The 56,938-nt window shown below is 61.2% G+C and carries 54 protein-coding genes and 1 tRNA gene (2 of these 55 running past the window's edge); 28 read left to right on the top strand and 27 right to left on the bottom strand.

What is annotated here, in order from left to right:
- On the bottom strand, positions 1–864 hold the 5' portion of the coding sequence (locus ACZ6WW_RS09885) for a DNA cytosine methyltransferase (protein WP_465274023.1). It extends 747 nt beyond the left edge of the window; 864 of the gene's 1,611 nt are visible here — the first part of the coding sequence; its start codon is at positions 862–864; its stop codon lies off the left edge, out of view.
- Between the two features lie 622 nt (positions 865–1,486).
- Here ACZ6WW_RS09885 and ACZ6WW_RS09880 point away from each other — a divergent pair.
- The gene (locus ACZ6WW_RS09880) at positions 1,487–1,720 is read left to right on the top strand and encodes a hypothetical protein (RefSeq protein WP_465274022.1); all 234 of its coding nucleotides are present in this window, start codon (positions 1,487–1,489) and stop codon (positions 1,718–1,720) included.
- 185 nt (positions 1,721–1,905) lie between these two features.
- Here the strand turns inward: ACZ6WW_RS09880 and rpoD are convergent, their stop codons facing one another.
- On the bottom strand, positions 1,906–3,765 hold the full coding sequence (gene rpoD, locus ACZ6WW_RS09875; RefSeq protein ID WP_281850765.1) for an RNA polymerase sigma factor RpoD: 1,860 nt from the start codon (positions 3,763–3,765) through the stop codon (positions 1,906–1,908).
- 164 nt (positions 3,766–3,929) lie between these two features.
- The gene (gene dtd / locus ACZ6WW_RS09870) at positions 3,930–4,370 is read right to left on the bottom strand and encodes a D-aminoacyl-tRNA deacylase (protein WP_465274021.1); all 441 of its coding nucleotides are present in this window, start codon (positions 4,368–4,370) and stop codon (positions 3,930–3,932) included.
- A gap of 96 nt (positions 4,371–4,466) precedes the next feature.
- Between dtd and ACZ6WW_RS09865 the strand changes: the two genes are divergently transcribed.
- Positions 4,467–5,345 (top strand): LpxL/LpxP family acyltransferase, encoded by an 879-nt coding sequence (locus ACZ6WW_RS09865; RefSeq protein ID WP_465274020.1) that lies wholly within the window; start codon positions 4,467–4,469, stop codon positions 5,343–5,345.
- A gap of 160 nt (positions 5,346–5,505) precedes the next feature.
- On the opposite strand, the gene ACZ6WW_RS09860 is transcribed toward ACZ6WW_RS09865, so the two are convergent.
- From ACZ6WW_RS09860 to ACZ6WW_RS09845, 4 genes are all read right to left on the bottom strand, one after another.
- Positions 5,506–5,832: a hypothetical protein gene (locus ACZ6WW_RS09860; protein WP_465274019.1), complete on the bottom strand. Its 327-nt coding sequence runs from the start codon at positions 5,830–5,832 to the stop codon at positions 5,506–5,508.
- Entirely contained in the window at positions 5,829–7,556 is a 1,728-nt protein-coding gene (locus ACZ6WW_RS09855) for an ArnT family glycosyltransferase (RefSeq protein ID WP_465274018.1), read from the bottom strand. The genes ACZ6WW_RS09860 and ACZ6WW_RS09855 overlap by 4 nt, the downstream gene beginning before the upstream one ends.
- A 161-nt stretch (positions 7,557–7,717) precedes the next feature.
- Positions 7,718–8,761, bottom strand: a complete 1,044-nt coding sequence (locus ACZ6WW_RS09850) for a CDP-glycerol glycerophosphotransferase family protein (RefSeq protein ID WP_465274017.1) — start codon at positions 8,759–8,761, stop codon at positions 7,718–7,720.
- Positions 8,761–9,576, bottom strand: a complete 816-nt coding sequence (locus ACZ6WW_RS09845; RefSeq protein ID WP_465274016.1) for a glycosyltransferase family 2 protein — start codon at positions 9,574–9,576, stop codon at positions 8,761–8,763. The genes ACZ6WW_RS09850 and ACZ6WW_RS09845 overlap by 1 nt, the downstream gene beginning before the upstream one ends.
- Positions 9,577–9,751: 175 nt before the next feature.
- Between ACZ6WW_RS09845 and ACZ6WW_RS09840 the strand changes: the two genes are divergently transcribed.
- From ACZ6WW_RS09840 to ACZ6WW_RS09825, 4 genes are read left to right on the top strand one after another with little or no spacing between them, the layout of a single operon-like run.
- Positions 9,752–11,038 carry an O-antigen ligase family protein gene (locus tag ACZ6WW_RS09840; protein WP_465274015.1) on the top strand — a complete coding sequence of 429 codons (1,287 nt, stop codon included), beginning with the start codon at positions 9,752–9,754 and terminating at the stop codon, positions 11,036–11,038.
- Between the two features lie 48 nt (positions 11,039–11,086).
- Positions 11,087–12,025, top strand: coding sequence for a UDP-glucuronic acid decarboxylase family protein (locus ACZ6WW_RS09835; RefSeq protein WP_465274014.1), 939 nt, complete (start codon positions 11,087–11,089; stop codon positions 12,023–12,025).
- 1 nt (position 12,026) lies between these two features.
- Positions 12,027–12,944 (top strand): glycosyltransferase family 2 protein, encoded by a 918-nt coding sequence (locus tag ACZ6WW_RS09830; protein WP_465274013.1) that lies wholly within the window; start codon positions 12,027–12,029, stop codon positions 12,942–12,944.
- A gap of 6 nt (positions 12,945–12,950) precedes the next feature.
- Entirely contained in the window at positions 12,951–13,772 is an 822-nt protein-coding gene (locus ACZ6WW_RS09825) for a glycosyltransferase family 2 protein (RefSeq protein ID WP_465274012.1), read from the top strand.
- Here ACZ6WW_RS09825 and ACZ6WW_RS09820 read toward each other — a convergent pair.
- The 5 genes from ACZ6WW_RS09820 to def all read right to left on the bottom strand — a co-directional run bounded on the left by ACZ6WW_RS09820 (position 13,726) and on the right by def (position 19,433).
- Complete coding sequence (locus ACZ6WW_RS09820) at positions 13,726–14,733, bottom strand: glycosyltransferase (RefSeq protein WP_465274011.1); 1,008 nt, start codon at positions 14,731–14,733, stop codon at positions 13,726–13,728. The two genes, ACZ6WW_RS09825 and ACZ6WW_RS09820, sit on opposite strands and share 47 nt — an antisense overlap.
- Entirely contained in the window at positions 14,720–16,456 is a 1,737-nt protein-coding gene (locus tag ACZ6WW_RS09815; protein WP_465274010.1) for an ArnT family glycosyltransferase, read from the bottom strand. The genes ACZ6WW_RS09820 and ACZ6WW_RS09815 overlap by 14 nt, the downstream gene beginning before the upstream one ends.
- A 252-nt stretch (positions 16,457–16,708) precedes the next feature.
- Positions 16,709–18,004 (bottom strand): 16S rRNA (cytosine(967)-C(5))-methyltransferase RsmB, encoded by a 1,296-nt coding sequence (gene rsmB, locus ACZ6WW_RS09810; protein WP_465274009.1) that lies wholly within the window; start codon positions 18,002–18,004, stop codon positions 16,709–16,711.
- Positions 18,001–18,927 (bottom strand): methionyl-tRNA formyltransferase, encoded by a 927-nt coding sequence (fmt, locus tag ACZ6WW_RS09805; RefSeq protein ID WP_465274008.1) that lies wholly within the window; start codon positions 18,925–18,927, stop codon positions 18,001–18,003. The genes rsmB and fmt overlap by 4 nt, the downstream gene beginning before the upstream one ends.
- Positions 18,924–19,433 carry a peptide deformylase gene (def, locus tag ACZ6WW_RS09800; RefSeq protein WP_465274007.1) on the bottom strand — a complete coding sequence of 170 codons (510 nt, stop codon included), beginning with the start codon at positions 19,431–19,433 and terminating at the stop codon, positions 18,924–18,926. The genes fmt and def overlap by 4 nt, the downstream gene beginning before the upstream one ends.
- 189 nt (positions 19,434–19,622) lie before the next feature.
- Here def and ACZ6WW_RS09795 point away from each other — a divergent pair, with 189 nt between their 5' ends.
- The 8 genes from ACZ6WW_RS09795 (at position 19,623) to ACZ6WW_RS09760 (ending at position 31,298) form a co-directional block, all read left to right on the top strand.
- The gene (locus ACZ6WW_RS09795) at positions 19,623–20,765 is read left to right on the top strand and encodes a LysM peptidoglycan-binding domain-containing protein (protein WP_465274006.1); all 1,143 of its coding nucleotides are present in this window, start codon (positions 19,623–19,625) and stop codon (positions 20,763–20,765) included.
- A gap of 78 nt (positions 20,766–20,843) precedes the next feature.
- On the top strand, positions 20,844–21,974 hold the full coding sequence (gene dprA, locus ACZ6WW_RS09790) for a DNA-processing protein DprA (RefSeq protein WP_465274005.1): 1,131 nt from the start codon (positions 20,844–20,846) through the stop codon (positions 21,972–21,974).
- Between the two features lie 122 nt (positions 21,975–22,096).
- Positions 22,097–24,619: a DNA topoisomerase I gene (locus ACZ6WW_RS09785; protein WP_465274004.1), complete on the top strand. Its 2,523-nt coding sequence runs from the start codon at positions 22,097–22,099 to the stop codon at positions 24,617–24,619.
- Positions 24,616–25,188, top strand: a complete 573-nt coding sequence (tsaC, locus tag ACZ6WW_RS09780; protein ID WP_465274003.1) for an L-threonylcarbamoyladenylate synthase type 1 TsaC — start codon at positions 24,616–24,618, stop codon at positions 25,186–25,188. Before ACZ6WW_RS09785 ends, tsaC begins: the two co-directional genes overlap by 4 nt.
- 44 nt (positions 25,189–25,232) lie before the next feature.
- Positions 25,233–26,603, top strand: a complete 1,371-nt coding sequence (locus ACZ6WW_RS09775) for an AMP-binding protein (RefSeq protein WP_465274002.1) — start codon at positions 25,233–25,235, stop codon at positions 26,601–26,603.
- A gap of 245 nt (positions 26,604–26,848) precedes the next feature.
- Entirely contained in the window at positions 26,849–28,132 is a 1,284-nt protein-coding gene (gene purD / locus ACZ6WW_RS09770) for a phosphoribosylamine--glycine ligase (protein ID WP_465274001.1), read from the top strand.
- 30 nt (positions 28,133–28,162) lie between these two features.
- Positions 28,163–29,356 (top strand): lysozyme inhibitor LprI family protein, encoded by a 1,194-nt coding sequence (locus tag ACZ6WW_RS09765; protein ID WP_465274000.1) that lies wholly within the window; start codon positions 28,163–28,165, stop codon positions 29,354–29,356.
- Between the two features lie 79 nt (positions 29,357–29,435).
- Positions 29,436–31,298: an MFS transporter gene (locus ACZ6WW_RS09760; protein ID WP_465273999.1), complete on the top strand. Its 1,863-nt coding sequence runs from the start codon at positions 29,436–29,438 to the stop codon at positions 31,296–31,298.
- A 12-nt stretch (positions 31,299–31,310) separates the two neighbouring features.
- On the opposite strand, the gene ampE is transcribed toward ACZ6WW_RS09760, so the two are convergent.
- From ampE to ACZ6WW_RS09720, 8 genes are all read right to left on the bottom strand, one after another.
- Entirely contained in the window at positions 31,311–32,180 is an 870-nt protein-coding gene (gene ampE / locus ACZ6WW_RS09755) for a regulatory signaling modulator protein AmpE (protein ID WP_465273998.1), read from the bottom strand.
- 64 nt (positions 32,181–32,244) lie between these two features.
- Positions 32,245–33,189 carry an NAD(+) diphosphatase gene (gene nudC / locus ACZ6WW_RS09750; RefSeq protein WP_465273997.1) on the bottom strand — a complete coding sequence of 315 codons (945 nt, stop codon included), beginning with the start codon at positions 33,187–33,189 and terminating at the stop codon, positions 32,245–32,247.
- Positions 33,190–33,210: 21 nt separating this feature from the next.
- Positions 33,211–33,579 carry an iron-sulfur cluster insertion protein ErpA gene (gene erpA / locus ACZ6WW_RS09745; RefSeq protein ID WP_281852791.1) on the bottom strand — a complete coding sequence of 123 codons (369 nt, stop codon included), beginning with the start codon at positions 33,577–33,579 and terminating at the stop codon, positions 33,211–33,213.
- A 46-nt stretch (positions 33,580–33,625) separates the two neighbouring features.
- Positions 33,626–34,066: a bactofilin family protein gene (locus tag ACZ6WW_RS09740; RefSeq protein WP_281850738.1), complete on the bottom strand. Its 441-nt coding sequence runs from the start codon at positions 34,064–34,066 to the stop codon at positions 33,626–33,628.
- Positions 34,053–34,808, bottom strand: coding sequence for a DUF6776 family protein (locus tag ACZ6WW_RS09735; RefSeq protein WP_281850737.1), 756 nt, complete (start codon positions 34,806–34,808; stop codon positions 34,053–34,055). Before ACZ6WW_RS09735 ends, ACZ6WW_RS09740 begins: the two co-directional genes overlap by 14 nt.
- A 117-nt stretch (positions 34,809–34,925) precedes the next feature.
- A complete protein-coding gene (gene bfr, locus ACZ6WW_RS09730) occupies positions 34,926–35,396 on the bottom strand; it encodes a bacterioferritin (RefSeq protein ID WP_281850736.1) in 471 nt (156 codons plus the stop codon).
- A gap of 152 nt (positions 35,397–35,548) precedes the next feature.
- Positions 35,549–35,758, bottom strand: coding sequence for a (2Fe-2S)-binding protein (locus ACZ6WW_RS09725; protein ID WP_465274056.1), 210 nt, complete (start codon positions 35,756–35,758; stop codon positions 35,549–35,551).
- A 56-nt stretch (positions 35,759–35,814) separates the two neighbouring features.
- The gene (locus tag ACZ6WW_RS09720; RefSeq protein ID WP_281850735.1) at positions 35,815–36,378 is read right to left on the bottom strand and encodes an RNA pyrophosphohydrolase; all 564 of its coding nucleotides are present in this window, start codon (positions 36,376–36,378) and stop codon (positions 35,815–35,817) included.
- Positions 36,379–36,553: 175 nt separating this feature from the next.
- On the opposite strand from ACZ6WW_RS09720, the gene ACZ6WW_RS09715 reads away from it, so the two are divergent.
- Positions 36,554–36,630, top strand: a tRNA-Met gene (locus tag ACZ6WW_RS09715).
- A gap of 66 nt (positions 36,631–36,696) precedes the next feature.
- Here ACZ6WW_RS09715 and ACZ6WW_RS09710 read toward each other — a convergent pair.
- The gene (locus ACZ6WW_RS09710) at positions 36,697–37,065 is read right to left on the bottom strand and encodes a DUF1090 domain-containing protein (RefSeq protein ID WP_465273996.1); all 369 of its coding nucleotides are present in this window, start codon (positions 37,063–37,065) and stop codon (positions 36,697–36,699) included.
- A 101-nt stretch (positions 37,066–37,166) separates the two neighbouring features.
- Here ACZ6WW_RS09710 and queD point away from each other — a divergent pair, with 101 nt between their 5' ends.
- From queD to glmU, 13 genes are all read left to right on the top strand, one after another.
- A complete protein-coding gene (queD, locus tag ACZ6WW_RS09705) occupies positions 37,167–37,529 on the top strand; it encodes a 6-carboxytetrahydropterin synthase QueD (protein WP_281850733.1) in 363 nt (120 codons plus the stop codon).
- Positions 37,530–37,683: 154 nt separating this feature from the next.
- Entirely contained in the window at positions 37,684–38,076 is a 393-nt protein-coding gene (locus tag ACZ6WW_RS09700; protein WP_281850731.1) for a phasin family protein, read from the top strand.
- A gap of 202 nt (positions 38,077–38,278) precedes the next feature.
- Positions 38,279–38,644 (top strand): hypothetical protein, encoded by a 366-nt coding sequence (locus tag ACZ6WW_RS09695; protein WP_281850729.1) that lies wholly within the window; start codon positions 38,279–38,281, stop codon positions 38,642–38,644.
- A gap of 3 nt (positions 38,645–38,647) precedes the next feature.
- Positions 38,648–39,481, top strand: a complete 834-nt coding sequence (atpB, locus tag ACZ6WW_RS09690) for a F0F1 ATP synthase subunit A (RefSeq protein WP_465273995.1) — start codon at positions 38,648–38,650, stop codon at positions 39,479–39,481.
- A 61-nt stretch (positions 39,482–39,542) separates the two neighbouring features.
- Positions 39,543–39,830: a F0F1 ATP synthase subunit C gene (gene atpE / locus ACZ6WW_RS09685; RefSeq protein ID WP_281850727.1), complete on the top strand. Its 288-nt coding sequence runs from the start codon at positions 39,543–39,545 to the stop codon at positions 39,828–39,830.
- An 84-nt stretch (positions 39,831–39,914) separates the two neighbouring features.
- Positions 39,915–40,385 carry a F0F1 ATP synthase subunit B gene (locus ACZ6WW_RS09680; protein ID WP_281850726.1) on the top strand — a complete coding sequence of 157 codons (471 nt, stop codon included), beginning with the start codon at positions 39,915–39,917 and terminating at the stop codon, positions 40,383–40,385.
- A 3-nt stretch (positions 40,386–40,388) separates the two neighbouring features.
- Complete coding sequence (locus tag ACZ6WW_RS09675; RefSeq protein WP_281850725.1) at positions 40,389–40,922, top strand: F0F1 ATP synthase subunit delta; 534 nt, start codon at positions 40,389–40,391, stop codon at positions 40,920–40,922.
- A 58-nt stretch (positions 40,923–40,980) separates the two neighbouring features.
- Positions 40,981–42,531 carry a F0F1 ATP synthase subunit alpha gene (atpA, locus tag ACZ6WW_RS09670; protein WP_465273994.1) on the top strand — a complete coding sequence of 517 codons (1,551 nt, stop codon included), beginning with the start codon at positions 40,981–40,983 and terminating at the stop codon, positions 42,529–42,531.
- Between the two features lie 95 nt (positions 42,532–42,626).
- On the top strand, positions 42,627–43,556 hold the full coding sequence (gene atpG, locus ACZ6WW_RS09665; protein ID WP_281850723.1) for a F0F1 ATP synthase subunit gamma: 930 nt from the start codon (positions 42,627–42,629) through the stop codon (positions 43,554–43,556).
- A gap of 97 nt (positions 43,557–43,653) precedes the next feature.
- Positions 43,654–45,066 carry a F0F1 ATP synthase subunit beta gene (gene atpD, locus ACZ6WW_RS09660; RefSeq protein ID WP_281850722.1) on the top strand — a complete coding sequence of 471 codons (1,413 nt, stop codon included), beginning with the start codon at positions 43,654–43,656 and terminating at the stop codon, positions 45,064–45,066.
- Positions 45,067–45,150: 84 nt separating this feature from the next.
- Positions 45,151–45,576, top strand: coding sequence for a F0F1 ATP synthase subunit epsilon (locus tag ACZ6WW_RS09655; protein WP_281850721.1), 426 nt, complete (start codon positions 45,151–45,153; stop codon positions 45,574–45,576).
- A gap of 323 nt (positions 45,577–45,899) precedes the next feature.
- Entirely contained in the window at positions 45,900–46,436 is a 537-nt protein-coding gene (locus ACZ6WW_RS09650; protein ID WP_465273993.1) for an energy transducer TonB, read from the top strand.
- A gap of 49 nt (positions 46,437–46,485) precedes the next feature.
- Complete coding sequence (gene glmU / locus ACZ6WW_RS09645; RefSeq protein ID WP_465273992.1) at positions 46,486–47,853, top strand: bifunctional UDP-N-acetylglucosamine diphosphorylase/glucosamine-1-phosphate N-acetyltransferase GlmU; 1,368 nt, start codon at positions 46,486–46,488, stop codon at positions 47,851–47,853.
- Between the two features lie 14 nt (positions 47,854–47,867).
- On the opposite strand, the gene ACZ6WW_RS09640 is transcribed toward glmU, so the two are convergent.
- The 6 genes in view from ACZ6WW_RS09640 to ACZ6WW_RS09615 are tightly spaced (at most 56 nt apart) and all read right to left on the bottom strand, a layout consistent with a single transcriptional unit that may run on beyond the window.
- Positions 47,868–48,914 carry a class I SAM-dependent methyltransferase gene (locus ACZ6WW_RS09640; protein ID WP_465273991.1) on the bottom strand — a complete coding sequence of 349 codons (1,047 nt, stop codon included), beginning with the start codon at positions 48,912–48,914 and terminating at the stop codon, positions 47,868–47,870.
- Positions 48,915–48,916: 2 nt separating this feature from the next.
- A complete protein-coding gene (locus ACZ6WW_RS09635; protein WP_465273990.1) occupies positions 48,917–50,092 on the bottom strand; it encodes a glycosyltransferase in 1,176 nt (391 codons plus the stop codon).
- Positions 50,089–50,898, bottom strand: coding sequence for an alpha/beta fold hydrolase (locus ACZ6WW_RS09630; protein WP_465273989.1), 810 nt, complete (start codon positions 50,896–50,898; stop codon positions 50,089–50,091). Before ACZ6WW_RS09630 ends, ACZ6WW_RS09635 begins: the two co-directional genes overlap by 4 nt.
- Positions 50,899–50,902: 4 nt before the next feature.
- Positions 50,903–51,208 (bottom strand): acyl carrier protein, encoded by a 306-nt coding sequence (locus ACZ6WW_RS09625; RefSeq protein WP_465273988.1) that lies wholly within the window; start codon positions 51,206–51,208, stop codon positions 50,903–50,905.
- 56 nt (positions 51,209–51,264) lie between these two features.
- Positions 51,265–55,617, bottom strand: coding sequence for a beta-ketoacyl synthase N-terminal-like domain-containing protein (locus ACZ6WW_RS09620; RefSeq protein WP_465273987.1), 4,353 nt, complete (start codon positions 55,615–55,617; stop codon positions 51,265–51,267).
- Positions 55,617–56,938: the end of an SDR family NAD(P)-dependent oxidoreductase gene (locus ACZ6WW_RS09615; protein ID WP_465274055.1), read on the bottom strand. The gene runs 5,710 nt beyond the window's last position; the window shows 1,322 of its 7,032 coding nt (coding positions 5,711–7,032); the start codon falls outside the window, past its right edge — the gene reads right to left on this strand; the stop codon is at positions 55,617–55,619. The genes ACZ6WW_RS09620 and ACZ6WW_RS09615 overlap by 1 nt, the downstream gene beginning before the upstream one ends.

The raw sequence follows: 56,938 nt of genomic DNA, 5'->3' as shown, positions 1-56,938 counted from the left end.
ACAACCACGTTCGCGAATGGTTAGCCTCCGGTGCCCTTTTAAAGACTCATCAAATATGATTAAACTTTCTCGAGATACTCTTGTGCAAGTTGCGGTAATGGTTCGTGCTGGCTGTTCAGTCTTTTCAGGGAAAGACATGGAGTTGTATACAGGATGAAAAACCTTGGCTTCGCGATTCAGCCTCTCTTCTTCATGGCTAAGAGGAGTTTCTTTATCGTGATCATTGATTTCAGATCGCAGGGACTTTATGCCGTAAATCGGGTCAATAATGCTCTGATTCGACAGGGCAGATATAACGTCACCCAGTCCCCGCGAAGGCAAATTTTTCCTATAGGAACGGAGTAAATTAAAGTCAAAGTTGCCGGCAATACAACGCTTTCTTGCCTGTGGTACGCCATAATCCGCGCAGTTGATTACGTCAATCGTCGCAGATTGAATTATTTTCCTGTATCGGAAAAGAGGTCTTCCTTTTTGAATCGCTTCTGGAAGCAACGATGCTACCCTTGGGACATTTTCCATAGCCCACCATTTTGGTGAAGACTGCATAACAATCTCAAAGAAAGCCGCTAAGTCTCGAAACCCGTCTGCAATATCTCCGTTCCCTCCCCGATTAGAGAAGGAGAATTGAGTGCATGGCGGACTGCCAACTACAATATCGACTTTTTTCGGAATTTCTTTATTTCTTGCTAGCTCTCTTATGTCCACCAAATGAGTCTGGTGCCCATTGTTCACTTCATTGCTTAAATTGGCTGGCGCCCACCATTCATACGAGGAAACAACTTCGATACCGGCGAGTCGAAGTCCTAGCGACCATCCTCCGATGCCAGAGTACAGGTCAATTGCTGTTAGCTGCTTTTTCTTCATAGAAAATCTAGGTTGCTGATGTGGGTTCGATTGGCTAGGCATTTGGAACGCCTGTGTTTCTTCGTTGTGCCGCTAGGTCACCTATGGCAAGTAATGTTAGGAGTCTGAGGTTCGCTGTTCTCTGGCGCAGATATTGAGACTGATCATAGCTTGGAGAGCTGCCGATCGAGACGTCCCCAGAGCGTACTGGACGCAGCCTTTTATTGAAACTGGCGCTAGCGAAGGAGTTCCATATGCTCGAAGAAGAGCTGTTTTAGAGTGAGCGCATTTTTTGTGAGAACGGCCATCTGCCTAGTTCGTATTTGCGTAGTTCATGCTGAAATTTATAAAACTACCATAGAATTTTTAGCACTATATTGCTGCTGGGGTTTGTTCATGCGGACTCATAGATATGGGCTTCATGTTGCGATCATGAGCAATGCAAAAATCCACTTATCCGTTTTTAAAGGCATGCACGCATATTGGTAGATAATGATATGAGAAATTCAGTTGTTAATTCATATTAAATCTTGTTGTTCTATTTATTCTATGTCTCCCATATTTTTTTGACTATTGACGGTTAAGGGCTTTGGTTGAAATATAGATGATATGGATAGTCTTGCTTTTTAGTCAGGAGGATGTGGTGAAAGAGCTAAGAATAGGTTGCCATCAAGGGGCTAAAGATGGTTCAGATGTTGTTTATTTGGAGCTTTATCAAAATGAAGAGCTCATCTATGCGGCGTCTGCGCTTGGCAGCGGAGATGGCTGCAAGATCGATGTTGTGTGTGCTGGTGCTAATATAAATAAGTTTCCGAGCGAGCGAGATATTGTAGCGATTAGGGAAATATCAGAGAATTTTCTGGGCATGGGTGGATAAGGCCGCCTATATTAGACAGAGGTCGACGCCAATTGCGGATATTTCTTGTGAGATGGAGGTGTTGCTGGCACCGTTGCTGCGAGACAATCGCTGCGTTGCCAATTGATATGCCTAGCGTCTATTTATTGGCGAAATAAAAGCCCGCCGAGGCGGGCTTTTAACCTAGCGGTGTGGCCGTAAATCGATCAATCGATATCAAGGAACGAACGCAGCTGTTCCGAGCGGCTCGGGTGACGCAGCTTGCGCAGGGCCTTGGCTTCGATCTGGCGGATGCGCTCGCGGGTAACGTCGAACTGCTTGCCGACTTCTTCCAGCGTGTGATCGGTGTTCATGTCGATACCGAAGCGCATGCGCAGCACCTTCGCTTCCCGCGGGGTGAGGCCGGCGAGCACGTCGCGCACGGTTTCCATCAGGCCGGTTTCCGTGGCCGACTCGACTGGCGAGCTGGCGTTGGTGTCCTCGATGAAATCGCCCAAGTGCGAATCTTCGTCGTCGCCGATGGGGGTTTCCATCGAGATCGGCTCCTTCGCGATCTTGAGCACCTTGCGGATCTTGTCCTCGGGCATCTCCATTTCCTTGGCCAGCTCTTCGGGCGTCGGCTCGCGGCCGAACTGCTGCAGCATCTGGCGGGAAATGCGGTTCAACTTGTTGATCGTTTCGATCATGTGCACCGGGATACGGATGGTGCGCGCCTGATCGGCGATTGAGCGGGTGATGGCCTGACGGATCCACCACGTCGCATAGGTCGAGAACTTGTAGCCGCGACGGTATTCGAACTTGTCCACCGCCTTCATCAGGCCGATGTTGCCTTCCTGGATCAGGTCGAGGAACTGCAGGCCGCGGTTGGTGTACTTCTTGGCGATCGAGATGACCAGGCGCAGGTTGGCCTCGACCATTTCTTTCTTGGCGCGGCGGGCCTTGGCCTCGCCGACGGACATCGTGCGGTTGATTTCCTTGATGTCGGTCAGCGGCAGGAACAGCTGACGCTCGATCGAGGCGAGCTTTTCCTGCTCGGCGTCGATCGCCTCTTTGTGCGTCTTGATGTTCGGCGACCACTTCTGGCGCTTGCGGCCCAGCTCGTTCGCCCACTCGAGGTTGCCCTCGTTGCTGGGGAAGGTCTTGATGAACTCGGCCTTGGGCATCTTGACGTGCTTGACGAAGATGTCCATCAGCACGCGCTCGTGATGGCGGATGTCGCCCACCACTTCGCGCAGCTTGCGCACGAAGCCGTCGATCAGCGCGGACGGCAGCTTGAGCTTGAGGAATTCCTCAGCCATCTGGTCGCGCAGCTTGACGATCTTCTTGTCGGTGATGTCGGTGGCCTTGGGGGCCGCCTTCTGGAACTTGCCGTAGTAGTCGCGCAGCAGTTCCATGCGGCGCTTGACCTCTTCCGGATCCGGACCGGTCGGGCCGGCTTCCTCGTCCTCGGTCGCACCGGTGGCGTCGTCTTCTTCGTCTTCGACCTCGACGTCGGCATCGGACACTTCTTCAGCGGCCGCTGCCTGCGCGGCGTCGGCGGCTTCTTCCAGGTCGGCAAAGCCAGCCAGGATTTCGCTGAGGCGGCGCTTGCCGTCCAGATGCTGGTCGTACTCTTCCAGCAGCAGCTGGATGGTCAGCGGGAAGCTGGCCAGCGCGGTCTGCACCTGGCCCAGGCCTTCTTCGATGCGCTTGGCGATGGCGATTTCGCCTTCGCGGGTCAGCAGCTCGACCGTACCCATTTCGCGCATATACATGCGCACCGGGTCGGTGGTGCGGCCCACTTCCGAATCGACCGCCGACAGCAACGCAACCGCTTCTTCAGCGGCGGCTTCGTCGTCGGTCGCGCTGCTGCCGTTGTCGGCGAGCGGGTCGGTATCGGGAGCGGCGTCGTGCACTTCAATGCCAACGCCCTTGAGCACCGCCATGATGTCTTCGATCTGCTCCGGATCGACGACGTCGTCAGGCAGGTGATCGTTGATCTCAGCGTAAGTCAGATAGCCCTGCTCCAGACCTTTGGAGATCAGCGCTTTAATTTCAGACTGTTGCTCAGGAGCTTTACTATTCATACCCACCGCCGCGTATGCAGGAACCGATCAGTATACCCATGTGGCGCTTTTTTGACCAGTTTTCAAGTGAAAGTTCGCCCGACGACAGCACGCAAAAATCGCGCCAAACAAGCGCTTGCGGCTGAATTCGTCGAAACCGGGAGATGTCTGGGAGCAGCGGGTCGCTAAGGCACATCGAGCCAGAAAGTGACCGGGCCGTCGTTGACCAGATGTACTTCCATATGGGCACCGAACTGCCCGATTTCCACCCCCGGATGCGCAACGCGGGCCAATTCGACCAGTCGATCGAACCAGCGGCGGCCATGCTCGGGCGATGCGGCGCTGGTGAAGCTGGGCCGCATGCCCGAACGCGTGTCGGCGGCCAGGGTGAACTGGCTGACCAGCAGCAAACCGCCACCGGTGTCGGCGAGGCTGCGATTCATCCGGCCTTGCTCATCGGAGAACACGCGATAGCCAAGCAGACGTTCGAGCATGCGCCGGGTTTGTGCCTCGCCATCGTCGGGCTGGACGGCGACAAGTGCGAGCAGGCCGGGGCCGATAGCACCGACGGTGCGGCCTTCGACATCGACGCGGGCGGATTGGACGCGTTGGATCAGTGAAATCATTTTGGATTCAGAGGCGGGGGTTGGGCGGCGATCGGATTGCCATGTCGCGTACTATCTGGCCTTTGCTCCTCGCTGTTAACCCCTCTCGAATAAAGCATGCGTCCCGATATCTACCTTCTCTACCTCCTGCTGCGCCTGTTCGGCCTGCTGCCGCTGCGCACCCTGCACGCCATCGGCGGCTGGATCGGCAAGGTATCGATGTGGCGGCAGGCGCGAATGGTGCGACATACGGCGACCAACCTGCGCATCGTGCGGCCCGAGCTTGGCGCCGAGGCGCAGGCAGCGTTGTTGCGCGAGGTGATGATCGAAAGCGGCAAATCGGTGACCGAGATCGCCAAGATCTGGGGCAGCGACCCCATGCGTGCGCTGGCACTGGTGCGCGAAGTGCGTGGCGAGGACGTGTTCGACGCGGCGCTGGCCAGCGGCAAGGGCGTGATCATCGCCGCGCCGCATCTGGGTTGCTGGGAACTGCTCAATTACTGGCTATGCCGCAAGACGCCGATGGCGATCCTGTATCGACCGCCGCGCATCGAAGCGGTCGAGGGCCTGCTGCGCAAGGCACGCGGTGCGCTGGCGCCCGAGCAGGTGCGTGCCGAAGGCGCGGGCGTGCGCACTTTGTACAAACGTCTGGCGGCCGGTGGCACCGTGGGAATCCTGCCGGACCAGAAGCCGCGCGAAGGCGAGGGTCAGCTGGCGCCGTTCTTCGGTCGTGATGCGGAGACGATGGTGTTGCTGCCGCGTCTGGCTGCGCGTACCGGTGCGACGGTGCTGTTTGCGTTTGCCGAGCGATTGCCGCGTGGCGAAGGGTTTCGTATTCACCTGGTGCCTGCGCCGGATGGGTTGGTCGATAGCGACCTGGCGGTGGCTTGCACGGCGCTCAACCGCGGTGTGGAGCAGTGCGTGGAGTTGGCGTTTACGCAGTATCAGTGGCATTACAAGCGCTATACGCGGAGTGATCGGCCTAGTCCTTATTGACCGTCAATACGACCGACACCCTTCCTACCCGTCATTCCGGCGCAGGCCGGAATCTATTCCTCAGCGTGGTCGCTTGCCTAAGGTTGTCTGACTAGCGAGGGACTGAGCGAGTAGATTCCGGCCTGCGCCGGAATGACGAATAGGGGGAAGATGAGGTAATTCAGCCTTGCGGCTTATCCAATCGCCGCAGAAACACCGTCATTTCCTTCTCGGCCTGCTTGTCGCCGTGCTTCTGCGCCGCCTCGATCCCTCGCTTCCACGCGTCTGCCGCAGTGGCCGCATCACCCAACGCCGCCGCCGCCTTCCCAAGCAATTTCCACGCAGCCGTATACCCGGCGTCGAACTCGACGGCGCGGTGCAGTTCCTCGGCAGCCGTCGCCGCATCGCCCGCGGTCAACAACGCATTGCCCAAGGCAAACCGCAGTAGCCCACCGTCGCGCGGGCCGCCGCACTGCGCGCGCAGGTTGGCGATCAGGGTGTCGTTCACGGCAGGGTGCGGTTGCGCCAATCGTTGACCTGGTAGACCTGGGTCGGCTGGCTGGGCTCTGTCGGTGCATGGCCCGCGCGCAACGCGGCCAGCGACGTGGCCGGCCAGGTAACCAGCCATGACGAGCGGAACGGCTGGACCAGCAGCGGGTAACGCAGGTCGTTGCTGCTCAACGTGCCCACCGGCACGACGATCAAGCCATCGGGATGGGCTGTGGCAAAGGCCTGTATTTCGGTGTCGTCTTTCAGCTCGTGGACCGGCTGGGTCAGGCGACCTTCGAAGTGGAACTGGCCTTCGTAATTGCCGACGTAGGCGATGGCGCGATGCTCGGCATCGGCCGCCGCCAGCAGATGCGCCACGGGGCGCAGGTCGTACTTGTGCCACAGCGTCAGCGTAAACAGCGAATTGAGCGCGAGCGTGCCGATCAGGCCGGCGACCGCGAGGCGACGGGTTTCGCCTCGACCGCGAAGCAGCAGCAAGGCGCCAAGCAGCACAAAGGCCACGCTGAAGACGCGGCTATGCGATGCGGCGCCATCGAACCACTCGCCATGCAGACGATCGCTGGCGACCAGGTTGGGCAGCACGAACAGGAACACCGCCAGCAGCAGGCCGCCGACGCCGAGAATCCAGGTGCCCAGCCAGGCGTTGGTGGCCAGTGCGGGATGTTTTTCACGCAGCACGGCGATCGCGCCGGCAAGCAGCAGGGCGCCGCAGGCCAGCTCGGGCAGCGGGTAGTACAACTGCTTGCCGCTGATCAGCGAGAACACGATGAAGGTCGGGATCAGCCAGCACAGCGCGAAACGCAGGCCCGGCTCCAGTGGCTTGCGCAACGCGCCCAGGGCAACCAGCGCACGCGGCCATGCGGCGAGCGGGAACATCAATACCGGAATCCACTGCAGATACCACCACACCGGTCGCGCATGACTCTGCAGCGGCTCGGCATGCTGCAGGCCGTTGACCACGCGGCCGGCGGTCTGGGTAAAGAACAGCCTCTGGCGATAGGCATCGCCGCCGCTGAAGCCGGCCGGTAACGCCCAGGCGAGCAGGATCACGCCGCCAAGCAGAATCGACAGCACGCCACGGCCATACCAGCGGCTACGGTTTTCGTTCGCCCAGGTGCTCCACAGCGGGCCGAGCAGCCACGGGAACACGACATGCACCAGCATCACCGGGCCCTTGGTGAGCAGCCCCAGGCCGATGCACAGGCCGAACAGCAGCCAGCGCGGCTCCTGTCGTGTGCCCTTGGGCGTGAGGCAAAGCAGTGCGGCCAAGGCCCATACGGCAAGCAGCACGTCGTACATGATCTGCAGGCCGAACAGGAAGGCGTAGCTCAGCGCCATCAGCATCCACGGCGCGGCCTTGGCCACCCAGGCGCGGTTCGGGAACAGGCGGCGGGCCATCGTGGCCAGCAGCATCAGTTCGATCGCGCCGAAGGCCACTTCGAGCACACGCGGCCATACGTCATTGACGCCGAACACGAACCAGCCAGCGTGGATCATCCAGAACAGCAGCGGCACTTTCTCGCTGTACGGGGCGCCATTGATATGCGGCACCAGCCAGTGGTGCTGGTTCCACATTTCCCAGGCGACGGCCAGCGTACGGGTGGAGTAGAGCGGCATCGGGCCATGTGAAAACATGGCAATGAGCGCGATAACAATCCATAGCGGCAGCCAGGGCCATAGGGCCCGCAGGTGTTCGGTACGACTGTAGGCGCTTGATGACACGGTAAGACTCTTCCTGGAGATGACGGGATTTTAACCCTAGCGGAGAGGGTTATACCTGCAACGCGCGATGAAGCGTGCAGGTTGAGTGAAGGGATCAGTGAGTTAGCGCGTGTTTGCGCGCTTTTTGTTTGGGTGGGGTTCGGGTTGGGGGGACCGGGCCTTCAATAGCCCGCGCGTCCCCAATACCCGATCCGGCGCCGCAATTTGAGCTTGCGCCACCAGTTCCCCGGCTTGCGCCGGCGATTGCGCCCGCCGCGGGCAATGAACGTATCGATGGCATCGAGCACCCGTTCGCTCGAATGCCCGTCGCGGTAGGGATGGATCGCGTTGGCGAAATCGGCGACGGCCTGCATCAGTTCCGGCGGACGTGCCAGCGCGCGCTCGATCGCCGGCTCGAACTGCGCGGGGTCGTCGATATCGATCAACTGCGGGCCGGGGCGGCGATTCTTGAAGGTGACTACCGGTTTGCCGGTCAACAGGAATTCGCTCAGCGCCGAGGACGTATCGGAGCACATCATGTCGACCTGCGGGAACAGTTCGAGGATATTGTCGTTCTCGGCAAACTGAAGGTATTCGTTCTGCAGCGCCTTGTAGCGCGCCCGGGTTTCGGGGTTCATCTTCGGATGGAAGGTGACGATCCAGCGCCAGCGGCCATCGCGCGAAAGGCGCTTGACCTCGTCGTACAGAATCTCCGCGGCGCTCCACGACGGCGAAAAAGTGGAGTGATAGAGAATCACCGGGGGCTGGCGCACGGGCGGCAAGGCGCCGGCGATCTCTTTCATGAAAGGGTCGATCTTGGGCCAGCCGGTCTCGATCACGCTGAAATGGCCGAGCTTGTCGGCCAATGCCTGAAACTGCGCGGTGTCGCGCGGGCCGGTGGTGCAGTACAGGTCGAAAAAGCCACGGATATAGATATGTCGCGGCTTGCCGGCGTCGAAGCCATGGAAGGTTTCCACCTTCACGCCCGGGAAAAAATGGGGCAGATGGTTGGACGAGGTGATGCAGGCGATCGGCCTCCACGCGCGGACCTCTTGCACGGTCAACAGGCGCTCGCCCTCGACCAGGTCCTCGGCGCCCGGGCCGTCGAAGAACCAGGCAGCCTCGTGGCCGCGCGCGCGGATCGCTTCCTGGATCGGGCGCAGGATCGCCAGCGCGTAGCGCTCCGAGCCGTACAGCAAGTAGTGCTTTTTTTGGGAGTCCGGCATCAGCGGTCGATCTTGTGGCGGGTGAGGGCGGCCTTGGCCATGCGCACGGAGTCCGGGTTGTGCCGCATTTCGTAGTAGCGCATGCGTTTATAAAGCGCATAGCTGGCGGCGGTCTGCGCGATCATGAAACCGCGCCAACCATCGAGAAAGGCCAGCCGGAGCAGATAGTCCTTGATAAAGGCCAGGAAGAAAACAAACGGCGCCTGCCACATGCGCACGGGTTTGCCCTTGTCCAGCCAGTCCAGGCATTTGAGCTCCGAGTAGCGCAGCACCTTGAGCTGCTTGTGCACCAGGGTCGGATTGTTGGCGTGATTGAACGGCGCCTGCATCACCGGGGCGTGGCCTTCGTAGCGCAGCGATTCGTGCACCCGTACGTCGGTCCAGCGCGCGCGGTCGCGGTGGTAGATCCGCGCCATCTTTTCGCCCATGGCCGGGCGGTACCAGCGCATCGGCCGGCCCATATAGATAGTGCTGCGGCGCAGGACCACCGCCGGGTTGTCGCCGGCCATGATCCCGGGTAACTGCGCGGTCAGCTCGGCGGCCAGCTCCGGCGAGAGGTACTCGTCGGCATCCAGCGCCAGAATCCAGTCGTGAGTGCTATGGGTGGCCGCTGCGTTGCGCTGGGGGCCGAATCCCAGCCAGTCCTGATGGACCACCCGGGCGCCATGGGCCTGGGCGACGGCGACCGTATCGTCCTCGCTGCCGCTGTCGACAATGAGTTTCTCGGCCGCGAACGGCACGCTATCCAGGCAGCGGGCAATGTTTTCTGCCTCGTTGTGGGTAATGACGACGAGGGTGAGCGGGAGCTTCGGCATGGCGTGAATTCTAGCTGCAGGTCACCTAATTTGTGATTTGGTGCGTTAAATAGGCATGGCAAGATTTCGCGGTCGGCTGATTTTCAGGTCTCCTCGCGCAGTATTCGCTGCGAATTAACCGTCTTGAATGAGATACTTAACCGCCAGGGGTCCGGTGCCAGGAATGTCTGCAGGAATGAGCGAGCAAGTCCTTTCGCCGCAAGGAAGCCAGCGCGAGTTGATAGAAGCGCGGGCCGGTCTGGAGGCCTCGCGTGGTTCCTCGGTGCTCGCTTCCTGGCGGGCCGCTGTAACTCAGCGTGACAGCTGGCGTTACCTGCTGGGCCTGGGCATCCTGTGGATGCTGCTTGGCATGGTGGTCATGCCGGCGGGCGCTTCGTTCAACCCCGGCAAGATTTATCAGGGCAGCCTGATCCTGCTGATGTATCTCCCGGCGCTATGGCTGGCCTGCACACAGCGCGGCCGGCTTTGGCGCGAGTTATGGCCGCTGCCCCTGTTTCGCCTGTTCCTGGTGATGCTGGCCTGGGCCACGTTGTCGTTGGCCTGGGCTCATCTAAGGCATGTGGGGGATGAATTTGGGCGCCTGCTCAGCGTCATGACCTTTGTGCTGGCATGGCAGCTGTGGGATTCAGATACCGAGGATTACGTAAGTATGCTGCTGTTCATCGGCGGCATCGGTGTGGCGCTGTGCGCCGGGTTTTATTGCGTGCTCTTCCTGCTGCAACCCGATTCGTCCGACCGCATCGCCGGGGAGGGCACGATTGCTGCGACCAACTACGCCGCCGCCTTGATGGGCGCGGTATCGATCTGGATGACCCAGTTGCGTCTGCGTACGCGTCATCTGTCGATCCTGCGTTGGGTGGCGATCGCGCTGTTGCTGGCCTTTGTCGGTCTGACGCATACGCGTGGGGTGTGGCTGGCTCTGGGCATCTGTGTCGTGCTGGCGCCGCTTTGGCAGTCGCTGCGCCTGCGCCGGTGGTTGATGGTCATGGCCGGCCTGCTGGTCGTGCTGGCCATCGCGGCGCCCTTGCATCTGCTGACCGAGCGCGGCATGTCGCTGCGCCCGCAACTGCTGGAAGCGTCGTTGCAACAGATTGCACAGCGGCCCTGGCTGGGCCTGGGCCAGGGCACGCCGATCACGCTGTGGGTCGCCGGGCTGGCGTATACGCACAGCCATAATTTGCTGACCCAGGTGACGCTGGAGCTGGGCTTGCCCGGACTGCTGCTGACGGTGGCGATGTGGTTGATGGTCGGCTGGCAGGGCTGGCGCTTCCGGCACACGATGCGCGGGCGCATTCTGCTGGGCCTGTGGATCTACGCGTCGGTGGTGCTGCAGCTCGATATGCCGCAGCTGCTCGATAGTCCGCGTCCGGGCTGGATCCTGGTCTGGCTGCCGTTCTCCCTGGCCATCGCCCTGGAGCTACGCAAGCGCGCCGAAGGCAGGGCGGATATCATTCACCGTTGAACCTAACGACAACCCGCTGCGTCTGATGCGCGGCGACGGGGACGGTGAATGAGCAGAGTGTTGGTGACCGGTGGTGCGGGTTTTCTCGGATCGCATCTGTGCGATCGATTGATCCGCGATGGCCATGATGTCCTGTGCCTGGACAACTTCTATACGGGCAGCAAGCAGAACATCGTTCATCTGCTCGACCATCGCTATTTCGAGCTGATGCGCCACGACGTCACCTTTCCGCTCTACGTGGAAGTGGACCGCATCTTCAACCTGGCCTGTCCGGCCTCGCCGGTGCATTACCAGCACGACCCGGTGCAGACCACCAAGACCAGCGTGCACGGCGCGATCAATATGCTGGGTCTGGCCAAGCGGTTGCGCGCGCGGATTCTTCAGGCGTCGACCAGCGAAGTCTATGGTGACCCGGAAGTGCACCCGCAGCGCGAGGAATACTGGGGTCGGGTCAATCCGATCGGCATTCGCAGTTGCTACGACGAAGGCAAGCGCTGCGCCGAAACGCTGTTCTTCGACTACCACCGCCAGCATGCGCTGGAGATCAAGGTGGTGCGCATCTTCAACACCTACGGCCCGCGCATGCATCCCAACGACGGCCGCGTGGTGAGCAACTTCATCGTGCAGGCGCTCAAGGGCGAGGACATCACCATCTACGGCGATGGCCAGCAGACGCGCAGCTTTTGCTATGTCGACGACCTGATCGAGGCGATGGTTCGCACGATGGAAACGGGGCCTGATTTTGTCGGCCCGGTGAACATCGGCAATCCGCATGAACACACCATCCGCGAGCTGGCGGAAAAAGTCATCGCGATGGTCGGTGGCAAGTCCAAGCTGATCTTCAAGCCGCTGCCGTCGGACGACCCGCGCCAGCGCCAGCCGGATATCTCCCTGGCCAAGGAAAAGCTCGGTTGGGAACCGAAGGTACATATCGACGACGGCCTGCGCGAAACCATCGGCTATTTCCGCCAATTGCTGGGCCAGTAACATGGCCGCGCTGACGTTCTCCGTCGTCGTCACCAACTACAACTATCGCGAGTTCGTACTCGAAGCGGTCGACGGTGCGCTGGCGCAGAGTCGCGCGCCGCTGGAAGTGATCGTCGTTGATGACGGTTCCACCGACGAGTCGGTGGACCTGCTGCAGGCGCGCTACGGCGACGACGCCCGGGTGAATCTGGTGGTTGGGCCGAACGGCGGTCAGCTCACCGCCTTTCAGCGCGGACTGGCCAAGGCGAAGGGCGACATTGTGTGTTTTCTCGATGCGGACGACCGCTGGGGGCCGGATTACCTGCGCCAGGTCGGCGAGGTTTTCGACGCACGCAACGATATCGATTTCGTCTTCTCCGACGTCCAACTGATCGGCAACGAATCCGGCCGGCAAGGTTACGCCGAACAGGCGACCGATCTTGGCTACACCGTGCTGGGCACCTGGGTGCGCGCGCACTGGTATGGCGCACCGACTTCGGCCTTGGCCTTGCGCCGCCGGTTGGCCGAGCGAGTGTTGGATCTGCCACCCGAATTTGTCGCGCAGTGGCGTATCTCGGCCGACAACTGCCTGGTGTTCGGTGCCAGCGTGCTGGGGGCGAAAAAATATTTTCTGCCGACAGGACAGGTGGATTACCGCATCCATGGCCGCAACGGCTGGTGGCACGATCAAAAGAAGGCGCGCGAATTCCTGGCCCAGTTCCGCTCGCGCTGCCTGATCAATTACTACGCGGAGCGCATGCAGCTGGACATCCACGCCCTGGACCTGGCCAAGCACGAGTTCAAGTCGCGCAGCCAGCCGACCTGGAAGGAGGCCTGCATGTATGCGGATATCGCGCTGCGTGGCCCGGCGGTGTGGTGGAAGCGGCTGGAGCGCGCGATCGCGATTTTGTCGCGCGGCGCACGCAGCAAGCAAAAATAACCGCGTATGAAGACCAGTCTCGTCGTACTTACCTATAACTGGCCGGCGGCTTTGCGACGGGTGCTGGAAAGCATTGCCGCGCAACGTACGCTGCCGGACGAAGTCATCGTCGCCGACGACGGTTCCGCCGCGGAAACGGCGGAACTCGTCGCGGGGTTTGCGGCAACGTTTCCCGTGCCGCTACGTCACGTGTGGCAAGACGATCTGGGCTTTCGCGCGGCGCGGGCGCGCAATCGCGGATTCGTCGCCTCGCATGGCGAGTACATCATCCTGATCGATGGCGACATGGTGCTGCATCGCGACTTTGTCGCCGACCATCTGATGCTGGCCGAGCCTGGCTATTTTCTGCAGGGTGGGCGGATCAAGACCACCGAACGGGAAACGTCGCGTTTGCTCGGCGGCGGCAAGCCGGTGTTTGCGCCTTGGGCACCTGCCGATTTCCATGTCTTCGATGGCATCAAGCGTCTGTATGCGTTTCGTCAGCCGGCGCTGGCGCGCTGGAAAGCGCGTGGTCGCAATGGCGGTCGCGTGATGAGCTGCAATATGAGCTTCTGGCGCGAGGATCTATTGCGCGTCAATGGCTTTGACGAGCGCATGGAAGGTTACGGTGCGGAAGATCGCGAGTTGGCTGCGCGCCTGGGCAATGCCGGGGTGAAGCGGAGACAGTTGAAATGGGGCGCGCTGGCGTTGCATCTGGAGCATCCGTCGCGTGCGCAGCCGGATGTGGACGATATGAGTCTGCCGAACAACCGGCTGTTTCGTGCGACGGTGGAGCAGAAGATTACGCGTTGCGAGCTTGGAATGGATGGGCACTTTGGGGAGTTTTAAGCCCTGATAGCGCCTCATTCAAACGAAGCGGAAACGCGGCCCGATTGTCTTCGAACCACCGTCGTGCCGCCTGTCCGAGGGTAGCCGCTGCCATCTCGTCCATACCAAGGCAACGCTCGATCGCCGCTTCCATCGCCACGTCGTCGAACGCATACAACGTCGCCAGATCCTGTGTCCCGGCCGCATGCGCGGCAACCAGCACGCCACGCTCATCGGTCACCAGCTCATTCATCGGCTCCGCATCCAGCGTCACCACGACAGCACCACAGCTCATCGCTTCGGCTATGTAGTGGCCATAGCCTTCGGTCTGCGATGGGCACAGATGGAAGCGGTGCTCGTTCTGCAGCCGACGATAGGCCTCATCGTCCAGATGCTCGCGCACCAGCCTGACGTTCGCCGGCATATCGCTGGTGTCCACGCGTTTGCGACGCCAGACCACAGTAAGCGTCGGCCATTCGGGATGGCGTGCCCAAAGCTGCAGCAAGGCCGCCGTGCCCTTATTGCCGCTTCTGCCTGGGCCGTGAAAGAACGCCTGTTTTCTTGGCACATCGGGCAGCAAGCGATCTTCGCTGTCAAAGCCGATAAACCGCGTGGTCGCGCCGAGTGCATCGAACAGACGCGCGGCATGGTGCGTCTTGACCCACACCTCGTCCATCGCGCCCAGCGCCGCACGGTCTTCCGGTCGGAAGTATTCGGGGTTGGGTATGACGACATTGCATGTGGCGGCAGGAATGAATTCGGGACGGATGCGTTCGAGCATCACGTTGACATCGAAGGCCGATTTTTTGCCTTTCAGTTTCAGGCGCGTCAGCCATTCGGCAAAGCGGCCACGATGCGGTAGCCCCAGCATGTCCGCGGTATGGCCGGTTTCGCGCAGCGCTTCAGCCAGTCGCTGCAGGTCACGGCTGAGCCCTGCGCCATTATCGCGAGCGATCAGCTGGCAACGCTTATTGCTCGGCATTGTCCGGATCTACCTGCAGATTGTCGTCCTGGCTCGGTACACAGCCCGGCACCACGGCATCGGCCTTGAACAGCCACCACTGGCGACGGTTTGCGTGGCCCAGATCGATCGCCTTGTCGCGTTGCACGCAGTCGCCCAGTGCGCCGTCCTGTGCGAACAGCCAGCGCGTTGCCGGTGCCTGCGCCTGCCATTGCACGCCAGCCTTGTATTGCTTGCGCGTGGGCTGCTTGAAGCCGAAATCGACGGCGGGACGTTCGAGCATCAGCAGGTTCTGTTCGGTCCAGTCGACCAGGCCGATCTCATCTTGCGGGCCGAGCTTGCTGCGTACATCGCGCATCAGACCGGCGGACGAACTCGAATCGTTGAGCAGCGGCGATGCCCAGAAACCCCAGACCAGCCAAAGTGCGGCAACCCCGCCAACCACGGCCCAGACGGCGCGCTTGAGTCGGAAGATCGCCACGAGCAATAGCTGCAGCACGCCAATGGTGATACACATCCACCACAGTGAATTTTCGCCCTCGTCGAAACCGCGCGATGTCGCAAGGGTGACCGCAAACTTGGGGTGCGCCGCCAGCGCATAGATGCCGAGCAGCAGCATGGCCGCGCCAAGCAGGCCGATAAACGCCAGGCCCAGGGTGCGCAGCCAGCGTGTTGCCAGCAGTTCGTCCAGGTACGGCGCGGTAATCAGCGCGAGCATCGGCACGGCGGGAAGAATATAGACGTCGCGCTTGCCCGGCGATGCGCTGAAGAACAGCAGCATCAAGACGATCCATCCCAGCGGCAGCAGAATGCGCGCGTCTTTGGCTTTAAGCTCGCGCCACCAGCGCGGCCATGTACCGGGATAGGTCAGCGACAAAGGCAGCCAGCTGAAGAGCAGGATCGGGATGTAATAGACCGGCGAATGCACGTGATGCCAGGCATGTGCATAGCGGCCTGCGGTCTGGCGGAACAAGATGTCGTTGACGTACGCCAGATACTCCGGGTTGGCTTCGCCGCGCGTGTACGCGGTTACCAGCATGGGTATCAGCCATAACGCGATGGCGATCAATACCGCGGGCAGGCCGAGCAGCCAGCGCCACCATGCGCCGGGTCCCATCGCGGGCATGCCGCTCCAGCGCCAGCGCGCGGCCATCGCATAGGGAATCAGCATGAGCAGCGCGATCACGCCGACGCCCTTGGTGATGACACCCAATCCGGCGCAGAAGCAGCCGAACCAGTACATGCGCCAGTTCGGTCCCAGCAGCATGTGCCGCAGCAGGCCGTAGTTCGCCGCGGTGATAAAGAACACCACCAGGGGGTCGATCTGCGCGCGCTTAACCTGGTAGACGAGCTGGAAACACATCAGCAGCGCCATGCCGGCATACATGCCGACGCGACGGTTCCACAGATGGCGGCCCAGGTCGTAGATCAGCAGCATGCTGCCCAGCGCGGCGAGCAGGGACGGCAACAGGAAGGCGACGCGCCAGCTGCGTACGACCAGGTAGCTGGCCGCTTCCAGCCACATCAGCATCGGCGGTTTGTCCGAGTACAGCTCCGAGCCGCGATGCGGGAACAGCCAGTCGCCGCTCTCGACCATGTGCTTGGCGACCAGCGTGAAGCGCGGTTCGTCCGACGGCCAGGGATCGCGCAAGCCGATTCCGGCACCGATCACGACGATGGCGAACAGCAGCATCAGCCAGAAGGTGCGGCGATCGTTGGAGGTGGCTGGCGTGGATGAGTACATGCGAAAGATCGTGAGAGTCTCAGGCCGGCATAGTACATGGAGGCGACTGGGGAGCTCTTTGTGGAGGCTTAGGGCTGAGCAACTTCAGGGAGCCTCTAAAACCACCTCCTACCCGTCATTCCGGCGAAGGCCGGAATCCACTCCTCAGCGCGGATGCTTGCCATATGTTTCCTGACAGGCGAAGACTGAGGAGTAGATCCCGGCCTGCGCCGGGATGACGACAGGAAAAACTGAGGTTTTCCGAGTCGAGGCCTAGCTCTTCTCGATCACCGCGTAATACATCCCATCAAGATCGCCATCACCCGCCAACACCTGCCAGCCGATCGCAGCCCGTTGCCCGACCGGCAACTCGAACGCCACCACATGCGCATCTTTCTGCGCACCGAGCCATGCCTCGATCACGGCTTCATTCTCCGCCCGCAACAACGAGCAGGTGACATAGACCAATCGCCCGCCGACGGCGAGCGTCGGCCACAACCCGTCGAGAATCCGCCGCTGCTGGGCGGTCAACGCAGCGATATCGGTATCGCGACGATGCAGCCGCACATCGGGCCGGCGGCGCAACACACCAGTCGCCGAACACGGCGCATCGATCAGGATGCGGTCATAAGGCTGACCGTCCCACCACGCATCCGGCTTGCCGGCGTCACCGATGACCAGCTGGGCGGAAAGGCCGAGGCGATCCAGGTTCTGCGTGACGCGTTCGGCGCGGTGCGCGTCGAACTCCAACGCGGTCAGCGTGACATCGGCACGTTCGAGCACATGGCAGGCCTTGCCGCCCGGTGCTGCGCAGGCATCGAGCACGCGCTGGCCGTTCCTGGCATCCAGCAGATCGGCGGCAACCTGCGCCGAGCCGTCCTGCACGGCAAACAAGCCTTCGGCAAAACCGGGCATGCGCGTCACATCGCTGCTGTGCGGCAGCACGATGCCGTCACGCAGCCAATCGTGTGCTTGCGCTTCGTAGCCGGCAGCGTGCAGGCGTTCGATCAATGCATCGCGCGTGGCGCGGCGTGCGTTGACGCGAAGCATCAGCGGTGGTTCGCGGTTGTCGGCAGCCATGACGGCGTCGGCCTGGTCCGGCCAGTCGTTGACGATCGCCTTGGCAAGCCACGCCGGATGCGCATGACGTGTGCGCGGCTGCGCATCGAGTGCGGCCAGATGCTGCTCGCGTTCGCGCTGCCAGCGGCGCAATACGGCATTGACCAGGCCGGCCAGCTGCGGTCGCTTGAGCTCGCGGGCGGCTTGCACGGTGGCGGCGACGGCGGCGTAAGCCGGCAATTGCAGAATTTCCAGCTGCACCAGCCCCAGTACCAGCAGGGCGTGGATGCGCGGTTCTTTCTCGCGCAGCGAACGCTCCAGCAGACGGTCGAGCGCGGCGTCGAAACGCAGCCACCAGCGTGCGCCATCGCTTACCAGCGCCATCAGCAGGGCGCGGTCGCGCGAATCGGGCAGGCGTGGCGCCTGGCGTTCCATCACTTCGCGCAGCGAGACGCCGCGCAAGGCGACATCGGCCAGCGCCTGGGCGGCAAGAGCGCGTGTGTCGTTCATCGTGTCCCGCGCAGTTCGGGCCGCGCATTGAGATAGTCGGTGGCGGTAATACGCTTGCCGCCGGCACGCTGCACGGCCGTGACACGCAGGATGTTCTGGCCGCAGGCGATGTCGATGCCTTCGCGGCCGGCGGCGATCACGGTGCCAGGGGTGGCGTCATGCGCCTGCTCCACGGCGTGTGCCGACCAGATGCGCAGGGTCTCCCCGGCCATCTCGCCCTCGGCCACCGGCCAGGGATCGAAGGCGCGGACCTGATACTCGAGCTCCTGCGCGGTGCGGCTGAAATCGAGCCGGGCCTCGGCCTTGTCCAGTTTGTGCGCGTAGGTCACGCCTTCGTCGGGTTGCGCACGAGCGACCAGCGCTTCGCCGGCGATGACCCGCCTGAGGCCTTCGGTCAGCACGTCGGCGCCGAGTGCGGAAAGCCGGTCGTGCAGGCTGCCGCCGGTATCGCGGCGCTCGATCGGAGTACGTCGCTCCAGCAACACGGGGCCGGTGTCGAGGCCGGCTTCCATCTGCATCAGGTCGACGCCGCTTTCGGGGTCGCCGGCAAGGATCGCGCGCTGGATCGGCGCGGCACCACGCCAACGCGGCAGCAGGCTGGCATGCACGTTCCAGCAGCCCAGGCGCGGCAGGGCCAGCACCTTGCGCGGCAGGATCAGCCCGTAGGCCACCACCACCATCAGATCGGCGCCATAGGCGGCCAGCGTCTGCTGGACCTCGGCGGATTTGAGCGACTCGGGCTGCTCGACCGGAATGCCGGCGGCCAGCGCGGCTTCTTTGACCGGGCTGGGGGTCAGCTTGCGGCCGCGGCCGGCCGGGCGGTCCGGCTGGGTGTAGACGGCCACCACGTCGGCGCCGCTGGCGCGGCAGGCTTCAAGGCAGGGGACGGAGAATTCGGGGGTACCAGCGAAGACGAGCCTCAAGCGCTGGCTGCCTGCTTGCGCTGCTTGTCCAGCCGTTTGAGCATCATCGAGCGCTTCAGCGGCGAGAGATAGTCGACGAACACCTTGCCGGCCAGATGGTCCATCTCGTGCTGGATGCACACGGCCAGTGGGCCTTCGACCTCGATGACGACCTCTTTGCCGTCGACATCGTTGGCCTTGACCTTGACCTTGAGCGCGCGGGTCACGTCGGCATAGATGCCGGGGAACGACAGGCAACCCTCCTGATAGACCTGCGAGCCGTCCTTTTCCAGGATTTCCGGGTTGATCAGTACCATGGGCTCGTTGCGGTCGTCGCTCATGTCGGCCACCAGCACGCGCTGGTGCACGTTGACCTGGGTGGCGGCCAGGCCAACGCCGTTGGCGGCGTACATGGTTTCGAACATGTCGGCCACGAACTGCTTGAGCTCGGCGTCGAACACGGTGACCGGGGCGGCGACAGTGCGCAGCCGCGGGTCGGGGAATTCAAGGATGGTCAGCGTCGTCATAAGGTCACCTTTGCGCGCAAAAATGCGGGCGAATTGGTGAAAACCAAGCCTGCGCGCGATCTAGAATGTGCCTCATTGTAAGGCCATAACCCCGTGGCTGGCAGACCATTTTGCCAACTGGTGCCAGTTGCGGACATAAGTTGTTCGGTTACACTCGCCCGAGCATCGGGGGATGGGGGATTCCCGTTTATGATAAGAAAGTCCGTTGGGCTGCTGGCCGGCATGCTGGTCACGGTAGCCGTGTACGCTGCGGGGGCGCAGTTGCGTGCCGATCACCCGGACACCTATACGGTGCGCCGTGGCGACACGCTGTGGGCCATTTCCGCCCGCTTCCTGTCCAAGCCCTGGCTCTGGCCGGAGATCTGGCAAGCCAATCCGCAGGTTCAGAACCCGCACCTGATCTACCCGGGTGACGTGCTCAATCTGTCCTTCATGAACAATGGCCCGCGTCTGAGCCTTCAGCCGCGTGTGCGTACCGAGCAGGACGCCGTACCGGCGATCCCGCTGTCGCAGCTGCAGACGTTCCTGAAAGACATGCGCGTGATGGATTCCAACGCGGTCAACGATGCGCCTTACGTGGTCGGCTTCGAAGAAGCTCGCCTGCGTGGCACCGTCGGCCAGAACATCTACGTGCGCAAGCTCGACAGCGAGCCCGGCCAGCATTGGGCGGTCGTGCGTCCGACCCACGTCTATCGCGACTTCGGTTCCGACAAGAAGGTCGACAACCACGATGACGACATGGTCAGTCACGTGATCGACAGCGATGTCAGCATGTTCAAGGGCCCGTGGCACGAGGACTTCCGCAATGATGGCCACTACGGCCGCGGCAAGGACCTGGGTGTCGAAGTCAGCGTGATCGGCGAAGTCGAGGTGCTGCGCAAGGGCCACGATGCCGATACCGTGCTGCTGCTCAACTCGACCGAGGAAATCCGCAAGGGCGATCGCCTGATGCCGGTCGACGACAAGCCGTACGACGCCTACTACTACCCGCATGCACCCAAGTCGGTGCCTGAAAACGCCCACGTCCTGGCCTTCTCTGGCGCCGATGCACTCGACGCCGCCGGGCCGACGCAGGTCGTGGCCTTGTCGATCGGTGCGAAGGACGGCGTGGAAAACGGCCAGACTTTCTCGATCTTCCAGCCGGGCGAAACGATTGCCGACGACGTGCGCAGCGACAGCTGGGACCGTGGTACCGGCCATCGCGTTGACCTGCCGGAAGAGTTCGTCGGCCACGTGATGGTGTTCCGCACGTTCGACCGCGTCAGCTACGGCCTGATCATGGACGGGCTGCGGCCGGTGCATATCCGCGACCACCTCGTCGCGCCGCAATAACGATTTCGGTCTGTTCCGACACAACGGCGCGGTCATCCCGCGCCGTTGTCTTTTGGGCGGCGCCCATACACTGCAGCGATGGGCGACAACATCGATGCATGGCTGACTTTGCTGCGTACACCGGGCTTCGGGCAGGCCGCTGTACGCGAATGGCTGACGGCGGCCGGTGGCGATATCCAGGCGGCGCTCGCGCAGGCGAAGCAGCAAGCGAGCGGTCGTGGTGCCGCACGGGCACGAGCCTGGCTGCGGCAGCCCGATACGTCCTTGCTGGCGTCCGATCGCGCCTGGCTGGCGGAGCCCGGCCATCGCTTGCTGTGCTGTGACGACGCGGACTTTCCGCCGCAACTGGAAACCATCGACAAGCCGCCGGCGGCACTGTTCGTGGCAGGGCGCGCCGAACTGCTGCTGCATCCGCAGGTGGCCATTGTCGGGTCGCGCAACGCCACCTCGGCCGGTCTGGCCACGGCACGCCGTTTCGCTCAGACGCTCGGTAGCGCCGGGTTCGTGATCACCAGCGGCATGGCCGACGGCGTCGATGGCGCGGCCCATGCGGCGGCGCTGGCGGCCGATCTGCCGACCGTAGCGGTCGTCGGTACGGGCCTGGACGTGGTCTATCCTCGAAAGCACCGGGAGCTGGCGTGCCAAATCGCCGCACAAGGGGCTGTCGTGAGCGAGTTTCCGCTCGGTACCAGCGCCCGGGCGGAGCACTTCCCGCAACGAAATCGCATCATTTCAGGGCTTTCGCTGGGCACGTTGGTGATCGAAGCCGACCTGTGCTCGGGATCGCTGATTACCGCCCGACTGGCAGCCGAGCAGGCCCGGGAGGTATTCGCCGTCCCCGGTTCCATTCATAATCCGCTCGCCCGAGGCTGCCACAAGCTGATCCGCGATGGCGCACGCCTGGTTGAGACGCCCACCGAGGTGACTCAGATACTGACTCCAGCCGCCCGCGCGCTGGGTCTGGAGCTGAACGAACGGCTGGAGCGAGCTGGCAGCTCACCTGTGGTAGTCAGCGGCTGGCGGGGCGACCCGGCTTACGGCGCGCTGCTGCAGGCGCTGGGGTACGACCCGACAGACATGGACGATCTGGTCGGACGCACGGGACAGAGCGCCAGCGCCCTGTCATCCATGTTGCTGATGCTCGAACTGGAAGGTTTGGTCGAAAGCCTTGCCGGTAACCGCTTTCAGCGGTTACCCGAGGCTGGCTGAATGTGACCGCCTACCGGGGTTTCACACGATCCAGCTTGACAGCCATCGAGCGGACGTGGTCTCACTAGATATAGAGCCCGCCGTCCAGGACGGCGGTGGCCCGTTTCCGGAAAACCCGTTACATGGCGAAAAACCTGCTTATCGTCGAGTCGCCCGCCAAGGCCAAGACGATCAACAAATATCTCGGCAAGGACTTTCAGGTCCTGGCCTCCTACGGTCACGTGCGTGACCTGAAACCCAAGGAGGGCGCCGTCGACACCGACAACGGCTTCGCCATGGCCTACGAGGTGATCGAGCGCAACGAGAAACACGTCGACGCCATCGCCAAGGCCGCCAAGCTGGCCGACGACATCTATCTGGCGACCGACTTGGATCGCGAAGGCGAGGCGATCTCCTGGCATATCAGCGAGATCCTCAAAGAGCGCGGCCTGACCAAGGGCAAGCACCTGCATCGGGTGGTGTTCTCCGAAATCACCCCGAAGGCGATCAAGGCCGCCGTGGCCCAGCCGCGCCAGCTGTCGCACGACATGGTCGATGCGCAGCAAGCGCGTCGTGCGCTCGACTACCTGGTCGGCTTCAACCTGTCGCCGGTGTTGTGGCGCAAGGTGCAACGCGGCCTCTCCGCCGGCCGCGTGCAGAGCCCGGCGCTGCGCATGATCGTCGAGCGCGAGGAAGAGATCGAAGCGTTCATTGCGCGCGAGTACTGGACCATCGAGGCCGGTCTGCGCCATCCCGATGGCGATTTCAGTGCCAAACTGACCAAGCTGTACGGCAAGAAATTCGAACAGTTCGACCTGACCAACGAAGCCGACGCGCTGGCCGCGCGCGACGCGTTGAAGCAGGCCGCCGCCGGCCACCTGACGGTCAGCGACATCGGCTCGAAGGAACGCAAGCGCCGTCCCGCGCCGCCGTTCACCACCTCGACGCTGCAACAGGAAGCCGCGCGCAAGCTCGGTTTCTCCACCAGCCGCACGATGAAGATCGCGCAGGGCCTGTACGAAGGCGTGTCGATCGGCAGCGAAGGCAATGTCGGTCTGATCACCTACATGCGTACCGACTCCACTGCCTTGTCGGACGACGCGACCGGCGAGCTGCGCCAGCTGATCGCGCGCGACTTCGGCAACAAGGCCTTGCCCGACGGTGTGCAGGTCTACAAGACCAAGTCCAAGAACGCGCAGGAAGCGCATGAAGCCATTCGCCCGACCTCGGCCATGCGCACGCCGCGCGAGGTGTCTTCGTTCTTGAACGACGACCAGCGCAAGCTGTACGAACTGATCTGGAAGCGCACCGTCGCCTGCCAGATGATCCACGCCACCTTGAACACGGTGTCCGTGGAATTCGCACTCGCCAACGTCGCCGGAAAAGACGCCTCGTTCCGCTCCACCGGTACTACCGTGATCGATCCGGGCTTCCTTGCCGTGTACGAGGAAGGGCGCGACCAGAAGAGCGCCGAGGACGAAGACGAAGGCCGTCGTCTGCCCAAGCTGAAGGTGGGCGAAAAGATTGCCGTGCAGGACATCCTGGCCGACCAGCATTTCACCGAGCCGCCGCCGCGCTATTCCGAAGCGAGCCTGGTCAAGGCGCTGGAGGAATACGGCATCGGCCGTCCGTCGACCTACGCCAACATCATCCAGGTGCTGCTCAATCGCGAGTATGTGTTCCTGGACAGCCGTCGCTTCAAGCCCAGCGATGTGGGTCGCGCGGTCGGCAAGTTCCTGACCCAGCATTTCACCCAGTACGTCGATTACGAATTCACCGCGCGCCTGGAAGACGAGCTCGATGCGGTAAGTCGCGGCGAAGAAGCCTGGGTGCCGCTGATGGAGCGCTTCTGGCAGCCGTTCAAGCAACAGGTCGACGAGAAGACCGAGTCGGTCGATCGCAGCGAAGCTACGGGTGCGCGCGAGCTGGGCAACGATCCCAAGAGCGGCAAGCCGGTGTCGGTGCGTCTGGGCCGCTACGGACCGTATGCGCAGATCGGCGACAAGGACACCGACGAAAAGCTGCAGTTCGCCAGCCTGCGTCCCGGCCAGAGCATGCACACGATTTCGCTGGAAGAGGCGATCGAGCTGTTCAAACTGCCGCGCAAACTGGGGCAGGCCGAGAATGGCGACGAAGTGAGTGTGGGTGTGGGTCGTTTCGGGCCCTTCGTGAAGCAGGGCAACACGTATGCCTCGCTCAAAGTCGAGGACGATCCGTACACCATCGAATTGCCGCGCGCCCTGCAGATCGTGCAGGAAAAGCTGGAGATGCTCGCCAACCGCGTGATCAAGGATTTCGGCAACGGCGTACAGGTGCTCAATGGTCGGTACGGCCCCTACATCACCGACGGCGAAAAGAACGCACGCATACCGAAGGATCAGGAGCCCAAGGACCTGACCGAAGCGCAATGCATCGAGTTGCTCGCTGCGGCACCGGTAAAGAAGGGCCGTGGTGCCACCAAGAAGGCGGCCAAGAAGGCGCCGGCAAAGAAAGCCGCAGCCAAGAAAGCGGTGGCCAAGGAGCCGGCGGCGAAGAAGGCCACAGTCAAGAAAACGGCTACCAAGAAGACGGCTTCCAAGAGCGCGGCAAGCAAGAAAACAGCTGCCAAGAAAACGTCCACCAAGAAGGCCGCGGCCAAGAAGAGCGCGGTGCGTAGCGACGCGTGACCACACGTTTCGCTCGCGATGAGGTCGATGCGGCCGCGGCGCTATTGCGTCGCGGCGGCGTCATTGCCTATCCGACCGAGGCGGTTTATGGCCTGGGTTGCGATCCGCATGATCGCACTGCGTTCGAGCGGCTGTTTGCCCTGAAGCAACGGCCGGCGACGCAGGGCGTCTTGTTGATCGCTGCCGATTTCAAGCAGATCGCACACTACATCGACAACGCCGAGATCTGCGAAGACACGCTCGATCGTATTCGCGGCGAGTGGCCCGGTCCTTATACCTGGGTGTTCCCGCGCAGTCCGGCGGTGCCAGCCTGGATCGCCGGCGGCCATGCCGGTATTGCCCTGCGCGTGACCGCGCACGAGCCGACCGCGGCGTTGTGCCGTGCGTTCGGTGGTGCACTGGTCTCGACCAGCGCCAATCCGCATGGCCATCCGCCGGCACGCACGGCGGCCGAGGCCGAGGCCTATTTCGGCGAAGCGCTCGATGGGCTGGTCGATGCCCCCGTCGGCGGTCAGGCCTCGCCCACGCTTATTCGCGATGCGGTGAGCGGCGTTATCATTCGGCCCTGACGGGCGCGGCGTTCGGCGCGCAGACCGAAAACCAGGAGCATCGCTTGTCCCTCGTCCACGACGCCTATTTGCAGGAAAACGCTGCGTCCACGCTGCCCTTGCTGGCGGTCGCCGACGCGCTGCGCATCGTGGCCTGGCATGACGGCGTGGCGGTGCATGCAGCGCATTTTCTGGCCGCTGTACGTCGTGTCGCGGGATCGCTTCCAGAGGCGACAGCGGCAGTCAATCTCTGCGAAGACCGTTACGCGTTTCTGGTGGCCTTTTGCGCCATCGTGCTACGCGGCCAGACCAACCTGCTGCCGTCGTCACGTGCGCCCCAGGCGGTAGAAGACGTGATGGCGGCCCATCCCGGCTGTTATGCGCTGGGCGAGCAGGCGCTCGATCCGGCACCGCCGGGCTATGTGTTGTTGCCAGCGTTCGAAGACGTTGAAACGGTCGATTCTGTTTTCGACGTACCGGCCATACCGGTGGCGCAGGTAGTGGCGATCAACTACACCTCCGGTTCGACCGGCACGCCCAAGGCGAATGCCAAGACCTGGCGCCAGTTCCATGCGAGTACCGGCGGCAACCTGCGAATGTATCGGGAGCAGGTCGGCGAGAGCTTCGGCGTGGTCGCGACCGTACCGCCGCAACACATGTATGGCCTGGAGATGTCGGTGCTGTTGCCGCTGTTCGGCGATGTCGCCGTGCATGCGGGTAGACCCTTTTTCCCGCTGGACGTGGCACGGGCCCTGAGCGAGATACCTGCGCCGCGCGTGCTGATCACCACGCCGGTGCACCTGCGCGCCCTGGTCGAATCCGGTGTGGTCCTACCGGAGCTGGCGGCTATCGTCTCGGCCACGGCACCGATGCCGCCGGAGCTGGCTGCGCGCGCGGAACAAAGCTTCGGCGCCCCGCTGCGTGAAGTTTTCGGCTCCACCGAAACTTGCGTGCTGGCGACCCGCCGGGCTGCGCTGGACGAAGCGTGGAGTCTCTACGACGGCATCGTGCTGCATCCCCAGCCCGACGGTACCCAGGTCGAGGCACCCCAGCTGGATCAACCGATGACGCTGGCCGATATCGTGGCGCTGGAGGATCACGGCCGCCGTTTCCGCCTGCGCGGGCGTCATGCCGACATGCTGGAAATCGCCGGCAAGCGTGCTTCGCTAGGTGATCTCACTCGCCGCCTGCTGGCCATTCCGGGCGTACGCGATGGGGTGGTGTTTCAGCTCGATGAGGCCGATGCGATCGGTGTGCGGCGTATTGCTGCGCTGGCGGTGGCGCCGGGGCTGGATGAGCACGCGATTGTCGATGTGCTGCGCCGTGCGGTCGATCCGGTGTTTCTGCCGCGGCCGTTGCGGCTGGTGGATGCGTTGCCGCGCAATGAGACGGGGAAGTTGCCGCGGGCTGAGTTGTTGGCGTTGCTTGGGCACTGAAGGCCCGCCCTTAGCTCGAAACCTTTCCTATCCGTCGTCCCGGCGAAAGCCGGGATCCAGTGCCTTACGCTTCAACGTACGGAAGACTCTGGGCCCCCGGCTTTCGCCGGGGCGACTATGGAAACGGAGGCTATTGGAAGGTTATCTGCAGCCGCCGCTACAAGGATTTGAGCGACTGGGCATTAGGTGACGCCTAACCTTTACAATAGGCAGTCCCTAAGCAATCCCCAGGTTCCGGAGCACCCATGAAAATCCTCGTCATCGGCAGCGGCGGGCGCGAACACGCGCTGGCTTGGAAGCTCAAGCAGTCGCCGCGGGTAAGCGAGGTGATCGTCGCGCCGGGCAACGCCGGCACGGCACGCGAGCGCGGCCTGCGCAATGCCGACGTGGCCGTGACCGATCTGGACGGCCTGCTCAAGCTGGCCAAGGACGAAAAGATCGCGCTCACTGTGGTCGGTCCGGAAGTACCGCTCGTGGCGGGCGTGGTCGATCGCTTCCGCAAGGCGAACCTGCGCATCTTCGGGCCACGGGCCATCGCCGCGCAGCTCGAAGGCAGCAAGGCCTTCGCCAAGGATTTCCTGCTTCGCCACAATATTCCCACCGCACGCTACGCCGTATTCACCGAGCTCAATCCGGCGCTCGCCTATGTGCGCCAGCACGGCGCGCCGATCGTCATCAAGGCCGACGGCCTGGCGGCGGGCAAGGGCGTGGTGGTTGCGCTGACGCTGGCCGATGCCGAGCTGGCCTTGCATGACATGCTCGGCGCGCACGCGTTTGGCGATGCCTCGGCTCGCGTGGTGATCGAGGAATTCCTCGAAGGCGAAGAAGCCAGCTACATCGTGATGAGCGACGGCGTGAACGCGTTGCCGATGGCAAGCAGCCAGGACCACAAGCGCCGCGACGACGGCGACCTGGGCCCCAATACCGGCGGCATGGGCGCCTATTCGCCCGCGCCGGTGGTCACGCCCGAGGTCGAGAAGCGCATCCTCAAGGAAGTGATCGAGCCGACCCTGCGTGGCATGGCGTCCGAAGGCGCGCCATTCATGGGCTTTCTCTATGCCGGCCTGATGATCGACAAGAGCGGCGCACCGAAGGTGATCGAATTCAACGTGCGCTTCGGCGACCCGGAAACCCAGCCGATCATGCTGCGGCTGAAGTCCGACTTCGTCGAACTGATCGAGGCGGCGCTGGATGGACGTCTGAACGATGTCAAGGCGCAGTGGGATCCGCGCCCGTCGCTCGGCGTCGTGATGGCTGCCGGTGGTTATCCGGGCAAGGTGCATAGCGGCGATGTCATCGAAGGTGCCGGCGCCGAGTTCGGTCCGGAAACCAAGGTGTTCCATGCCGGTACCAAACTCGATGACAAGGGACAGCCAGTAACCGCAGGTGGGCGTGTACTTACCGTTTGCGCACTGGGCAAGGACATTGCTGCGGCACGCGAAAATGCGTATGCAGCAGCATCGAAAATCCGTTTCGAGGGTGCGTTCTTTCGACGCGACATCGCACATCGGGCCTTGCACCGACACTGATCAATCAAGCAGGGGGAAGGGATGCGTGCGTTGAAACAAGTTCGTCACTGGACCGCGATCGTTGGCGTTTGCCTGATGCTGGGTATCACCTCCGGCGCCCGTGCCGCATCGTTCGATTGCAAGAAAGCATCGACCGACATCGAGCATGCCATTTGCGACGACCCCAAGCTCAATGTGCTCGACGAGCAGATCAGTGGTCACTATCGCCATTTGCTATCGGAAAGCGCTGCCTCGAAGGTGGCCGATATTCGCGCGGCACAACGGACATGGCTTGCCGGTCGTGATGGGTGCAAAGGCGCTGTGGAAGGTTTGAAGGTCTGTCTGCAGACCAAGCTGGCCGCTCGCGACAAAGAGCTCGATGCCTCTGCTGACGCGGCCGATGCCGCGCTGGATCGCATCATTGCGGGCATTCCCGCCGATCCGGCGACAGCGGCCACGCAATTGCGCCAGTACAACGGCCCGTTGGCCTCGGCGTGGCTGGTGTACCTGCACGATTACGAGCCCAAGGCCGTCGTCAGTGACAGCGAGGCCCGTGCCCGACGCGATGCTGCCTTGGCCGGCCTTTCCGACGACGAATTTGCCAAAAGCGTTTACATGGATGTCGAGCACGACAAGGATCCTACGGCGGGTAAACCCTCGTTGACCTTGTTGCGCATGATCATCGAACGTGAAGGCTACGATCAGAATGTCGAACGCCCCTATGTGCATTGCTTTCTTTTTGCACGATGGGGCGATGCCGCCTACAAGGCCTTTGGGTCGCTTTATGGATCGACGCGCGACAGCTTTGCGCCGGTTTGCCAACCCGCTGCCGGCCTGTTCGATCAAGCGGCATGGAAGCGCATGGATAAAGCCATGGAATCGGCACTGATGCGCGCCAATAAAGGCGCCGGCACCATTCGCTATGCCAGCTATGTCAATTGGAGCGTGCTGGATTTGCGTGCGACGACCACGCCTCGCGATTTTCTCAAGCCGCTGGCGAAGGGCGAAGCGGGCGATGCGGAAAACGAGTTGATGGGCCAGTACGAAGACAAGCAGTGGCCAGGTAAAGAGCGTGCGGAAGTCGTGGCGGCCATGGGGCCGGCCCGCCAGGCAACGGCAAAGTGGCTGGTTGCGCAGCGCGGTTTTTCGGCCACGGATGCCGACAAGGCCGCGCACAACATCGTCCAGGCCTGGGTCGGCGAGCGCACCAGCTTCATCGACGACAATATCGATAATGGCGATTGACGACAAAGATAACGAATCGCGAATCCGTTCTTAGCTTTTTCACGCTAGGCTACCGCCACCGCCTCACGCCAGGATCCGCATGAGTCAGTTCTCCCTGCTTGGCCGCCGTCGTTTTGCCCCGTTCTTCTGGACCCAGGCGTTGGGGGCGTTCAACGATAACGCGTTCCGCAACGCGATGGTCATGCTGGTGGCGTTCCAGATGGGGCTGGACGAGCACACGGTCGGGCTCTATACGAACCTTGCGCCGGCGCTGTTTATCCTGCCGTTCTTCCTGTTTTCCGCGATGGCCGGGCAACTGGCGGAGAAGTACGAGAAGACGCGCATCATCCGCTACGTCAAGCTGTTCGAGATCGGCGCGATGGCGCTGGCGGCATTCGGCTTCTATACCCATCACACCAGCCTGCTGCTGGTGGTGTTGTTCCTGATGGGCCTGCATTCGACCATGTTCGGGCCGATCAAATACGCGATCCTGCCACAGGCTTTAAAGCCTGAAGAGCTGGTCGGCGGCAACGGCCTGGTCGAAATGGGTACGCAGCTTGCCATCCTGGTCGGCATGATCGCCGGTAGCGCCTTGATGCTGATTGCCGGCTACGGACCGATCGCCGCATCGGCGTTGACGGTCGGCGTGGCGGTGATCGGCTATACGATCAGCCGCAGCATTCCGGCCGCGCCAGCCACGGCACCGGAGCTGAAGTTCAGTTGGAATCCGTGGACCGAAACCGCGCGCGTGCTCAAGCTCACGCATGCCGATCGTGCGGTGTTCAACGCGGTGCTGGGCATTTCCTGGTTCTGGTTTTTCGGCACTGTGCTGGTGGCACAGCTACCGAACTACACGCACTACACGCTGGGTGGCGACGGCTCGGTCAATACGCTGATTCTGACGCTGTTCTCGCTGGGTACCGGCATCGGTTCCTTGTTGTGCGAGCACCTTTCCGGCAAGCGTGTGGAGATCGGTCTGGTGCCGGTCGGCGCTTTTGGTCTGACGGTGTTCGGCGTCGATCTTTATTTCGCACGGCATGGCATCAGTCCGGTGCAGAACCTGACCTGGCAGGTCTTCATGCATGGCGCCGGCAATTGGCGGGTGATGCTCGATCTGGCTTTGCTGGGGGTGTTTTCCGGTTTCTACGTGGTGCCGCTGTTTGCCTTCGTGCAGGCGCGCACGCCACGCGCACAGCTCTCGCGGGTCATTGCCGGCAACAACATCATCAATGCTCTATTGATCTGCATCGCCTCGGGGTTTGGTCTGGGCTTGTCGATGCTGGGGTTGGAGGCGCCGCAGATTTTCCTCGCGGCGGCGCTGCTGAACATCGCGGTGGCGGTGTACATCTTTACCCTGGTTCCCGAATTCATCATGCGCTTCATCACCTGGGCGCTGACCAACACCTTGTATCGCACACGCGTCGATGGCGGGGAAAAGATCCCCGATGAAGGCGCGGTGCTGTTGGTGTGCAACCACATCAGTTTCATGGATCCGTTGATCCTAATGGGCAGCGTGCGTCGGCCGGTGCGTTTCGTGATGTATTACAAGATCTTCAATATCCCGGTGCTGCGCTTCGTGTTTCGAACCGCCAAGGCGATTCCGATCGCTGGCTATAAGGAAGATCCGGCCGTGCTCGACGCGGCTTACGAGGCGATCGATGCGGCCCTGGCCGATGGCGAAGTGGTGTGCATCTTTCCCGAGGGCGGCCTGACCCGTGATGGACAGATCGCTACCTTCCGGCCGGGCGTGGAGAAGATTCTCGCGCGTCGGCCCGTACCAGTGGTGCCGATGGCGTTACGTGGATTGTGGGGCAGCATGTGGAGTCGTCGACGCAAGCTGCGCCTGCCACGTCGGTTTCGTGCGCGCGTCGAGTTGGTGGTCGATGCGGTGCGCTCGCCGGAGCAGTCGAGTGCGGCGGCGTTGGAAGCGCGAGTGCGGGAATTGCGTGGGGATATGGCGTAAGCAAAGAGCGTCTTAGCTGATCCACCCAGCCAACACGATCAACGCCACCACGCTCAGCCACGCCAGCAACGCACGCAGCAGCGCACCGCGCAATCGGAGCAGCTCGGTAATCGGATCGCTGCGGTCTTCCGCATAGCCATCCCCGGCGACGATGTCGATCAGGATATCCGCGCGCGCGGCAGCACCCAGGAACCCAGGCCCTTCGCGATACCAGCTTGCCGGTGCAGCCTGGTTATGCCAGCGCTTCCACGCGCCGATCACGGCGTCCCAGTGGCCCACCAGGGCAAGCGTGAACACCAGCAGCTGCGCAGGTAGCCAGTCGAGTACGTTGGAGAGCGAAAACGCGATGGTCTGCGCATCGGCATCCAGGCCGAGCGAACGATTGCGGCCCAGCGTCTGGGCCAGGTGATAAAGCAACGCACCGGTCGGCCCGAGCAGAAAGAACCACAGCAGCACGCCGAAGCGACGACGCAGCGCGGCATAAACCACCGCCTCGCCAAGCGCCGGGGCATTCCATGCGACCGGCTCGCCGTCGTCGCTGAGCACCTGGGCGGCCGCCTCGCGGCTGGGACGATCCGGCGCGCGCAGGATGGCTTCGAGATCCGCTTCGAACGCATTGGGTCCCATGCAGTACAGCAGCACCACCAGCGCAAACAGCAGGCGCAGCACACCGCCGAACGGCAGCAGGCTGAGCAGCCACTGGATCAGCAGGCAGGCGACCAGGGGAACCAGCAACGTGATGATGATGCGACCTGCACCACTGGTGTCGCTCAACTGCGTTACCCAGCGGCGTAGGCCGCCGGCGCCGCGCCAATGCGCCAGCTGCGGCAGGAAGTGCAGCAGACCAAGCGCGAGAAGGGCAGTGAGCAAACTGACGGCCATCGATGACTCTCCGTTGTTGGCCGCATTGTAGCGAGGCCGCAGCCGCATTGAAGCGGCACGGAGCTTAGATGAGTGCGTCCAGTTCCAGATTGGCGCGCAGACGCAGCCAGCTGGCCAGCAATTGATACGACACGGACAGGCGCGACGGCACGCCGAAGCTGCCATCGGCAAGACCGTCGACGATCTGCTGCGGCGTGAACCAGCGCGCGTCTTCCAGCTCGCGATCACGCAGGTGAATGGTCGGATCGATCGCCTTGGCGGTGAAGCCGACCATCAGCGAGGCGGGCATCGGCCACGGCTGCGAGGAGTGGTAGTGCACTTCGCCGACAATGACGCCCGATTCTTCGGCCACTTCGCGGCGCACGGCATCTTCGAGCGATTCGCCCGGTTCGATAAAGCCGGCCAGGGTCGAATAGCGCCCCTTGGGCCAGCCGACCTGACGGCCGAGCAGGCACGCGCCCTCGTGCTCGACGATCACGATGATCGCGGCGTCGGTGCGCGGGAAATGCATGCGTCCGCAGGCAGCGTTGCTGCATTGGGCGCGGTGCCCGGACGAAACCAGGACCAGTGGCGAGCCGCAATACGCACAAAAGCGCGTTTCACGCTGCCAATGGGCCAGGCCTTTGGCGTAGGCAAACAAGCCTGCTTCGTCCGATGGCAGCAGCAGACCGGCTTCGCGTAGCCCCAATCGGCGCGCACCGAGCTGCGTTTCCAGCTCGCGGGCGAGATCGGCGTCTTCGACGGTCAACAGAAAATGCGGGCGATCCTGGGCGAAGCCGAGAAAGCTCGCCGGCACGTTGGCCAGCAGTTTGCGTTCCTCGGCGTTGAGCCAGCGCAAGGCTTCGTTGCCCGGCAACAGATAGGTTTCGCCGAGTGCGTCCAGCAACAGGTAACGCGCGTGCTCGGAGCCGGCCTGTTCGGCCACCCAGTCAAGCTCGTCGCGCCGTTCGGCGAGACGGTCCAGGATCAGGCTGAGGCCGGCGAAGGTGTTGGTACGCGGCAGGGTCATGGGAGTCCTTGCCGGGCCCAATCAGGTGGAGAAGGACGAGCCGCAGCCGCAGGTGGTCTTGGCGTTCGGGTTGCGGATCACGAACTGCGAGCCGCTGAGACTCTCGGAGTAGTCGATCTCGGCGCCGGTGAGATATTGCAGCGACAGCGGGTCGACCAGCAGGGTCACACCCTCGCGAGCCAGCGCAAAGTCGTCTTCGGCCTGGGCTTCGTCGAAGGTAAAACCGTACTGGAAGCCCGAACAGCCACCACCGGTGATGTACACCCTGAGCTTGAGCTCCGGGTTGCCTTCTTCGAGGATCAGCTCGTGCACCTTGCGCGCAGCCGCGTCGGTAAATACCAACGGGGCAACCGCCTGGCGGTAGTCGGGAATAGAGACGAGGGTTTCCATGCGCTGGATATGGGGCTGAAGCGGGGCTTTGGCAAGCATACCGCGATCAGGCCAGCGCCGGTTCCTCTTCTTTGTGTTCTTTCTGGGGCGCGGACAGCTGATGGCGGACTTCGGCCGTGCCCTGGTGGCTGATGCGGCCGTTCACCTGGGCACCGGCAGCCATTTCCAGCGTCTGGTAGTGCACATCGCCGACGATGCGGGCTTCCGGCGCCAGCTCCAGGCGGTCGCTTACGTGGATATCGCCCTGCACATGGCCGTTTATGACCGCATGCGCCACGCGGATTTCGCCTTGTACCTGGCCGTGCTCGCTCAGGGTGAACACTGCTTCGGCATTTTCGGCCAGCACCGAGCCTTCGATGCGTCCATCCAGATGGAGCGCGCCGCTGAAGCGCAGGTCGCCGCGAATGACCGTGCCGCGGGCAATCAGGCTGGTATCGCTGCTGGGCGTGTGGGCGGGGCGCTCATTGCGCTTATTACGGTTGAGCATCTTTGTCTCCCTGTACTGAAGTCAGATTGCCGGCCAGCGCGTCGGTCCAGCTGACGGCCCGGCTGATGGCGGTATCGTCATCGGGCTGAACTTTTACGTGCAGACGCGTTGGCTTGAAGTCGGCCGGCAGCACTACGGTGGCATGCAATTGTTGAAAATATTTGAAGCGGAACGGCATGCCGTCTTTTTGCGCGGCATCGCCCAGCGCGGGCCAGTCGAGCTGGACGACCTTGTCGCCGCGCAGGCCGTCCACGCTGATCAGCAGCTTGCCGGTCACCTCATCGCCGCGCTTGGCGCTTTGGGTGAGGCTGAGGTTGATGTTCCAGGCGCGCGGCGAATCGGCCATCGGCTTGACCTTCAGCTCCTGCACCTTGAGCCCCTGACGCTGCGCATCGCCGCCGATCAGGCGCGAATAAAAGCCCAGATCGGCGCGCAGGCCGTTGATCTCTTCCTCGCGCTCGGCCAGGGTGCCCTGCACGGATTTCGCGGCGATGTCGTTGACCTGCTGTGCGCGCTGCGCATTGGCCAACTGCTGCTTGAGGTCTTCGTTCTGTGCGGTCAGTTCGCGCACCTGGCGCTTGTCGACGGCAGCGGGCGTACTGCGGCTGGCCAAAGCGCCAACGATCAGCCCGGTTGCAAGGAGGCTTGCCGCCCAGCCACCGGCCAGCCACAGCAGGCGCCGACGGTGATAAGCGTCGTCGTGCTGTCGCACCACGAAGCGCGGTGGTGGTCTTGAACCCATGCGGGATGGTTCCGGGCAAAAACCCGGTATAGCCCCCACGTGATGCCAGCGTCAAGAAAAAGGGGGTGGTTTGTGGACGGGCTGTGCGCCCGTCCACACCTGAGGGCTATGCCTCGATCAGCTGCTGATCTTGCTCTGCAGGTAGCGCTCGGCGCCGATGTCCTTGACCAGGCTCTGTTGCGTCTCAAGCCAGTCGATATGCTCTTCTTCGTCGTGCAGGATGCCTTTGAACAGGTCGCGGCTGACGTAGTCGGCAATGCCTTCGCTGTAGGCAATCGCTTCGCGCAGATCCTTCACCGCGGCGATTTCCAGATCCAGATCGCCCTGGATGCATTCCAGCGCGTTTTCACCAATGCGCAGCTTGCCCAGATGCTGCAGGTTCGGCAGGCCGTCGAGGAACAGGATGCGCTCGATCAGATGATCGGCGTGCTTCATTTCCTCGATCGATTCCTTGTACTCGTGCTCGGCCAGCTCGCTGTAACCCCAGTCCTTGAACATGCGGTAATGCAGGAAATACTGGTTGATCGCGGTCAGCTCGTTGTAGAGCACCTTATTGAGGAATTCGATGACCTTGGCGTCGCCTTTCATGGCACGTCTCCTAGCGGGGGTAGCGGGTACAGCCGGGGACTATACGCACAAGCGTATGACGATGGCGGAACGCAAATGGAAATGGTTTTCTGCCGCAAAAACACAAAGGCCGCGCTCTGGGCGCGGCCTTGTTGACGAAGCAAAGCAGAGCGTCAGGCGATCGCGACGATCGGCAGCTGGTTCATCACTTGCTCTACGGCGCGGTCCAGCGTGGCGCGCGCTTCCTGCTCGCAGCAGCCGCAGCAATCCGAGCAGCCCGTGCGGGCCTGCAACTGGGCGAAACTCTGCACGCCATCGGCCGCGGCGCGGCGGATGTCATGGTCGGTGACGGCATTGCATAGACAGATATACATGACGCGTATAAGAACGCGAATGCGAATGATTGTCAACAAGCTCATCGACGGCCGGTCGAGGCCGTTCAGGCAGCGGCGTGCCCGCCCTTGGGCTCGTTGCAGGGCAATTCGTCCCCCTCGGCCTGCTGGGGCTGATTGCCGATGTGGATGCTGAGCAGGGTCTCCACCACCGGCGCGAACTGGCGCAGGGCGCGCTCATAGACCTGGCGCTTGAAGTTCACCACGTGGGCGGCCGGATACCAGAAATCGACCCAGCGCCAGATATCGAACTCGGGCTTCTCGCAGGCATTGAGGCACAGCGATTCTTCACTGGCGACCAGGCGCAGCAGGAACCAGACCTGTTTCTGGCCGATGCAGGTGGGGTGCTGGTGATGGCGTACGTAGCGATGGGGCAGCTTGTAGCGCAGCCAGCCGCGCGTGCTGCCCAGTACTTCGACGTGCTGAGGCGTCAGGCCGGTTTCTTCTTCGAGCTCGCGATACATCGCTTCCAGCGGCGTTTCGTCGCTGCGCATGCCGCCTTGCGGGAATTGCCAGCCGTCCCGATTGACACGGCGCGCCCAGAACAGGCGGCCGTCTGCATTGAGCAGAACGATCCCCACATTCGGGCGGTAGCCATCAACGTCAATCATGTCGTCTCCTTGGGTACGGAGCGCCGGTGACTTATATATGGCGTCTGACCCGTGGTCGATTCAACCACAGCATCCGAAGCGGCGGCAAGCAACAGGGTTGAACCAGGGGTTCAATCCGACTAAACTGCCGCGCCCCGGCCGGATCGCCCAGATTCGGCCTCTCGCAAGGTACAGTGGCTAGGTAGCTCAGCTGGTCAGAGCGCGGCACTCATAATGCTGAGGTCGGCGGTTCGATCCCGCCTCTAGCCACCATTTACCCTGCAATCCCTCGCGGCATGCCATTCCCTTCCGTTATCGCGGCTCGGGATTCGGGCTGAATCAATAGGCCGTTGACTGCAGCTCTTTCAGTTCGCGCTGCGCGTCGTCGAGTTTTCGCTGCCGCTTGGCGATCTTCTTGCTGCTCTCGCCGTTGCGACGCGCTTGATCGAGTTCCCGTTGGCGCTCGTCGACCTGATGCTGTTGATCCCTGATCTTGGCTGCATGCGATGCTTTCAGCTTGTCGTCCGTGCAGCCGTTGCCGGCTTCGGCCTTGGCCTTTTCGAGACCGGCGACACGCGGCGTGTTCCCGTGCTGGCGGGCATAGTCGATCTGACGCTGGATATCCTGCTGTTTCTGTTCGCACAGCGACGACTGCGCGAAAGCGGAAAAGGCCAGGACGGTGAGGGGCAGGACAAGAAGGTATTTCATGCTTTTGAGCCTCCATGGTCTGTGCCGCCCGCATGCCTTGGGCGGCTGCCCGAGCATAGCGGCAGCGGATCAATACCGACGGGGCGCGTTAGAATACTGCGATGCACATCTTCAAAGTCTTCCACATCGAGGCGGCCCACCGTCTGCCGAACGTGCCCGAAGGGCACAAGTGCGCACGTCTGCACGGCCATTCGTTCAAGGTCGAGATCCACGTCGTGGGCGAGCCCGATCCCAGGCTGGGCTGGGTGATGGATTTCGCGGACGTGAAATCGGCCTTCGCGCCTTTGTACGACCAGCTCGATCATCACTACCTCAACGACATCGAGGGTCTGGAAAATCCCACCAGCGAGATGCTGGCGCGCTGGATCTTCCAGCGCCTGTCGGTGGTGCTGCCAGGCCTGGACAAGGTGGTCGTCCATGAGACCTGCACGTCAGGCGCTAGCTGCAGCAGGGCTAGTTTTTGACGCGTTGCAAAATTCTTTCAGCGACTGTCAAGCTATTGAAATAATAGTACAAATCGTTGAAAGCCCTCGTCTTCACAAAAATTATATTGCATTGCACAAAGACAGTTGCTAGCCTTTGCATCACTACCCAAATTCCCGCCGAGGGACTCAAGTCATGACGCAGCAACTCAATACCCAGATTTTTGCCTACACCAAGCAGCTGGCCGATAGCGCGTTCAAGGCGCAGTCGCTGGCCCTCAAGGGGCTGGAGAAGGTCGCCGAGCTGCAGCTGGCCGCGTTCGAAAAGCACGCCCAGGCTACTACCGAGTTCTTCAGCGACGTGTTCGAAACCCGTGACGCCGATGGCCTGCGCACCCTGTGGGAAAAGGGCGCCAACCTGAGCCGTCAGAACGCCGAGCGCGCTGTCGCCGTGACGCAGGAAATCTTCGCCGTCACGCAGAAGACCGCCGAGTCGCTGAACGCGCTGGTGCAGGAACAGCAGCAGGCTGCCAATGACGCCGTGGCCGCTCCGGTCGCTGCCGTCAAGAAGGCTGCCGCCGGCAAGTAAGTCGAGCGCAACGCGCTTCGAGCCGGCAATACAAGAAACCGGGCCCTGACAAAGGGTCCGGTTTTTTCTTGCGTTTGCACATAAGTTCCGACCCGGTTTGGCTTGTCGGTTTGAAGACCCGGCTGATATACTTTTTGGGATTGGACCGTGCCCCGATAGCCGGAGCGGTGCCGCTTACAGCGAAACCGTACGGGAAACACACGTGCTCAACAGTCTTGCCTCCGGACGTCGTCTCGCGCTGCGCATTGTCTTGCTGCAGCTTGCCGTGGCGGCTCTCGTGGGAATCGCCTTCCTGACGCAGGGGCTTCGCGATGCAATAGCGGGCGCTGCGGGCGCCGCCATCGTGGCGCTGGGGACTGCGCTGCTGGCAGCGCGGACCTTCGCTGGATTGGGTGGCGGCGGCATGACGATGGGACGCCTGTTGGTAGGCATGGTTTTGAAATGGATGGCGATCATCGGGGGACTGATCATCATCCTGGGTCAATACAAACTGCCGCCACTGGCCGCCATCACGGGGCTGGTGGCTGCGTACGCAATAAATCTGCTGGCGTTCAGGTTCAAGGGTTAAGAGATGGCGAGCGAGCCGCAAGGTGGTCTAACCGAATACATCCAGCATCACCTGCACCACAACGTGGTGAGCCTGGGTGATGGCGCGTTCATGAAGATCCACCTCGATTCGCTGGTGGTGTCCTTCGTGCTCGGCGTGGTGTTCTGCCTGTGGTTCTGGCTGAAGGCCCGCAAGGCGACCTCGGGCGTGCCCTCCAAGGGCCAAGCCTTCGTCGAGATCATCGTGGAGTTCGTCGACACTCAGGTGAAGGACACCTTTCACGGCGATCGCCGTACGGTGACCCCGCTGGCGCTGTCGATCTTCATGTGGGTCGTGTTCCTGAACACGATGGATCTGCTGCCGCTCGATCTGCCGGGCTTTGCCGTGCATACCGTGGCCGGCGCGGAAGTGGCCCACCACACGTACTTCCGCTGGGTGCCGACGGCCGATATCAACACCACCATGGGCTTGGCTCTGTGCGTGTTTTTCATCGTGCTGGCGCACGGAATGAAGGCCAAGGGTACGCTAGGTTTCGGCAAGGAGCTGATCACCGCGCCGTTCCATGCGGACAACCTGCTGGTCAAGATCATCCTGGTGCCGTTCAACCTGGCGCTCAACGTGATCGAATACCTGTCTAAGCCGGTGTCGCTCGCGATGCGACTGTTCGGCAACATGTACGGCGGCGAGCTGGTTTTCATGCTGATCGCCGGTCTGTTCGCTGGCTGGATCAGTTTCCTGCCGGGCGTGCTGTTCAACACGGCATGGGCGATCTTCCATATCCTGATCATCCTGCTGCAGGCCTTTATTTTCATGATGCTCACCATCGTCTACATCGCGACGGCCCGCGAGCATCACTAAGACTCACGTTTTCGCTTCATCTCTAACTTCAACTAAAACCCCGATTCATCAGGAGAACACTATGAACCTCGCCGAACTCATTTCCCATGTGCAGGGCATGACCGCGATCGCCATCGGCGTCATCATCGGTCTGGGCGCCCTGGGTGCCTGCTTGGGCATCGCCATCATGGGTTCGAAGTTCCTCGAGTCCGCCGCACGTCAGCCGGAACTGGTTCCGCTGCTGCAGGGCCGTATGTTCCTGCTCGCCGGCCTGATCGACGCTGCGTTCATTATCGGTCTGGCCGTGGCGCTGCTGTTCGCTTTCTCGAACCCGCTGACCGCCCAGGTCATTGCCAATTTCGCCCACTAATCCATTAGTCGGCGCGAATTGTCGTCGCGGCATTGAGCCGCGACGATCGGCGGTCCCACGCGTTACGGAGTTATCGGAAAGGTCATGAATATCAATCTGACTTTCCTGGGCCAGATGGTGTCGTTCGCCATCCTGGTCTGGTTCACCACCAAGTTCATCTGGCCGCAGCTCAATCATGCGATTGAAGAGCGTCAGAAGAAGGTCGCCGAAGGTCTGGCGGCTGCCGAGCGCGCGCGCGCCGAATTGAAGGATGCCGACGCGAAAGCGGCGGTGGAGATCAAGCAGGCTCGCCAGCAGGCATCCGAGATCGTCGACAAGGCAACCCAACAGGCCAACCAGATCGTCGACAAGGCGCGTGCCGATGCATTGGCCGAAGCCGCTCGCGTGAAGGCTGCCGCCGCCGACGAGATCGTCAGCATGCAGCAGCGTGCTCGCGAAGAGCTGCGTGGCTGGGTGGGTCGTCTGGCGATTCAGGGCGCAGAGAAGATCGTGCAGCGCGAAATCGATCCGTCGGCCCACAAGGCGATGCTCGACCAGCTCGCCGCCGAGATCTAAGCCATGGCTCAGGCAATCACTCTAGCTCGTCCGTATGCACGCGCCGCCTTCGAAGTAGCTCAGTCGGCGGGTGCGTTCAACGAGTGGTCGCACGCGTTGGCCTTTGCTGCTGAAGTGGCAAAGGACCCTCGCGTGGTCCAGCTCGTCAACGATCCGCGCGTGCTGCCGGCGCAGCTGGTTGAGTTGCACTTGCCAAAGGGCATGGGCAACGACAAGCCGTTCGCCGTGTTTATCGGCGAATTGGCCGAAAACGGCCGTCTGTCGTTGTTGCCGGAAGTGGCTGCGTTGTACGAAACCTACAAGCGTGAAGCCGAGTCGCAGCTGCTGGTGAAAGTCACCAGCGCCATGGCCCTGGATACCGCGCAGACCGAACAGCTGAAAACCTCGCTGAAGCGCCGCTTCAAGCGCGAGATCGAACTGGAAACTCAGGTCGATGCCTCGCTGCTGGGCGGCGTGGTGATCGACACCGGCAGCGAAGTGATCGATGGCTCCGCGCGCGGCCGCCTTGAGCGGCTCGCCAGCGCGTTGGCGCACTGACACCAGATTCAAATCATCGGGTGCCGTTAAAGCGGCGCGAACCCAAGGATAACGACCTATGTCCAGCACCACGTTGAACCCGTCCGAGATCAGTGAACTGATCAAGAGCCGCATCGAGCAGTTCAAGCTCGGCGCGGAAGCCCGCAATGAAGGCACTATCATCAGCGTGTCCGATGGCATCGTGCGCATCCACGGCCTGGCCGATGTGATGCAGGGCGAAATGATCGAACTGCCGGGCAACTCGTATGCGCTCGCACTGAACCTTGAGCGCGACTCCGTCGGCGCGGTGGTGCTGGGCGAATACCAGCATCTGCGCGAAGGCGACACCGCCAAGACCACCGGCCGCATTCTCGAAGTGCCGGTTGGTCCGGAGCTGCTCGGACGCGTGGTCGATTCGCTCGGCAACCCGATCGACGGCAAGGGTCCGCTCAACGCCAAGCTCAGCTCGGCGATCGAGAAAGTCGCGCCGGGCGTGATCTGGCGTAAGTCGGTCGACGAGCCGGTGCAGACCGGTTACAAGTCGGTCGACTCGATGATCCCGATCGGCCGCGGTCAGCGCGAGCTGATCATCGGCGACCGTCAGACCGGCAAGACCGCGCTGGCGATCGACGCGATCATCAACCAGAAAGATTCCGGCATTAAGTGCATCTACGTCGCGATCGGCCAGAAGCGTTCGTCGATCGCTGCCGTCGTGCGCAAGCTCGAAGAGAACGGCGCGCTGGCCAACACCATCGTGGTGGTCGCTTCGGCGTCCGAATCGGCCGCGCTGCAGTACATCGCGCCGTATTCGGGTTGCGCGATGGGCGAGTATTTCCGCGACCGCGGTCAGGATGCGCTGATCATCTATGACGATCTGTCCAAGCAGGCCGTGGCCTACCGACAGATCTCGCTGCTCCTGAAGCGCCCGCCGGGCCGCGAAGCCTATCCGGGCGACGTGTTCTATCTCCACTCGCGTCTGCTCGAGCGCGCATCGCGCGTGTCCGAGGAATACGTCGAGAAGTTCACCAACGGCGAAGTGAAGGGCAAGACCGGTTCGTTGACCGCGCTGCCGATCATCGAAACGCAGGCCGGTGACGTGTCCGCATTCGTGCCGACCAACGTGATCTCGATCACCGACGGTCAGATCTTCCTGGAAACCGACCTGTTCAACGCCGGTATCCGTCCGGCCGTGAACGCCGGTATCTCGGTGTCGCGCGTCGGTGGCGCCGCCCAGACCAAGATCGTCAAGAAGCTCTCCGGCGGCGTGAAGCTGGCCCTGGCGCAGTTCCGCGAGCTGGCTGCGTTCGCGCAGTTCGCCTCGGATCTCGACCCGGCCACCCGCGCCCAGCTGGATCGCGGCCAGCGCGTGACCGAGCTGATGAAGCAGTCGCAGTATGCACCGCTGTCGATCGCCGAACTGGCGCTGTCGGTGTACGCCGCAGAAAAGGGCTACCTCGACGACCTGCCGGTGAACAAGGTGCTGCCGTTCGAAAAGGGTCTGCACTCGTTCATGCACCAGAATCACGAAGAGCTGATGAAGAAGATCGTCGCTACGGGTGACTGGAACGGCGAAATCGAAGGTGTCTTCAAGGCCTCGCTGGACGAGTACAAGAAGACCGGTAGCTGGTAAGTGGTAACGGGCGTGCGGTTGCTCATTAATGGGCGACCGTGCAGCACTCCGGTCATCGGACCGGGATCGCAAGAACCCTAAAGGTTGAGGCAAACGTGGCAAGCGGACGCGAAATCAAAACCAAGATCAAGAGCACGCAGAACATGCGCAAAGTGACGCGCGCGCTCGAAATGGTCTCGGCCTCGAAGATCCGCAAGGCGCAGGACATGATGAAGGCGTCGCGGCCCTATGCGCGGCAGATGCGCAAGGTGATTGCGCACGTTGCGCAGGCCAGCACCGACTTCACCCATCCGTTCCTGGTGCAGCGTGAGAAGACCGCGCGCGTCGCCTATGTGGTGATCACCACCGATCGCGGCCTGTGCGGTGGTCTGAACTCCAACCTGTTCCGTCGCATGATTCCGTCGATCCGCGAGTGGCAGGCCAAGGGCGTCGAAGTCGATGTGCTCGCGATCGGTCAGAAGGCAGTGCAGTTCTTCCGCCGCATCAAGGGTGTCAATCTGATTGGCAGCGTGACCCACCTGGGCGACAAGCCCAAGCTGGAGCAACTGATCGGTGTGATCAAGGTGGTGCTGGACGCTTATACGGACGGCAAGCTCGACCGTGTCTTCCTGGCCTACAACGACTTCATCAACACGATGACGCAGAAGCCGACGGTCGACGCGTTGCTTCCGTTGCCGCTGGTGGCCGCGGAAATGCAGGCCGCCGAAGGCGACAAGCAGAACACGCCGAACTGGCCGGTGGCCGGTCTCAAGCTCGAACAGTCGCATGACTGGGACTACATCTACGAGCCCGATGCCGCCACGGTGCTGGAATACGTTCTGGGTCGCTACATCGAGTCGGTGGTGTACCAGGGCGTGTTGGAAAACCTCGCGAGCGAACACGCTGCGCGCATGGTGGCGATGAAGAGCGCATCGGACAACGCGAACAAGGTGATCGGCGAACTGACGCTGATTTACAACAAGGCGCGTCAGGCCGCGATTACCCAGGAAATTTCGGAAATCGTCGGCGGCGCAGCGGCGGTATAACCACGGGCGGCCACGGACGTGGCCACGCGTATTCATTAAACAAGCGACGCCTCGGTGGCGCTGTAAAGAACCTTAAAGATCCATTCGGAGCATATCCATGAGTCAGGGCAAAGTTGTACAGATCATCGGCGCGGTTATCGACGTGGAATTCGCACGCGATCAGGTGCCGCAGGTTTACGACGCGCTGAAGATCGACGGCACGGCGATCACGCTGGAAGTCCAGCAGGTCCTCGGCGATGGCGTCGTGCGTACCATTGCGCTCGGCTCGACCGACGGCCTGAAGCGCGGCCTCGTGGCGCGCAACACCGGCGAAGGCATCAAGGTGCCGGTCGGTAAGGCGACGCTCGGCCGCATCATGGACGTGCTCGGCAACCCGATCGACGAAGCCGGCCCGATCGGCGAGCAGGACCGCTGGGTGATCCATCGCGAAGCCCCGAGCTACGCTGACCAGGCCGCGGCTACCGATCTGCTGGAAACCGGCATCAAGGTCATCGACCTGGTCTGCCCGTTCGCCAAGGGCGGCAAGGTCGGCCTGTTCGGCGGCGCAGGCGTGGGCAAGACCGTGAACATGATGGAGCTCATCAATAACATCGCCAAGGCGCACTCGGGTCTGTCCGTGTTCGCCGGCGTGGGTGAGCGTACTCGTGAAGGTAACGACTTCTATCACGAGATGAAGGACTCCAACGTCCTGGACAAGGTCGCGATGGTCTACGGCCAGATGAACGAGCCGCCGGGCAACCGCCTGCGCGTCGCGCTGACCGGCCTGACCATGGCCGAGTACTTCCGCGACGAGAAGGACGAGAGCGGCAAGGGCAAGGACGTGTTGCTGTTCGTCGACAATATCTACCGCTACACGCTGGCCGGTACCGAAGTGTCCGCGCTGCTCGGCCGTATGCCGTCGGCGGTGGGTTACCAGCCGACGCTGGCCGAGGAAATGGGCGTGCTGCAGGAGCGCATCACCTCGACCAAGACCGGTTCGATCACTTCGATCCAGGCCGTGTACGTGCCTGCGGACGATTACACCGATCCGTCGCCCGCTACCACCTTCGTTCACCTGGATTCGACCGTGGCGCTGTCGCGCGATATCGCCAGCCTGGGTATCTACCCGGCCGTCGATCCGCTCGCTTCGACCAGCCGCCAGCTCGACCCGCTGGTGATCGGCAACGAGCATTACGACGTTGCTCGTCGTGTGCAGGGCACCTTGCAGCGTTACAAGGAGCTCAAGGACATCATCGCGATTCTGGGCATGGACGAGCTGTCGCAGGAAGACCGCCAGGTGGTGGCGCGCGCACGTAAGTGCGAGCGTTTCTTCTCGCAGCCCTTCCATGTGGCCGAAGTGTTCACCGGTTCGCCGGGCAAGTACGTGTCGCTGAAGGAAACCATTCGCGGCTTCAAGATGATCGTCGACGGCGACGTGGACCATCTGCCGGAGCAGGCGTTCTACATGGTCGGCGGCATCGACGAGGCGATCAAGAAAGCCGAAGAGATGGGCGCCAAGAAGGCAGCCTGATCGAGGTGAACGATTGGACCCGCTGATCAAGAATCAGCGGGTTTACCGTCACCGCCGCTTTATCGAACGTATTGGAACACCGTCATGAGCCATACCCTGCGAGTCGACATCGTCAGCGCCGAAGCCGAGATTTTTCACGGCGACGCGACCCTGGTCGTCGCTACCGGTGAAATGGGTGAGCTGGGTATCGCGCCCCGCCACGCCCCGCTGATTACCCGCCTGAAGCCGGGCCACGTCGATGTGGTGCTGACCAACGGCGAGCGCCAGCAGTTCTGGGTATCCGGCGGCATTCTGGAAGTGCAGCCGCAGGTCGTGACCGTCCTGGCCGATACCGCTGTGCGCGCTTCCGATCTGGACGAAGCCGCTGCTCAGCGCGCCAAGAAAGAAGCCGAGGACGCCCTGGCCAACCGCACGGACGCCGAAGACATTGCCGAGGCCCAGGCCAAGCTGGCATTGGCGTTGGCGCAGCTGCAGGCGCTGGAGCGTCTGCGCAAGAACCTCAAGCACTGAGCGCTTCGTTCGATGGATGTTTGCGAGACGCCGGCCTTTGTGCCGGCGTTTTGCTTTTAGAGCGCCCCCTCACCCCAGCCCTCTCCCCCGGCGAAACCAGGGGAGAGGGAGCAACTCGGGGCAAGGTTGAAACTGGCCGGCTTTAGCCCTTCTCTTCAGGCTTGGGCTGAGGGAGAGAGTAGCCTGCAGCAAGATTGACACCTACCGGCTCTAGCTCCCTCTCCCCTGGCTCTGCCGGGGGAGAGGGCTGGGGTGAGGGGGCGCCTTGCAAGTCTCGCGCGCTCGCATGCATCCTGATTGCCCGCTCCCCCACAGAAAGCGCTATGTCAGTAAGAATCTTTCTTGCCGCAGCCATCGCCCTGCTACTGGGTGCCTGCGCACAAAATCAAAGCAGATTGGCCAGCGTGCCTGCCAATCAAGGCAACACTTCCTGGCATGAGAAGGTCGACAAGGACACGCTCCACTACCAACTCGCCATGGGGCAGGTGGCCAGCGGCGGCTCGCCCTTCCAGCGTGTCGATCCGATTTACCCGCCCAGTTTGTTGCCACGTTGCATGCAGCCGGTAGATGTCGATGCCCTGTTGATCGTCGACACCGACGGCAAGGTCGACGAGGTGCGCGTGGCAGATGAAACGCAGACGGATGCCGAGCACAAACTGTTTATCTCCGCGACACGCGAGGCTGCGAAACAGTGGCAGTTCAATCCGTTGGTCATTCGCTACTGGACGGCCGATGCGAACGGTGAGCAACACGAAACCAGCAACGAAACCAGGCCCTTCAGCCTACGTTATACGTTTCATTTCGAATGCCGTGACGGCCGTGCCATAACCCATACGGCCGATCACCCGGCTCAGGCCTGATCGTCCGTTATCATTATCTCCCTCTCAGCAACGTGCCAAGGTCAGCGCCATGAACAACGCCCCGCTGCATGTCGTCATCCTCGCCGCCGGCGAAGGCAAGCGGATGAAGTCGAAGCTGGCCAAGGTGTTGATGCCACTGGCCGGGCGACCATTGCTCGCTCATGTGATCGAGGCTGCGCGAGCGCTGCAGCCGAACGCCATCCACATCGTCTACGGCCACAATGGCGACCAGGTGCGTGGCGCATTCGACAGCCAGTCCGATCTGCGTTGGGCCTTGCAGGCCGAGCGTCTGGGTACCGGCCATGCGGTGGCACAAGCGCTGCGCGACATCCCCGATACGGCGCGCGTGCTGGTGCTCTATGGCGACGTGCCGTTGACTCGTGTCGAAACGCTGCGTCGCCTGTCGCAATCGAACGAAACGCTATGCCTGCTCACTACGCGGCTGGCTGAGCCGCAGGGCTACGGCCGCGTGCTGCGTGACGGGAATGGGCTGGTGCGTGCGGTGGTCGAGGAGAAGGACGCTGATGATACTCAGCGTGCGGTCAATCTGATCAACACAGGCATCCTCGCGGTAGAGGCGGCTGCGCTCAAGCGCTGGATCGACAAGCTCGATCGCAACAACGCCCAGGGCGAGTATTACCTTACCGATATCTTTGCCATGGCGGCAGCAGAGAACCGGCCAGCATTCAGCCAGGAATGCGATGACCCGGTTGAAGCGGCGGGTGCCAACAATCCCTGGCAGTTGGCCGGGCTCGAAGCACACTACCGTCGTCGCGCCGCGCGTGCGCTGGCTGAAGACGGCGTACGCATGGCCGATCCCACGCGATTGGATATACGCGGCGCGGTAACCGCTGGTCGCGACGTGGAATTGGATATCGATGTCGTGCTGGAAGGCAACATCCAGTTCGGCGACGACGTCCGCGTTGGCCCGTTCTGTCGTCTCAAGAACGTGCAGTTCGCCGCCGGTACGGTGGTGCTGGCCCATTGCGATATCGAAGGCGTGGTGACACATGGGCCATGCACGATCGGCCCGTTTGCGCGTTTGCGCCCGGGCACCGAACTGGCTGCCGGCGTACATGTGGGTAACTTTGTCGAGGTCAAGAAGTCGACGATCGGCGAGAACAGCAAAGCGAATCACCTCAGCTACATTGGAGACGCCATCATTGGTCGTGGCGTCAACATTGGCGCCGGTACGATTACCTGCAATTACGATGGTGTAAACAAGTTCACCACGCGTATCGAGGATGGCGTCTTCATCGGCTCCAATAGCGCATTAGTAGCGCCGGTAACTGTCGGAAAAAAGGCAACGATAGGGGCAGGTTCGGTCATTACCAGGGATGCACCAGAAGATACCTTGACGCTCGCTCGCGCACGGCAGGTTACCTTGGTGGGCTGGCAGCGACCGGAAAAGAAATAACTGAAACTGCCAGACTATCTTTTTCGGGCGATCAGCCGGTACGCGTTTCCTCGCCCGAATGCCTTGAGTAGCGGGCCTGCCAATGTGAGATCGAGCACTCTGGCCGTGACCAGCAGCGGCAGCATCGATGCCAGCACCATATTCCGTAGCATGCGCGAAGCGGCACTGCTTGAACCGTTCCGCCATGGGGTGTCCGTCGGCGGCAGATGTTCATTCAGCCAAAGCATGACGGCTGCGGAAAGATCGATGGGATCGTGCGGCCCGGCGTGATCGTAAAGCTCAATGTCGAAGCCCAGTGACGTGAGCTCCGCGATGAGATTTTCGACCGGCACGAAATGCAGGTGTTGAGGCTGCAGCCAAGGAAGCCAATACCGGCCCAGCCATCGTGACATTGGACAACCCAGGTTGGGCACCTCGATGACGAGGAGGCCTCCAGTCTTGAGCAACATGGCGGCCTGACCCAGCTCTTCTTTGGGCGCCGTCGTGTGCTCAAGATAGTGGTACATGCTGACAACGTCGTAGCTATGTTTCAGGTACTGGCTGAGGATCGATAGAGGCTCACGAAATGCTCGTTCGATTCGCTTCGAGCACAGCGCGTCTTCGATGCCTTCGGACGAATCGGACCCATGGAACTGTGTTCGAGGAAATACCGCTTTTGCCGATTCGCAGAAATGCCCATGACCGGCGCCTACATCCAGCCAAAGTGAAGGGCTCTCTTCGAACGTGTGGACCGCTCGTGCGCGCTGGTGATAGATACGGCCTCTGCTGGCAAAGGCCGTGCTCATGCGCTGCTTGCCAAGGCCATCGTAAAAGTCACGGTAATAGTAGCCCAGGCCCTCGCTACTCAATCGTGGGTTCTGAAAAACATGCGTGCATTGTCTGCAGGCATCGAGCATGAATTCACCACGTTTCCTCTGAATAAGGTCGACGGTGTGAAGGCGCGTGGCGAGGTTGCGACTGCCACACCAAGGACAGCAATTTTCTCGATCAAGGAATAGTTCAGGGCTGCTGCCGTGCATCGATGTGTAATAGCGTCGCGCGACAAGCATGTCATCTTCCATGCTCAATTCTCCACTCCATGAAGCGCACCCGATTCGAGAAAATGCTCGATCGCATCGGCGGCACGATCCGTGCCGTCAGCCATGGATGGCCTGATCGCTTCGGCGCACTGCCGATATTGCGGCTTCTCCAGGACAGCATCGATGGCGGCGCCGAGGGAGGGAATATTCGGCCGGCCAAATCGAACACGTATGCCCGCGCCGGCATCGACAACTTGATTGGCGATGACTGGTTGGTCATCTCGAATCGGCGCCACCACCAGAGGCAAGCCATGGAGAAGCGACTCCGATACCGTGTTCTGACCCCCATGGCTGACCACCGCATCCATATGTTTGAGGATGGATAGCTGAGGCACCTCCTTGACTAGGACGATATCCTCAGTTGATTTCTGTTCCAGATGGCTCGATGGGTCGACCAGAATCGTCTGAATCGATCTTCGCCGTTCATTGCATGCGCTCCAAATCGCGCCGAGGAACTCCCGGCCTGCCAACGTATTGACTGTGCCGAGCGACACAAGAATTTTTCCTCGATCATCCAATAACTGCCATGGGAATGGCGCGGATTCATTGCGATGTTTGACGGAGCATCCGACGGCTAGGATGTTCAAATGTGCAGGAATAGCTCCAGTAAGCGATTCACTGCTAAATAGCACTGTGCCAAATGGCGAGAACCGCGGGTCTTCCGTGTTTGAAAGCGCAAGTTCACGCCCCAGTTCGGCCAACATGGCTGACAACCATCGATGGAAGCCTGGATGATCATCCTGATTGGATGACAATTCCCCAGCTGTGCTGGCAAGCGTAAGCCAAGGCAAGCCAGCTTCGCGGGCACCGAATGCGCCGCTGATTGCCTGTTGGTCAGACAAGATTACGTCGGGTCTGAAGGATTCGATGTTGTGCCTGACGATGGGGTACATCGTTCGAGCGATGTCGAAACATGTCTCCCAAAAATACTTGACAGCAGCAGGTCCGCGAAGATTTCTTGGGCGCTCGCTAGCACACTCGACCAAGCCCACCAACTTTTCCTCGCACAGAACGCGCTGCGATGGTGCTGTCTTGGATAGTTTCTCTGCATCTGTAATCCAGCCGACCTCGTGCCCGCGCTTCTGCAGCTCCATCGCGACGCTGGCGGCCGGATTGAGGTGGCCCATAAACGGAGGCGCAATAAACAGCACGCGGCTCATTGTTGCGCCGCCAGGTCGAGCGAGCCGACATAGAACTCGCGAAGCATATGGTTCACTGTCGGTAACGAGTCGTAGATGAGAAAGTGGGTTCCGTCGGGGATGACTCGTGTCTGCACGTTGGGTAGTTGACCGATCGATTTCACGGTTCTGTCGTATGATCCGTGGTCGCTGCGGCCGCCGTATATACCCAGTGTTGGTACACCTATAGCACGAAGCTGTTGATCATCGAGCACTTCGCTTTCCTCCATGTCCGAGAGATAAGTTGTATCCACGACCATTCGGCGCATGCGCGATAAGACGGAATCACTAAGTCCAACGTTGAGACGATAGTGCTCAATGAATGCGTTTATGTTGTCGCGTGCGAAACAGATATAATCTGAAAAATCGCGCTTGCATTCGTGCGTTAGAGGGCATCCTTCCAAAAGCAGGAGGCTTGAGCATCTTCCAGGTCGGGTGGCGACGTAACCTGTCGCAAGGCCTGCACCGAGTGAGCAGCCAATGATATGTATGCGCTGATCCGCGCCCTTTAAGAGAAGCAGCTGATCAAGTTCGCTATAGGTATGGTCGACGTGAAAGCAGCCGGGCTTGTAGCTGCTTCGGCCGTAGCCTGCGCGATCATAAAGAATGACTTGCATGCCGATGCGCAGCAGTTCGGGAACTATCGAGAAATAGTAGCTACTTAGGTTGTCGGAAAGGCCGCCATGGAGAATGACGACAACCGGCGCGTCTTTTGCTACTTTCTCGCGCTCACCATTGGCATCGATGGCAAGTGAATTGACCATGATATCGTTGATGCATTGATACATGTCCTTACTCCAAGCTGGACAGCTTGCTTGCTACGTAGCGCGATATGTCGCCGATGGTCAGGTCGGTTGCTGATCCAAAATCCATATTCGTCAGATAGCTCGCGAGATTGATTTTTTCGCCATAACGCTCGGTCAATGCCAGGCCAAAACGCACGATGTCGAAGCTCTCGAGCTCCAGGTCCGTCTGAAAGGAAGTCAAAGGGGTGATCTCCGTGTCTACGCAATAATCGCGCATGACATCGCGAAGAATTTCGGCGATATCCTTAAAAATAGCGTCGTCATTTGTATGGTTTTGAACGGTCCGTGTCATGCTGGTTTCTCCTTACAAACAAGTTGCACAAGTCGCAATGTTCCACCGGTGCACAGCTAACCACCGATCGACCAGGACACTACGAACACCTTATCGTTCGTCTCCGTAGGAGAGATGAGTCGATACTCAACGGTATGATGAAGTGTCCTGCCATCGTCCGCCCTTCGAGACATGGTCAGTGTGAACTCTTCTATCGATATCACGGTAATGTTGTGGGGCCTGTAACCTAGGCCTTGGCCGTTTAGCTTGGAAACGGCTTCCTTTGCCGTCCATAGACGCCAGAAGAGCAGGTCTCTCTCGGACGTCGTACGTGTGGAGCGATTGAGTAGATCAATTTCTTCCCTGCTGAGACAGATCTCCAGCGCGCCGGGGTCCACGGGCCGAAGCAGCTCTGTATCGATACCCAGCCCGCCCGGTGATAGGGATTCCTTACGGCATATGGCAACCGCAAATCCTTCGACGTGCGCTATCGAAAGATGAAGCTTTGGTAGATTCCGGCCATAATTGCCAATGGCATATGGCGCTCCTTTCTGATCATTGCGAATGATAATCTCCGCAGGATATACGTCGGATTCTCCACTTTCCCAGAGATGACAGCGAATGGCATCTTTTGCCGCGATGCGCCCAAGAATCCATTGCCGCTGTCGAATGCTCTTTAGCCTCAGATACTCCTCGCGCTCGGATTGGGCGAGCTGATAGTGCAGAAGCAACTCGCGGCTCGCTGCATCCGTCCAGTTCTCGCTTAGCCAAATCCAGGATTCATCGGTAGACGTACCCACGGGATATCGTTCGGGAAAATAGGTACTTGATTGAAGCTCCGAGTCGAGGCCGAAGCGTCTGTCCGACCATTGGGTAATGGTAAGCCATGGCGCATCTCCGACGGCAGCGCGGATGCACGCATGCACCGACAAACTCTCAACTGTGAACGAGTGGACAAGGCAGTCGATAAGGTCGCCGGCCTTTGGCATGCCGCTGTGGAAGTCTATCCTCGCTATACGATGAGGAAAGAGAAGTGAGTGTTCGTCGAGGCGAAGCATGCCAAGTAAGCCGACAAGCTGGCCCAGGTTGTCCAATGTCGCGCCAATAAGCGGCAGCGCTCGAATTCTTGCAAAGAGATGGTCTGGGCCGCCATGAACAAGCTGCTCTATTCCCTGGTAGGACGGGCCGTGAAACATCCACCTCTCGGTGTATATCTGAGAAGCGTCGATTTCGCAGGGATATTGATGAACAGGTGACTGCTCCGGTGGCGCATGTTTGTACGTGTGGCCAAATCGAAAAGTCGCTTGGCAGTAGTTGCCGATCTTCACGACAACCCCATCGGATGATGTTTGCCGTACGTCGACAGGGATGTCGATGGAGGGAATGGCTTCCATCCAGCGCGAAAAGAGAATGTTTTCGATCGCGATGATCTTGGCATCAACCCTGGCGGCTGAAGCGTATTGCCGCATGATCTCAATCAGCATCGTGCCAGGTACGATAGGCCACCGGTCCGCGTCGTTGTCGCATTGCTCGCCTTGCCGAACAAGTGAATGGTCTCGAAGGAACGGCATCGTATTCATCGATACATGAAGTACCGGAGCGGGTGCTTGAGTCCGCAGCCTGTGCGTGTCATCGGCCGCTTGTATAACCCGAGACAGATCGCTGTGCGCACGTTCAAGCATGTTTACGAATGCTTCCGCGGCTGGTGAACGTGGGTTGGATGTGCGGTCGCTGTTGAACGTGCCGGCGTTCAAGGCTCGGCTGTTGGCTGGGAGACTGACTAAGCCAGAGCCGAGATCTAAAAGGTAGTCACTCGGGAGCGTCGGGCGATTGCTCAGAAGATGCGGATCGACAGCAACACCACAAGACCATAGATCGAGGAGCATGCGTTGGAGTTGATCCATTCCCGGACGGCGGGAGTTTGCCATCGAGGTCGCCACATGAGGCTCGTGACGGAGCGTGTCGTTGATCAATGCCTCTATCTGGCCGGAGCCGGCTTGTATGAATGTTCTGAAGCCAGCGTCATACATGGATCGAATAAGAGCGTGAAATCGAACCGGCTCGACCAAGTGCCGGCGCATAAGCGCAGCGACGTCATCCGGCTCGGCCGGATAAGGAGAGCCGGTAGTTGCTGACCAGACATCGCAGATGGTTGAATGTAGTTGTCCGCCGCCGATATTTGCTATGAACGTTTCTACGTGAGGATCAAACATGGGCGTGTGCAGCCCGGAAAGAAACGGCAGCGTTTGCGCAAAATGCCCCAGCTCGCGGACTGTCTCCGAGAATCTCTCCACCATGTCTGGCTGCCCACAGATAATTGTCTGCTCGGCAGCATTTTCGTGTGAGACAACCAGATGCCCCGACCACGGCTTCCGGTCGAGAAGCTCCATGACAGCAGAAGATCGCATGCTTACTACAAGATAGGGGAGCTGTGGGAAAGCGAAATCGTCGATGCCAGACGACAAATGCGTTTTGCTCAAATCGGGTAGGCCGCCCGCAGCCCCATAAGCCGTCAGCTCACCTATGCTATGGCCGGCCAATGCATTGATCTGAATACCGAGGCGGTGCAATACCGCGTGGAAAAATAACCCGGTTTCGATAACCAGGCGCGCGTGCGAGACGACGTCATGTATGAGTACGCCACGCTTGTCAGGCACGCCTAGCCTGAAGTGGGCGGCCACATCTTCAGAAATGCTGGGCATGTGTGTATCGAGCCCGGGGAAAAACAGCGCGATTTTGTTTGTCCCTTCAGTATCCAGATCGATGTCGGGTAGATGCCAGATGTCTTGTTGCCCACGGCACGCCTTGCCCTCGAGCACGGTTGCAATGGCCTGCCGAATGCGATCGGAAGTCGGGTTACGTACTGCCAACCTGACCGATCCACCTGCAGCACATGGATCCGACCCGCCGGATAACGCTCGCTGCAGCATGAGAACCAGCGCGTCTTTGCTCTCGGCCTGAAAAATGAGGACGTCGGGTAACGCTGTCGCGCTGTCTCGATTTGCATCCGGACGGCGCGTACCAGCGGAGTCGAAGGACTCCATGACCAGGTGCCCATTGATTCCCCCAAAGCCAAAGGCGTTGACGCCCGCGCGACGACAAGTCCTGTGCTGCGGGGTAAGCCAGGGCGATTGCTTGGCGAGAACGCGGAATCGCGATCGGGCGAGTAGCCTGTTCGGTATGGTGCAATGCAGGCTGGGCGGGAAAGTGCCGTGGTACAGCGCGAGCGCGGTCTTGATAACAGCGGCGATACCGGCCGCCGGCATCGCATGGCCTATCATCGATTTCACCGAACCCAGAACGGCATGCGAGTCCGGTGTGGCCGTGAATATAGTCCCAAGCGTTGTCAGTTCCGCCTGATCGCCTGCGGGGGTCGCCGTGCCATGCGCTTCGATCAGATCGACGCTGCCAGCGGCGCTGGGATCCAGCTGCGCATCCGCCCAGGCCGCTCGAATCGCACGCAGCTGACCGGATGTCTGCGGGCTCATCAGGCTTGAGCCTTTGCCATCGCTCGATATACCTGTGCCCTTGATGATGGAATAGATGCGATCGCCATCACGCGCCGCATCGCGTGCGCGCCGGAGGACAATGATGCCGCTCCCTTCGGCTATCAGCAGGCCATCCGCATTCTCGTCGAATGGTCTGATGCATTGCGATTGAGAGAGTGCGCCAAGTTCTTCAAATACCTTCCAGAAAGATAGGTCATGGCAGTGGTGGATTCCGCCAGCGAGGACGATGTCGCAGGCGTTCTCACGAAGCAGACGAATCGCCTGATCAATAGCCAGCAGCGAGGACGCGCACGCTCCGTCAACAGTGTAGGCCGGCCCAAGCAAGTCCAGCCGGTTGGCAATGCGAGACGCTGCCAGATTGGGTACCAGTCCAATAACCGAGCCATGAGCCGTGAAACCAAGCTGGTTGATGAAACCATCGCGCACTTCCTGCACCGCGCTATCGGAAACGTTCGGGTTTAATCCACGAATGGCGTTCACGAGCTGTTGCGAGCCGCGAACTTTCTGTTCATAACGAGCCAGGCCCGGCGTGATGTATCCACCTCGCCCTAGGATGACGCCAATGCGTTCGCGATCGACATGTCGCTGCGGCTGGCCTGCGTCGATCAGCGCGTCGGTGGCGAGTTTGAGCGCGATAAGCTGGTCGGGCTCGATGTAATCGAGATCGCTCGGGGCTATGCCATAGAGAACAGGGTCGATGGATATTTCTGGAATGAAGCCGCCACGGCGGCATCTGGGCAAGTCGAGCGACGTATCATTCAGGCTGCTGGCACCGCGCAGCCAACGCCCAGCGGGAACGGTTGTTATTGCATCTGCGCCATTGACTATGTTCTTCCAATAGTGAGAGAGGTCGGGTGCACACGGGAAAAGCGCGGCCATGCCTGTAATGGCGATGTCGCGGTTCAGTGCTGAGGTACCCATTACCAGGTACCTGCGCTGTAAACGACAGACGGCTGATCGCCTCGGTTCCAGGTCAACTCGGCGATGAATGCATCCACCCCCGCGCTGGTTCGAATCATTGGAATATCGCGCGCAGCAAATTGCCTGCCAAGCTCAGTTGACACCATGCCGCCGTGGCCTTCGCCAAGCGGCGCCCACGGCCCCCAATGGATGGCTATCGCGCGGGTTGCGCGATCCCTGCTCCAGGACCTGCCCAGGGCATCCATGGCGCTGTTTGCCGCCGCGTAGTCGGATTGGCCGCGGTTTCCCGCCAATGCGGCGATGCTCCCGAACATCCATAGTACAGTCGGTGGGTGAACCAATTTCTCACAGGCGGCCATTAGGTTCTTCGCGCCTTCCACCTTGGCGGCCCAGACGCGCGCAAACGACGGCTCGTCTTTGTCCGCGATCAGTTTGTCCTCGATAACGCCTGCGGCATGGACAATGCCGTAGATGCAGCCATGGTGTTGCTCGATCTGCTGTAGCAATGCGTCAACTTGTGAAGCGTCGGCGATGTCCGCCGAATGATAGCTGGCTCCACATCCCGCTTCGGCGATGGACAGCATCGTTCGTTGGACCTCTCGTCTCGCAAGCAGGTCTTTGGCCATTGATGTCGCCAATGCTGCAGTGCCGGCCATGCCGTGTTCGAGTATTGCCCCGCGTATCTCATTCAGGCTGTGGAATTTGTCCAGGTGACGATCGGATTCGTTCGATGCCTCCTTTGTCCTCCCGATCAGAGCGATATGATCGGCGCTGGCCGCCAGACGTTGAGCCAATTGGGCAGTGATGCCTCTGGCACCCCCTACCAGTACCCAGGTAGCTTTTTCGGGTATGGGCTGCCTGGGCGTCGGAGTGACCGGTTCGTCAACAAGTATCGGTTTGTACCGAGTTGCCTGTTGGTAGCAAACGATGGGTGTGCAGGTGTCGTCCGTTGCTTCGGCAAGCAGGATTTTCGCTGCCTGTTTCGCATCGACATCGTGCTCCAGTTCGATGAGACGAATGACCTGGTCAGGGAATTCTTTGGCTGCGCAACGAAACAAACCTCTCAGCCCCGCCCTGAGGACGTCATCATCTTTTCGGTAGAGCGCGAATAGGCGTTGGTGTCCGCTCAGGAAGAATGCCTTCCATTCCGTGTATTGCGCGGGAAGTTGATCTTCGGTGAGCGATGCAACGTCTACCACTAGATCGAAAGGGAGGGACGCGTTGGCATCGAAAGGCGCAGTTGTGTCAAGAGAAAAACCAGCTTGATCAGCCAATTGTCTGACCGCTTCAGTCAGCGCAGCAGAGCGGGTCAGTAGGCGAA

The organism is Dyella sp. NPDC103356 (assembly GCF_055584465.1).
The sequence above is the reverse complement of the archived record's forward strand: the minus strand, read 5'-3'. Positions and strand labels throughout refer to the sequence as shown.

Bases quoted from the DNA above. Each gene is read 5' to 3' on its own strand.
- rpoD (WP_281850765.1), bottom strand. From the start codon at position 3,765: ATGAATAGTAAAGCTCCTGAGCAACAGTCTGAAATTAAAGCGCTGATC.
- dtd (WP_465274021.1), bottom strand. From the start codon at position 4,370: ATGATTTCACTGATCCAACGCGTCCAATCCGCCCGCGTCGATGTCGAA.
- ACZ6WW_RS09865 (WP_465274020.1), top strand. From the start codon at position 4,467: ATGCGTCCCGATATCTACCTTCTCTACCTCCTGCTGCGCCTGTTCGGC.
- ACZ6WW_RS09850 (WP_465274017.1), bottom strand. From the start codon at position 8,761: ATGCCGGACTCCCAAAAAAAGCACTACTTGCTGTACGGCTCGGAGCGC.
- ACZ6WW_RS09845 (WP_465274016.1), bottom strand. From the start codon at position 9,576: ATGCCGAAGCTCCCGCTCACCCTCGTCGTCATTACCCACAACGAGGCA.
- ACZ6WW_RS09840 (WP_465274015.1), top strand. From the start codon at position 9,752: ATGAGCGAGCAAGTCCTTTCGCCGCAAGGAAGCCAGCGCGAGTTGATA.
- ACZ6WW_RS09835 (WP_465274014.1), top strand. From the start codon at position 11,087: ATGAGCAGAGTGTTGGTGACCGGTGGTGCGGGTTTTCTCGGATCGCAT.
- ACZ6WW_RS09830 (WP_465274013.1), top strand. From the start codon at position 12,027: ATGGCCGCGCTGACGTTCTCCGTCGTCGTCACCAACTACAACTATCGC.
- ACZ6WW_RS09825 (WP_465274012.1), top strand. From the start codon at position 12,951: ATGAAGACCAGTCTCGTCGTACTTACCTATAACTGGCCGGCGGCTTTG.
- ACZ6WW_RS09820 (WP_465274011.1), bottom strand. From the start codon at position 14,733: ATGCCGAGCAATAAGCGTTGCCAGCTGATCGCTCGCGATAATGGCGCA.
- ACZ6WW_RS09815 (WP_465274010.1), bottom strand. From the start codon at position 16,456: ATGTACTCATCCACGCCAGCCACCTCCAACGATCGCCGCACCTTCTGG.
- rsmB (WP_465274009.1), bottom strand. From the start codon at position 18,004: ATGAACGACACACGCGCTCTTGCCGCCCAGGCGCTGGCCGATGTCGCC.
- def (WP_465274007.1), bottom strand. From the start codon at position 19,433: ATGACGACGCTGACCATCCTTGAATTCCCCGACCCGCGGCTGCGCACT.
- ACZ6WW_RS09795 (WP_465274006.1), top strand. From the start codon at position 19,623: ATGATAAGAAAGTCCGTTGGGCTGCTGGCCGGCATGCTGGTCACGGTA.
- dprA (WP_465274005.1), top strand. From the start codon at position 20,844: ATGGGCGACAACATCGATGCATGGCTGACTTTGCTGCGTACACCGGGC.
- ACZ6WW_RS09785 (WP_465274004.1), top strand. From the start codon at position 22,097: ATGGCGAAAAACCTGCTTATCGTCGAGTCGCCCGCCAAGGCCAAGACG.
- purD (WP_465274001.1), top strand. From the start codon at position 26,849: ATGAAAATCCTCGTCATCGGCAGCGGCGGGCGCGAACACGCGCTGGCT.
- ACZ6WW_RS09760 (WP_465273999.1), top strand. From the start codon at position 29,436: ATGAGTCAGTTCTCCCTGCTTGGCCGCCGTCGTTTTGCCCCGTTCTTC.
- ampE (WP_465273998.1), bottom strand. From the start codon at position 32,180: ATGGCCGTCAGTTTGCTCACTGCCCTTCTCGCGCTTGGTCTGCTGCAC.
- nudC (WP_465273997.1), bottom strand. From the start codon at position 33,189: ATGACCCTGCCGCGTACCAACACCTTCGCCGGCCTCAGCCTGATCCTG.
- erpA (WP_281852791.1), bottom strand. From the start codon at position 33,579: ATGGAAACCCTCGTCTCTATTCCCGACTACCGCCAGGCGGTTGCCCCG.
- ACZ6WW_RS09740 (WP_281850738.1), bottom strand. From the start codon at position 34,066: ATGCTCAACCGTAATAAGCGCAATGAGCGCCCCGCCCACACGCCCAGC.
- ACZ6WW_RS09735 (WP_281850737.1), bottom strand. From the start codon at position 34,808: ATGGGTTCAAGACCACCACCGCGCTTCGTGGTGCGACAGCACGACGAC.
- bfr (WP_281850736.1), bottom strand. From the start codon at position 35,396: ATGAAAGGCGACGCCAAGGTCATCGAATTCCTCAATAAGGTGCTCTAC.
- ACZ6WW_RS09720 (WP_281850735.1), bottom strand. From the start codon at position 36,378: ATGATTGACGTTGATGGCTACCGCCCGAATGTGGGGATCGTTCTGCTC.
- ACZ6WW_RS09710 (WP_465273996.1), bottom strand. From the start codon at position 37,065: ATGAAATACCTTCTTGTCCTGCCCCTCACCGTCCTGGCCTTTTCCGCT.
- queD (WP_281850733.1), top strand. From the start codon at position 37,167: ATGCACATCTTCAAAGTCTTCCACATCGAGGCGGCCCACCGTCTGCCG.
- ACZ6WW_RS09700 (WP_281850731.1), top strand. From the start codon at position 37,684: ATGACGCAGCAACTCAATACCCAGATTTTTGCCTACACCAAGCAGCTG.
- atpB (WP_465273995.1), top strand. From the start codon at position 38,648: ATGGCGAGCGAGCCGCAAGGTGGTCTAACCGAATACATCCAGCATCAC.
- atpE (WP_281850727.1), top strand. From the start codon at position 39,543: ATGAACCTCGCCGAACTCATTTCCCATGTGCAGGGCATGACCGCGATC.
- ACZ6WW_RS09680 (WP_281850726.1), top strand. From the start codon at position 39,915: ATGAATATCAATCTGACTTTCCTGGGCCAGATGGTGTCGTTCGCCATC.
- ACZ6WW_RS09675 (WP_281850725.1), top strand. From the start codon at position 40,389: ATGGCTCAGGCAATCACTCTAGCTCGTCCGTATGCACGCGCCGCCTTC.
- atpA (WP_465273994.1), top strand. From the start codon at position 40,981: ATGTCCAGCACCACGTTGAACCCGTCCGAGATCAGTGAACTGATCAAG.
- atpD (WP_281850722.1), top strand. From the start codon at position 43,654: ATGAGTCAGGGCAAAGTTGTACAGATCATCGGCGCGGTTATCGACGTG.
- ACZ6WW_RS09655 (WP_281850721.1), top strand. From the start codon at position 45,151: ATGAGCCATACCCTGCGAGTCGACATCGTCAGCGCCGAAGCCGAGATT.
- ACZ6WW_RS09650 (WP_465273993.1), top strand. From the start codon at position 45,900: ATGTCAGTAAGAATCTTTCTTGCCGCAGCCATCGCCCTGCTACTGGGT.
- glmU (WP_465273992.1), top strand. From the start codon at position 46,486: ATGAACAACGCCCCGCTGCATGTCGTCATCCTCGCCGCCGGCGAAGGC.
- ACZ6WW_RS09640 (WP_465273991.1), bottom strand. From the start codon at position 48,914: ATGGAAGATGACATGCTTGTCGCGCGACGCTATTACACATCGATGCAC.
- ACZ6WW_RS09635 (WP_465273990.1), bottom strand. From the start codon at position 50,092: ATGAGCCGCGTGCTGTTTATTGCGCCTCCGTTTATGGGCCACCTCAAT.
- ACZ6WW_RS09630 (WP_465273989.1), bottom strand. From the start codon at position 50,898: ATGTATCAATGCATCAACGATATCATGGTCAATTCACTTGCCATCGAT.
- ACZ6WW_RS09625 (WP_465273988.1), bottom strand. From the start codon at position 51,208: ATGACACGGACCGTTCAAAACCATACAAATGACGACGCTATTTTTAAG.
- ACZ6WW_RS09620 (WP_465273987.1), bottom strand. From the start codon at position 55,617: ATGGGTACCTCAGCACTGAACCGCGACATCGCCATTACAGGCATGGCC.